Origin of the sequence: Agrobacterium sp. 22094 (assembly GCF_052046015.1) — a bacterium.
Classification (GTDB): domain Bacteria; phylum Pseudomonadota; class Alphaproteobacteria; order Rhizobiales; family Rhizobiaceae; genus Agrobacterium; species Agrobacterium cavarae.
This window is the reverse complement of the sequence record NZ_JBQEPX010000004.1, coordinates 344,718-402,388: the sequence shown is the minus strand read 5'-3', so window position 1 is coordinate 402,388 and position 57,671 is coordinate 344,718. Positions and strand designations below refer to the sequence as shown.

At 57.3% G+C, this 57,671-nt stretch carries 52 protein-coding genes, 2 pseudogenes and 2 riboswitches (1 of these 56 only partly in view); of the genes and pseudogenes, 24 read left to right on the top strand and 30 right to left on the bottom strand.

Annotated features, from left to right (window positions below):
• Positions 1-6 precede the first annotated feature (6 nt).
• Entirely contained in the window at positions 7-408 is a 402-nt protein-coding gene (locus ACTJK5_RS18795; protein WP_075632868.1) for a DUF305 domain-containing protein, read from the top strand.
• A complete protein-coding gene (locus ACTJK5_RS18790; RefSeq protein WP_075627917.1) occupies positions 405-1,781 on the top strand; it encodes a YncE family protein in 1,377 nt (458 codons plus the stop codon). Before ACTJK5_RS18795 ends, ACTJK5_RS18790 begins: the two co-directional genes overlap by 4 nt.
• A gap of 99 nt (positions 1,782-1,880) precedes the next feature.
• Here ACTJK5_RS18790 and ACTJK5_RS18785 read toward each other — a convergent pair whose 3' ends face one another.
• The 10 genes and pseudogenes from ACTJK5_RS18785 to ACTJK5_RS18740 all read right to left on the bottom strand — a co-directional run bounded on the left by ACTJK5_RS18785 (position 1,881) and on the right by ACTJK5_RS18740 (position 9,530).
• Positions 1,881-2,660: an anti-sigma factor family protein gene (locus tag ACTJK5_RS18785; protein ID WP_075627916.1), complete on the bottom strand. Its 780-nt coding sequence runs from the start codon at positions 2,658-2,660 to the stop codon at positions 1,881-1,883.
• Entirely contained in the window at positions 2,657-3,163 is a 507-nt protein-coding gene (locus tag ACTJK5_RS18780; protein ID WP_075627972.1) for a sigma-70 family RNA polymerase sigma factor, read from the bottom strand. Before ACTJK5_RS18780 ends, ACTJK5_RS18785 begins: the two co-directional genes overlap by 4 nt.
• 57 nt (positions 3,164-3,220) lie before the next feature.
• Positions 3,221-3,643, bottom strand: coding sequence for a hypothetical protein (locus tag ACTJK5_RS18775; protein WP_075627915.1), 423 nt, complete (start codon positions 3,641-3,643; stop codon positions 3,221-3,223).
• A 176-nt stretch (positions 3,644-3,819) separates the two neighbouring features.
• Positions 3,820-4,626 carry a universal stress protein gene (locus ACTJK5_RS18770; RefSeq protein WP_112520276.1) on the bottom strand — a complete coding sequence of 269 codons (807 nt, stop codon included), beginning with the start codon at positions 4,624-4,626 and terminating at the stop codon, positions 3,820-3,822.
• Positions 4,627-4,843: 217 nt separating this feature from the next.
• Positions 4,844-5,281 carry an EamA family transporter gene (locus ACTJK5_RS18765; RefSeq protein ID WP_075627912.1) on the bottom strand — a complete coding sequence of 146 codons (438 nt, stop codon included), beginning with the start codon at positions 5,279-5,281 and terminating at the stop codon, positions 4,844-4,846.
• Complete coding sequence (gene crcB / locus ACTJK5_RS18760; protein WP_075627911.1) at positions 5,278-5,667, bottom strand: fluoride efflux transporter CrcB; 390 nt, start codon at positions 5,665-5,667, stop codon at positions 5,278-5,280. Before crcB ends, ACTJK5_RS18765 begins: the two co-directional genes overlap by 4 nt.
• A gap of 10 nt (positions 5,668-5,677) precedes the next feature.
• Entirely contained in the window at positions 5,678-7,495 is a 1,818-nt protein-coding gene (locus tag ACTJK5_RS18755) for a voltage-gated chloride channel family protein (protein ID WP_075627910.1), read from the bottom strand.
• A gap of 95 nt (positions 7,496-7,590) precedes the next feature.
• Positions 7,591-7,670, bottom strand: a riboswitch (Fluoride riboswitch).
• Positions 7,671-7,742: 72 nt separating this feature from the next.
• Positions 7,743-7,856: pseudogene (locus ACTJK5_RS18750) on the bottom strand (cytochrome b); the annotation flags it as partial.
• A 31-nt stretch (positions 7,857-7,887) separates the two neighbouring features.
• Positions 7,888-8,574 (bottom strand): SMC-Scp complex subunit ScpB, encoded by a 687-nt coding sequence (gene scpB / locus ACTJK5_RS18745; protein WP_075627909.1) that lies wholly within the window; start codon positions 8,572-8,574, stop codon positions 7,888-7,890.
• Between the two features lie 2 nt (positions 8,575-8,576).
• Positions 8,577-9,530 (bottom strand): DUF1403 family protein, encoded by a 954-nt coding sequence (locus ACTJK5_RS18740; RefSeq protein ID WP_234794759.1) that lies wholly within the window; start codon positions 9,528-9,530, stop codon positions 8,577-8,579.
• A 330-nt stretch (positions 9,531-9,860) separates the two neighbouring features.
• Between ACTJK5_RS18740 and ACTJK5_RS18735 the strand changes: the two are divergent.
• Positions 9,861-10,087 (top strand): annotated as a pseudogene (locus tag ACTJK5_RS18735) (IS66 family transposase); the annotation flags it as partial.
• A gap of 120 nt (positions 10,088-10,207) precedes the next feature.
• Here the strand turns inward: ACTJK5_RS18735 and ACTJK5_RS18730 are convergent.
• From ACTJK5_RS18730 to ACTJK5_RS18710, 5 genes are all read right to left on the bottom strand, one after another.
• Positions 10,208-10,993: an SDR family oxidoreductase gene (locus ACTJK5_RS18730; protein ID WP_112520278.1), complete on the bottom strand. Its 786-nt coding sequence runs from the start codon at positions 10,991-10,993 to the stop codon at positions 10,208-10,210.
• A gap of 28 nt (positions 10,994-11,021) precedes the next feature.
• Entirely contained in the window at positions 11,022-11,975 is a 954-nt protein-coding gene (locus ACTJK5_RS18725) for a sugar-binding transcriptional regulator (RefSeq protein WP_062442772.1), read from the bottom strand.
• Positions 11,976-11,993: 18 nt separating this feature from the next.
• A complete protein-coding gene (locus tag ACTJK5_RS18720; RefSeq protein WP_440612980.1) occupies positions 11,994-13,463 on the bottom strand; it encodes an FGGY family carbohydrate kinase in 1,470 nt (489 codons plus the stop codon).
• 139 nt (positions 13,464-13,602) lie between these two features.
• A complete protein-coding gene (locus ACTJK5_RS18715; RefSeq protein ID WP_062426911.1) occupies positions 13,603-14,559 on the bottom strand; it encodes a transketolase family protein in 957 nt (318 codons plus the stop codon).
• On the bottom strand, positions 14,559-15,368 hold the full coding sequence (locus ACTJK5_RS18710) for a transketolase (RefSeq protein WP_112520280.1): 810 nt from the start codon (positions 15,366-15,368) through the stop codon (positions 14,559-14,561). The genes ACTJK5_RS18715 and ACTJK5_RS18710 overlap by 1 nt, the downstream gene beginning before the upstream one ends.
• A 231-nt stretch (positions 15,369-15,599) precedes the next feature.
• On the opposite strand from ACTJK5_RS18710, the gene ACTJK5_RS18705 reads away from it, so the two are divergent.
• The 4 genes from ACTJK5_RS18705 to ACTJK5_RS18690 all read left to right on the top strand — a co-directional run bounded on the left by ACTJK5_RS18705 (position 15,600) and on the right by ACTJK5_RS18690 (position 20,026).
• A complete protein-coding gene (locus ACTJK5_RS18705; protein WP_112520281.1) occupies positions 15,600-16,580 on the top strand; it encodes an ABC transporter permease in 981 nt (326 codons plus the stop codon).
• Positions 16,581-16,710: 130 nt separating this feature from the next.
• Positions 16,711-17,637, top strand: coding sequence for a sugar ABC transporter substrate-binding protein (locus ACTJK5_RS18700; protein ID WP_062426908.1), 927 nt, complete (start codon positions 16,711-16,713; stop codon positions 17,635-17,637).
• Positions 17,638-17,744: 107 nt separating this feature from the next.
• Positions 17,745-19,223: a sugar ABC transporter ATP-binding protein gene (locus tag ACTJK5_RS18695; protein WP_112520282.1), complete on the top strand. Its 1,479-nt coding sequence runs from the start codon at positions 17,745-17,747 to the stop codon at positions 19,221-19,223.
• A gap of 14 nt (positions 19,224-19,237) precedes the next feature.
• The gene (locus ACTJK5_RS18690) at positions 19,238-20,026 is read left to right on the top strand and encodes an SDR family oxidoreductase (protein WP_112520283.1); all 789 of its coding nucleotides are present in this window, start codon (positions 19,238-19,240) and stop codon (positions 20,024-20,026) included.
• Between the two features lie 76 nt (positions 20,027-20,102).
• Here ACTJK5_RS18690 and ribB read toward each other — a convergent pair whose 3' ends face one another.
• The 4 genes from ribB to ACTJK5_RS18670 all read right to left on the bottom strand — a co-directional run bounded on the left by ribB (position 20,103) and on the right by ACTJK5_RS18670 (position 23,889).
• Positions 20,103-20,738: a 3,4-dihydroxy-2-butanone-4-phosphate synthase gene (ribB, locus tag ACTJK5_RS18685; RefSeq protein ID WP_112520284.1), complete on the bottom strand. Its 636-nt coding sequence runs from the start codon at positions 20,736-20,738 to the stop codon at positions 20,103-20,105.
• Positions 20,739-20,849: 111 nt separating this feature from the next.
• Positions 20,850-20,994: riboswitch (FMN riboswitch) on the bottom strand.
• A 210-nt stretch (positions 20,995-21,204) separates the two neighbouring features.
• Positions 21,205-22,137 carry a dihydrodipicolinate synthase family protein gene (locus tag ACTJK5_RS18680; RefSeq protein WP_112520285.1) on the bottom strand — a complete coding sequence of 311 codons (933 nt, stop codon included), beginning with the start codon at positions 22,135-22,137 and terminating at the stop codon, positions 21,205-21,207.
• 32 nt (positions 22,138-22,169) lie between these two features.
• Positions 22,170-23,051 (bottom strand): SMP-30/gluconolactonase/LRE family protein, encoded by an 882-nt coding sequence (locus ACTJK5_RS18675; protein ID WP_112520286.1) that lies wholly within the window; start codon positions 23,049-23,051, stop codon positions 22,170-22,172.
• Between the two features lie 118 nt (positions 23,052-23,169).
• The gene (locus tag ACTJK5_RS18670) at positions 23,170-23,889 is read right to left on the bottom strand and encodes a FadR/GntR family transcriptional regulator (protein WP_062442744.1); all 720 of its coding nucleotides are present in this window, start codon (positions 23,887-23,889) and stop codon (positions 23,170-23,172) included.
• 461 nt (positions 23,890-24,350) lie between these two features.
• On the opposite strand from ACTJK5_RS18670, the gene ACTJK5_RS18665 reads away from it, so the two are divergent.
• The 9 genes from ACTJK5_RS18665 (at position 24,351) to kdgD (ending at position 35,481) form a co-directional block, all read left to right on the top strand.
• A complete protein-coding gene (locus tag ACTJK5_RS18665; protein ID WP_112520287.1) occupies positions 24,351-26,300 on the top strand; it encodes an ABC transporter substrate-binding protein in 1,950 nt (649 codons plus the stop codon).
• A 185-nt stretch (positions 26,301-26,485) separates the two neighbouring features.
• The gene (locus ACTJK5_RS18660) at positions 26,486-27,472 is read left to right on the top strand and encodes an ABC transporter permease (protein ID WP_062426900.1); all 987 of its coding nucleotides are present in this window, start codon (positions 26,486-26,488) and stop codon (positions 27,470-27,472) included.
• A 10-nt stretch (positions 27,473-27,482) separates the two neighbouring features.
• The gene (locus ACTJK5_RS18655) at positions 27,483-28,604 is read left to right on the top strand and encodes an ABC transporter permease (RefSeq protein ID WP_062442739.1); all 1,122 of its coding nucleotides are present in this window, start codon (positions 27,483-27,485) and stop codon (positions 28,602-28,604) included.
• 8 nt (positions 28,605-28,612) lie between these two features.
• Positions 28,613-30,361, top strand: a complete 1,749-nt coding sequence (locus ACTJK5_RS18650; protein ID WP_162693947.1) for an ABC transporter ATP-binding protein — start codon at positions 28,613-28,615, stop codon at positions 30,359-30,361.
• Between the two features lie 256 nt (positions 30,362-30,617).
• On the top strand, positions 30,618-31,805 hold the full coding sequence (locus ACTJK5_RS18645) for a galactarate dehydratase (protein WP_062426897.1): 1,188 nt from the start codon (positions 30,618-30,620) through the stop codon (positions 31,803-31,805).
• 1 nt (position 31,806) lies between these two features.
• A complete protein-coding gene (locus tag ACTJK5_RS18640; RefSeq protein WP_309574513.1) occupies positions 31,807-32,679 on the top strand; it encodes an aldose epimerase family protein in 873 nt (290 codons plus the stop codon).
• Positions 32,676-33,479, top strand: a complete 804-nt coding sequence (locus ACTJK5_RS18635) for an NAD-dependent epimerase/dehydratase family protein (protein ID WP_111849092.1) — start codon at positions 32,676-32,678, stop codon at positions 33,477-33,479. The genes ACTJK5_RS18640 and ACTJK5_RS18635 overlap by 4 nt, the downstream gene beginning before the upstream one ends.
• 96 nt (positions 33,480-33,575) lie before the next feature.
• Positions 33,576-34,550, top strand: a complete 975-nt coding sequence (locus ACTJK5_RS18630; protein WP_111849090.1) for a mannonate dehydratase — start codon at positions 33,576-33,578, stop codon at positions 34,548-34,550.
• A 25-nt stretch (positions 34,551-34,575) separates the two neighbouring features.
• Positions 34,576-35,481: a 5-dehydro-4-deoxyglucarate dehydratase gene (gene kdgD / locus ACTJK5_RS18625; RefSeq protein ID WP_207770930.1), complete on the top strand. Its 906-nt coding sequence runs from the start codon at positions 34,576-34,578 to the stop codon at positions 35,479-35,481.
• 383 nt (positions 35,482-35,864) lie between these two features.
• Here kdgD and ACTJK5_RS18620 read toward each other — a convergent pair whose 3' ends face one another.
• From ACTJK5_RS18620 to ACTJK5_RS18600, 5 genes are all read right to left on the bottom strand, one after another.
• A complete protein-coding gene (locus ACTJK5_RS18620) occupies positions 35,865-36,755 on the bottom strand; it encodes a dihydrodipicolinate synthase family protein (RefSeq protein ID WP_440612979.1) in 891 nt (296 codons plus the stop codon).
• Positions 36,756-36,781: 26 nt separating this feature from the next.
• Positions 36,782-38,401: an ABC transporter ATP-binding protein gene (locus ACTJK5_RS18615; protein ID WP_112520290.1), complete on the bottom strand. Its 1,620-nt coding sequence runs from the start codon at positions 38,399-38,401 to the stop codon at positions 36,782-36,784.
• Positions 38,394-39,317 carry an ABC transporter permease gene (locus tag ACTJK5_RS18610; protein ID WP_112520291.1) on the bottom strand — a complete coding sequence of 308 codons (924 nt, stop codon included), beginning with the start codon at positions 39,315-39,317 and terminating at the stop codon, positions 38,394-38,396. The genes ACTJK5_RS18615 and ACTJK5_RS18610 overlap by 8 nt, the downstream gene beginning before the upstream one ends.
• 12 nt (positions 39,318-39,329) lie before the next feature.
• Positions 39,330-40,244 (bottom strand): ABC transporter permease, encoded by a 915-nt coding sequence (locus ACTJK5_RS18605; RefSeq protein WP_112520292.1) that lies wholly within the window; start codon positions 40,242-40,244, stop codon positions 39,330-39,332.
• A gap of 95 nt (positions 40,245-40,339) precedes the next feature.
• Complete coding sequence (locus ACTJK5_RS18600) at positions 40,340-41,851, bottom strand: ABC transporter substrate-binding protein (RefSeq protein ID WP_112520293.1); 1,512 nt, start codon at positions 41,849-41,851, stop codon at positions 40,340-40,342.
• Between the two features lie 332 nt (positions 41,852-42,183).
• On the opposite strand from ACTJK5_RS18600, the gene ACTJK5_RS18595 reads away from it, so the two are divergent.
• The 3 genes from ACTJK5_RS18595 to ACTJK5_RS18585 are packed head-to-tail and all read left to right on the top strand — an operon-like array spanning position 42,184 to position 45,450.
• Complete coding sequence (locus ACTJK5_RS18595; protein ID WP_153312457.1) at positions 42,184-43,374, top strand: exo-alpha-sialidase; 1,191 nt, start codon at positions 42,184-42,186, stop codon at positions 43,372-43,374.
• A 1-nt stretch (position 43,375) separates the two neighbouring features.
• On the top strand, positions 43,376-44,332 hold the full coding sequence (gene pdxA, locus ACTJK5_RS18590) for a 4-hydroxythreonine-4-phosphate dehydrogenase PdxA (RefSeq protein WP_062442711.1): 957 nt from the start codon (positions 43,376-43,378) through the stop codon (positions 44,330-44,332).
• 5 nt (positions 44,333-44,337) lie between these two features.
• Positions 44,338-45,450 carry an iron-containing alcohol dehydrogenase gene (locus tag ACTJK5_RS18585; RefSeq protein ID WP_062600730.1) on the top strand — a complete coding sequence of 371 codons (1,113 nt, stop codon included), beginning with the start codon at positions 44,338-44,340 and terminating at the stop codon, positions 45,448-45,450.
• Positions 45,451-45,525: 75 nt separating this feature from the next.
• Here ACTJK5_RS18585 and ACTJK5_RS18580 read toward each other — a convergent pair whose 3' ends face one another.
• The 6 genes from ACTJK5_RS18580 to ACTJK5_RS18555 form a co-directional block, all read right to left on the bottom strand.
• Positions 45,526-46,251, bottom strand: coding sequence for a FadR/GntR family transcriptional regulator (locus ACTJK5_RS18580; RefSeq protein ID WP_062600731.1), 726 nt, complete (start codon positions 46,249-46,251; stop codon positions 45,526-45,528).
• 3 nt (positions 46,252-46,254) lie between these two features.
• A complete protein-coding gene (locus ACTJK5_RS18575) occupies positions 46,255-47,283 on the bottom strand; it encodes a four-carbon acid sugar kinase family protein (protein WP_111849274.1) in 1,029 nt (342 codons plus the stop codon).
• Positions 47,284-47,789: 506 nt separating this feature from the next.
• Positions 47,790-48,590, bottom strand: a complete 801-nt coding sequence (locus ACTJK5_RS18570; RefSeq protein ID WP_062426883.1) for an inositol monophosphatase family protein — start codon at positions 48,588-48,590, stop codon at positions 47,790-47,792.
• A gap of 3 nt (positions 48,591-48,593) precedes the next feature.
• The gene (locus tag ACTJK5_RS18565; protein ID WP_111849073.1) at positions 48,594-49,655 is read right to left on the bottom strand and encodes an ABC transporter ATP-binding protein; all 1,062 of its coding nucleotides are present in this window, start codon (positions 49,653-49,655) and stop codon (positions 48,594-48,596) included.
• A complete protein-coding gene (locus ACTJK5_RS18560; RefSeq protein ID WP_111849071.1) occupies positions 49,648-51,654 on the bottom strand; it encodes an ABC transporter permease in 2,007 nt (668 codons plus the stop codon). Before ACTJK5_RS18560 ends, ACTJK5_RS18565 begins: the two co-directional genes overlap by 8 nt.
• Complete coding sequence (locus ACTJK5_RS18555; RefSeq protein WP_062426880.1) at positions 51,651-52,610, bottom strand: extracellular solute-binding protein; 960 nt, start codon at positions 52,608-52,610, stop codon at positions 51,651-51,653. The genes ACTJK5_RS18560 and ACTJK5_RS18555 overlap by 4 nt, the downstream gene beginning before the upstream one ends.
• Positions 52,611-52,823: 213 nt before the next feature.
• On the opposite strand from ACTJK5_RS18555, the gene ACTJK5_RS18550 reads away from it, so the two are divergent.
• The 5 genes from ACTJK5_RS18550 to ACTJK5_RS18530 form a co-directional block, all read left to right on the top strand.
• Positions 52,824-54,074: an ROK family protein gene (locus ACTJK5_RS18550; RefSeq protein ID WP_440612978.1), complete on the top strand. Its 1,251-nt coding sequence runs from the start codon at positions 52,824-52,826 to the stop codon at positions 54,072-54,074.
• 31 nt (positions 54,075-54,105) lie between these two features.
• A complete protein-coding gene (locus tag ACTJK5_RS18545) occupies positions 54,106-55,266 on the top strand; it encodes a Gfo/Idh/MocA family protein (protein WP_440612977.1) in 1,161 nt (386 codons plus the stop codon).
• Positions 55,267-55,276: 10 nt separating this feature from the next.
• Positions 55,277-55,897, top strand: a complete 621-nt coding sequence (locus ACTJK5_RS18540) for a GNAT family N-acetyltransferase (protein WP_062426988.1) — start codon at positions 55,277-55,279, stop codon at positions 55,895-55,897.
• 265 nt (positions 55,898-56,162) lie between these two features.
• Entirely contained in the window at positions 56,163-56,663 is a 501-nt protein-coding gene (locus ACTJK5_RS18535; RefSeq protein WP_236760381.1) for an NUDIX hydrolase, read from the top strand.
• A 164-nt stretch (positions 56,664-56,827) separates the two neighbouring features.
• Positions 56,828-57,671, top strand: the 5' portion of a protein-coding gene (locus ACTJK5_RS18530; RefSeq protein ID WP_112359076.1) for a LacI family DNA-binding transcriptional regulator. It continues 146 nt past the right edge of the window; only the first 844 of its 990 coding nucleotides appear in the window; its start codon is at positions 56,828-56,830; the stop codon falls past the right edge of the window.

Here is a 57,671-nt window from a genome sequence, read left to right as displayed (position 1 = left end):
TTTGCCATGCGCGTCTACAGTTTCATACTTGTTGCCAGTTTCGTCTTTGTGGGAAGTGCATCTGCTGAGCAGTCCCACGACCACCATCCGGCGATGAGCATGGAAGATAGCGGCACTTCCACTGCGTTCTCCAAAAGCATGAAGGTCGCCATGGACAAAATGCATGCCGGCATGATGGCGGTCCCCGAAACAGGCAATCCAGACCACGATTTTCTGGCGCAAATGATCCCGCATCACCAGGGCGCCATCGACATGGCCAAGGCTGTGTTGCTCACCACCAAAGATCCGCAGATCCGAAACCTCGCCCAGTCGATCATTACAGAGCAGGCTTACGAAATTCAGTTGATGAATTCGATGCTCACACAACAGCGCGGCTCCGTCGCCGCCAACCCGGAGACTTCGAAATGACACGTTCCGCAGCCCTGCTGATCGCCCTGATGGCGAGCACGCCAGCCTTTGCCCTGCCCGAATCCAAGGACCGGGTCTATGCTGCTGACCAGAACAGCAACACCGTATCTGTCATCGATCCATCGACCAACACGCTTCTCGGCCTGATCAAGCTCGGCGACCCACGCCCGAATGTCTTGAGCCCGCTTTACAAGGGTGAGGTCAACGTCCACGGCCTTGGCTTCTCGCCGGATCACCGTACCATCGTCGCCGTCTCGACGGTGACCAATTCCGTGACCTTCATCGATACCGCGACAAACAAGATCAAAGGTGTCGCCTATATCGGCCGCAACCCGCACGAGGCCTTCTTCACGCCGGATGGCAAACACGTCTGGGCAACCGTGCGTGGCGAGGATTACCTTTCGGTCATTGATGCGAAGACATTCAAGGAGACCGATCGCATCAAGACCGAGAGCGGTCCCGGCATGACGATCTTTACGCCAGACGGCAAGCGCGCCTTTGTGGCCAACAGCTTCAATCCGGTCGTTCAGGTGTTCGATGTCGCGTCGAAAAAGCTGCTCGCATCCATTCCGGTGGTCTCCCCATTCTCACCGTTCATTCAGGTGACACCAGATGGAAAGGAAGCCTGGCTAACCCACAAGGATGTCGGCAAGGTGACGCGGATTGATACCAAGACATTGAAAGTCAAGGGCGTGATCGATAGCGGTCCGATCACCAACCATCTGGCGTTCGCCAAAACATCCGCCGGAACATTGGCTTATGTGACCATCGGCGGCGAGAACGTCGTAAAAGTCTACACGCTGAACGACGAGGCCAAGCTGATAGCCACCATTCCCGTCGGTGCCTTGCCGCACGGTGTCTGGGGTTCGGGCGACGGCAGCCGCGTCTTTGTTGGCCTCGAAAATGGCGACGCGGTGGACGTGATCGACACTCAGAAGAATGAGAAGATCGCCCATATCCCCTCAGGCCAGGCCCCACAAGCGCTGATCTACGTTCCGGATGCGGTCCCGACAGGCGATGGCCGCCAAAACCTTGAACCACGCAAGGACATGCCGGAGAACATCACACTTATGCTGAAGCCTGCCGCAGATGCGCAAGGCGGCGGAATGGTCGTCTCGCGCAATCTTGGCCTGATCGATATCGTAGATCTCAGCGTTTCGAAATTGAAGCCGGACACGGCTTATGCGCTGTTGTTCGAAGGTCAGCCGGAACCGATCGTGGCGTTCAAGACAGATGCCAAAGGTGCCGCGATGGCATCTGCCACCAGTCCGACCCGCTCCATCGTTAAACCGGGCGAAGCCTCCAAGACACCTAAGGTTATCCTCGTTGAGGGAACAGAACCGCTAGCAAATGCGGTCTTGCAGAGCAACTAACAGTTTGGCTACCTGTTACGGGCAACCCCAAAACAAGTTGACTGCGGCGTTCTTACAATGCCGCAGTCATTTTTGACACCGCACTGAGATTGACCGGATTCAAATCATTCCTTGATAGATCGCAGTTGCGATCGGAAGGAGCTTTGCCCGATCGACCGAGGCGGATACCGCGAAATCGAACCCCTGATCCACCCAGACAAAACTGGACACGCCGTTTTTCTCTTCAAACGTGAACGCTGTCTGCGCTGATTGGCCGGCGCGTAGATAAACGGCCAGCCTCTCGCCTTTGTCATCCTCGTACATGAGTTGTGCAGCCGCAGCGCCACCGCCCGGAAGGACGCGTCCGCCGAGCAGCTTATACCCGAATGCCGAAAGGTTCGGTGGCGTCAGTGCCCGGCCGGATCGCTTCGACAGCCATGTGACCAGATGTGCCTCGTCATCCGCTCCAACTTCGACCGGATGGGCTACTTCGACCACGAAGGTCCGATAGGCGTCAGATGCATTCGCGGCAAAACCCGCCTCGGACAATCGCGCTGCGTTGATTTGCACGCCTTCAGGCTTTAGCCACCAGCCACCGGCCAGGCCTATTCCCAGGAAGATGCAAGCGGTCATGGCGGAGCGATACCAGCCTTGTCTTCGCAAAGCTGCGTTGGACTGAAGGTTGGCGATGCGCAGCCGCGCTGGAATGGGCTCTGCGAATTTTTCAGACAGCCGCACACGCAAAGCTTCCCGGTCCGCAAGCTGTTGCGTGACCCTTGCGCTCACTTCAGGATGACCAGCAAGATAGGCGTCGACAAGCGCCTGACGGTCAGGCGGCAGCTTTCCGTCAATGTAAGCCTGAAGATCATCTTCGCCGATCGGCGAACCGGTGTTCATCATTTTACCCTTCGCAAGGTCACGGGCGTCTTGTTGTCTAGGATAGATCGGAATTTCTGCCTGGCGCGCGACAGCCGCGACATCACGGTTCCTACCGGCACACCAATGACGGCAGCAGCCTGCTCATAGGACAGATCCTCGACGCCAACCAGAAGCAGAAGCGATTTTTGATCGTCGGAAAGCCTATCGAGCGCTTCGAGTATATCGCGCACGGCAATGCCATGATCCTGATCGGCTGGCGATCCGGGGAGCATAACGGTATCGAGGTCGTGGTGTGGACCCCGGCGCTGGGATTGGCGTCCAGCCGAGATGTGCAGGTTTCGCATGATGGTAAACAGCCATGCCCGCAGGTCACCATCAGTCCGGCGCAGATACCAGCGCGATATCGCACGCTCAAGGCAATCCTGCACGAGATCGTCGGCGCGGTTGTGATCACGCAGAAGCGCGAAGGCATAGCGTCGCAATGCCGGTATTTCAGCCTCCAGTCGCATCGCCATTGTCGACATCATCAGCCCTTCGGATCGGTGGCCACACCGGCGAAGCCGGCATGGCCACCCGTCGCCTTACTTTGCAGGCGGGTTGACCTGCCAGATTTCGTCGACAAGTTTTCCGTCACGATAGGTCATGATGTAAAGAACGGGAACCTTGTTCTTGCCGGCAAAGACAACATTCGCGGCAACGGTCGCGCCCTTGGGATTGGCTGCCTCCCAGAGTTCACCGACTGTGGCGGTCTGTTCGCCCTGTGCCGTCGAGAATTTGGCCCAGACTTCCGCAATCGCCTTTTCCGACGCATAACTGCCGTCGAGCGGACCACCAATCCAGGCAAGGGAAGGATCCTTGCCGTAGTCTTTGGTGATTGTCGCGACATCGCCCTTGGCAATCGCTTCGATACGGGTCTTGGCCATGTCCATGGCAGGGCCAGCAAGGGCTGCACCGGTAGACATGAGAAAAGCGAGCGGCAGAGCCATCAGAACTGTTTTGCGCATAGTGTGATCTCCTTGTTGAAATGACAGCAGAGAGACGCTGGCAATCACGCGTTATTCCACCCGGCAGCAAAATAATTTTTCACTCTTTCACTGCGCTCAAGGATATGGAACTCTTTTTTGCTTGTAGAACGGATTCCTTGGGCGAAGTTCCACATGAAGATGCGTCGTATTTGGGCCTAATGGCTAAGAAAAGCGGGCAAACTTGTGTGGTCCATCACTGTCTTCGTGGCCCCGCCAAAGACGGCCTCAAGAAATGCGCCATGACGGTAGGCGCCCATCAAAAGTGAATCGGCACCGCCCCTATTGGCCTTTTCCAGAAATTCGTCGGCGTTTTTCGCCACGGAGGTCTGCAGCCGCCCTGTCCCGCTGACATGCAGTGACTGAATGAACCCAACCGCCTCTGGGACTTCGTTCTCGTGTGCTGCGAGAATTACCAATGTATCAGCAGCGCGGAGCCAAGCTCTGGCCTTTTGAAGGCAAGAACGTATTTCGTCATCGTCCCTCCAGAAAATGGCAATCGAGCGGCCGAAAGAAACCGCAGTTCCGTTAGTATCCGGCGTAAAAACCACCAGCCTATGATGATCGAAGAGCGCCGCATGCAGGGCGTCGCCGCCGTCCATCGATTGCGGGCGGGCGATGGTCACCAGATCGGCCGATCCGAGATGATTGCGGACACCGTCTTCTTCTCCACCATCAGCTTCCACCCACTCGACCTTGGCGCCAGCCGGCGACGGTTCACGCCCTGCCGACCACTCCTCGAAGATCTTTCTGACCTCGTTCCGTCGCTGAGAGGCCGTGCCCTCATCGCGGATCCGCATTTCCTGCATGTCGACTTCCTCTACACTGCCTCCGATCTTGGCGGGATCGACGCAAACATGGAGCGCCGTGATTGTTGATCCCGGTTCGACCGCTGATGCAGCGTCGGCGATCAGCAGGCTGGAAAGGGCTGTTTTAGGATGTGGGATGAGCGCAACAACGTGCATGGTGTTCCTCCTGATTCAGATTTCCTGCGACGCAGCTTCTGCGTCCCGTTCGTCTCGTGTTCGAAATGAGCGATACCGCCATCGCCCATCCGTCGGCTCCCATCGCCTCCACACGACTTCCAGCCAGAATATACGATCATCCTCTCGTAGAACTGCGTGCCACGCGTACCAGACCTGCCAGATGGGGAGACGGAGTGGGTTCGACATCTGGTCTGCTCTAGGCGCGGTAAGCGACGAGGACAGCGCCGCAGGCAATCAGGCAGACGCCAAGCCAATTGGGGAGCGACAGACGCTCCCCCAGAAAGAGTACGGCAAAGATTGCGACAAAGACGACACTGAGCTTGTCGATCGGCGCAACGCGTGCGGCATCACCGAGTTTCAACGCCCGGAAATAGCAGATCCACGACGCGCCGGTTGCCAGGCCCGATAGAACAAGGAAACTCCAGCTACGGCCGGACACCGTACCCGGCGATTGCCAGTTTCCGGTGACATAGACCATCATCCCGGCGGCGGCCAGAATGACGATCGTGCGAATGAAAGTCGCGAAATCGGAATTGACGTTTTCGACCCCGACTTTTGCGAAGATAGCCGTCATTGCCGCAAAGCCAGCCGACAATAGCGCCCAGAAGGGCCAGCCAAGAAGAATACTTTTCATGCCGTTTGACCTCCAACCATACCACGCACCAGCGCCATGCCAGCGAACACTGCAATGAATGCCAGGATGACAGAAGCGCTGGCGTAGAGGATGGCGGCGCTAGTCTCTCCCCTTTCCCAAAGCCCTACAGCATCCAGCGAAAACGTCGAGAAGGTCGTAAAACCGCCAAGAATGCCGGTTGTCAGAAACAACCGCAGTTCCTGCGGCAGCCCGGTTCGCATGACAAAAATCTCCGTCAGGATACCCATCAGCAATGACCCGATGATATTGATCGATAAGGTTGCCCATGGAAAACCAAGTCCGAGCAGATGGGCCACTATAAGGTTCACACCATGGCGGACGGCACCACCGACGCCTGCATCCAGAAATACGATGACAAATCCCATGATCGCTTCCTCAGAACGTGCTGGATGACGACAAGCGACCCGACAGCGCGTCTTGCGCCGCAATCTCTTCACCCAGGACTTCCCACTGCTCGATATGCTTGTAGATGACCACCTTGCGGCATAGCAACTCACCGTGCGTCCGGCAGAAGGTCTCGAGATCCTGCTTCGGCGCGATCAGTTCGACGCACATGGTGAGATTGGGGTTCTGGATCTCCACACCTTCTGACTGCATCTTGCCGTGGTTGCTGTATCCGAACGTCGTGTGATGAGCGACCGCATTGATGATCCCTGCCGCTTTCGCCTGGATCACAAGTTCACGATAGAGCGGCTTGCTGCCGAACCAGCGCTTAGCCGCCTTCACTTTCTCCCCAGGGCGAAGATAGATGCGCACCATGCCGAATTCGCGTGAGGAGACGGTGTGGGTCATGACGATAGGCCTTTCGGTCAGATTGGAGTGAATGGAGAGGGAATTTGCATGCGTTGCCACAGGCGCGGGCGTTCTGCCGCCCTTCGTGCGGATCGCGCGCACCGGAACACCGGTCGGCAGGTCCGAACCAGCCGATTTGACGACGCCGATACGCTGAGACAAATAGATGCTCGAATGGCCGCTGAAGAGGTAGGCGAGAAAGCAGGCGGTGGCGATATAGACGCCATGGGTGGCCCCGAAGAGTTCAATCCCCATGACCATGCAGGCAAGTGGCGTGTTCGTTGCGCCAGCAAAGACGGCGACGAAGCCAAGTCCCGCCATCAAATCGACCGGGGCGCCGAGAAGCCCGCCGAGCGCACTGCCAAGCCCTGCACCGATGAAAAACAGCGGCGTCACCTCACCACCCTTGAAGCCGGCCGAGAGTGTGATGATCGTGAACAGTGCCTTCCACAACCAGCTCCAGTAATCGACGTGATCAGGGCGGAAGAAGCCGAGAATGGTCGGGTCCGCCGGATCAGGCGACCAGACCCCCAAGCCGAGATAGGCTCGAGTTCCAAGAAGATAGGTCAGGCCGATCAGGACCAGCCCTGCGAGGACGGGCCTTAGCGGCGCGTACCTGATCACCTTTTTCAAGAGGGCCGACAGATCGTGGCTGGCCTCGGCAAAGAGATGGGCGACCAACCCGAATATCACCCCTGCCAGAGAGACTTTCGCCAGTAGCCAACCGTCGAGATTGAAGGCGCCGCCGATATCGAAATTGGACAGATAGGCGATATGATACTGGATATGACCGATTCCCCAGGCATGACAGGTCCAGTCGGCCAAGATGGCCGCCATCAGAGCAGGCAGAAGGGCCTCATATTGCATGCGCCCGATGGTCAGCACCTCCAGCGCAAAGATCGCGCCGGCGATCGGCGTTCCGAAGACTGCCCCAAACCCTGCCGCGATACCTGCCATCAGCAGGATGCGGATGTCGGCGGTTGATAGCTTGAACAGTTTGGCTAAGGCGCTGGCGATACTACCGCCCAGCTGAACCGCCGTTCCTTCGCGTCCGGCCGACCCTCCGACAAGATGGGTGAGTACAGTCGAGACGAGGACGAAGGGCGCCATGCGTAGCGGCACGCCGCCACCTGGCTCATGGATCTGGTCGACGATAAGATTGTTGCCGGCCTCAGCCGTCCCGCCGAAGCGCCCGTAGGCCCAGACCATGGCAAAACCGGCGATCGGCATCAGAAAGATCAGCCAGGGATAGGCGAAGCGCAGTTCCGTGGCGCGATCGAGGCTCCAGAGGAAAAAGGCGACAAGGGACCCGACAATCATCGCCATCGGGACGGTGACCGCAACCCATTTGCCGATGCTCTGGATTTGCTGAAGGCGCAGGCTGGAAAACTGACGGATCATCACGCGAGCGCTCCAGAAAAAGCGCACGCCACAACGACGATCGAATTCGATAGTTGGTAATCTGACACAACTCTACCCCTCTGCCGGCTGCGGCAAGTTGAGTAGGAGTCATCAGCTTCATCCTGCGAAGCGGTTCGGCCACCATGGCCAGGCAGAATCCATTACCGGAAACTTGAGTAGATGAAGTCTGGTGCCGCGTCAACATGGCCGAAGCTGCAGCGGCAGCCGGAAAGGCGCGGATCAGATGCTAGCCGCTTGTCATGCGACGCAGGACATCTGTCCGGAAATAAAAATGCTGTGCCAAAGCACCAACGGCGTGCGCAGCGATCGTCGCCCGCAGGATCGCCTTCAATACCTGTGAAGTGCGCAATGCGGTACCAAGCCGAAAGCTGTCAATCTTCCAACATGTCGTCCCCGATGGCCGGGTCAGTATCCACCGAGCCACCCTGCTTACTTAAGAGACCAGCGTCTTCCAGCGCCTCGATATTTGGCAGGTCCCGCAATGTCTCCATGCCAAAGGCCGAGAGGAAATATGGCGTCGTGACATAGGTATATGGGGCGCCCGGAGTGGGGCTCCGTGGGCCGGAGCCGATAAAACCTGCTCCACGCAAACCGCCGATCGTATCGCGGCTGACGTCCTTGCCAAATATCTTTGACAACTCACCGCGCGTGATTGGCTGGTAATATCCGACAGCCATCAGCACCATCGCCTCAGATTCAGACAACGCTGCCACACCGCCTCGCGTAGGCGCGGACGAAGCACGGATCGTCTCGGCAAACCTTGGTCGGCTCCGGTGTTGCCACCCGCCTGCGACCGAGACCAGTTCATAAGGGCGATCTCGCAGCTCTCCGACCAGGTCGTCGATCAGCAGGTCGATGCTGCAGTCTTTGCCGACCACCCGCGCCAGAGTCTCGCGGCTGACCGGCTCGGAGGACGCAAAGATGACCGCCTCGACCCGCATCATCCATTCCCGCCAGCGCATTTCCGACGGCAAGTCCAGGAGCTCGCGATCATACAGGATCTCCTGCTTGCGTTCCTCGGCTTTACGGCGGGGTTTGGCTGCGCGCGCTCCTGCCATTGTCACAATCCAAATATTCGGAAGGAGGACCGGCCCGAGAGCTCGCGTATCGCCTCAAAGCCTTCGAGCCGCTCGAACAGCCGGCTTGCCGCCCATCGTGACAGGCTGGCCCCGGCTGCCGAAGCGGATACAGCGTCTTCGTTCAACAGCCGACGGATGACCGGTTCAGCTCCTCTGGTCCTGACTTTGGCTGCGATGGCCAACAAACGGCTAGCGCGGCGATCGATCTCCGCAGCGGAACGAAGTGCCAGTTCGGCGCCATCGACAATCGCCATGCAGATCGCTTTCGAATAGGTTGACTCACCCGGCTTGACGCGACCCCGGCCACCGATGGTGCGGAAAGCTGGGCCAAAGCGCTCGGGTAGCACCAGGGGAACTGGTTGAGACCAGTTCAGCTTCTGAGCCAGCACCATCTCGCCCAGACCAAGTGCTAACACTTCTGCGTCCGGGCGAGCCGTAGAAATCGCCATTATAAGGTCCGCCACCGCGAAAGGTGCCGAACGCCCGGACTGGATGGCAGAATCAACGAGATCAGGGACCGAGGCAAGATTGTCGTCCCACCGGATCGATAGAAGCGTGGCCAATTCCTTTATAAACGATGTGCCCGGCATGCCGATCCGGCGGGATAGCATTCGTGTGGCCAAAAACAGCTTCCCGGCAGGACCGGGATCACCGTCCGCGGGCGTCAACAAAACGGCGTCCCGCAGCGCGGGCTCTTCCTCGTTGCGACCGAGCATCCTGGCCGCGACGGCGGCTGACTTGAGAGCAAGACGATCACGCCAGCAGCCTATCCATGGTGTATTCGAACGGATCAAATCGTCGAGTGATTTCAGCGCGATACCTGCGGCGAAAGCAGCATCCCGCTCGTCAATGTCACGGCCACGCGCCAGCGCCCAGCTTGGGAGGTGGCCGGGCCATGTGGAGGTGGCAGAGGACGCAGATGTGATCGAATACATGCGCAGCAGCATAAATCAGATGTGCGGTTTTTGCTAGTTTTTTCCTAATAAACCGCACAGCCTGTCGCGAAGATAAAACGTCCGATAAGTACCTCTTATCGGAAGTGAAAAAATTTCCATTCATATCACAGGCTTATATTTAACCTTAATGCATGACGCTAATACTTAGGTCTATTTATCTATGTTGATAATTTTCAAGTATACTCCAATACTTCGCACAGCGTTCAATTGTTGGCATCCGTACCAAGCACCCAGGCGCCGAGGTGCAGTTGCATGCGATACAGTGATGACTTCTCACCGCCGCCGCGCATGTGGGACGGCCGTGTCTAGATCGGCTCCAACGTAGTTGAGCGAGCGATCAGACCGCAGGCGATCATACAAAAAAAGACAGCTTCTTCGCTGGCAGTGACGGCGGCGGCAAAACATGGGCGACAATCGCGACGATGATGCAGACTCCAAAGATAAATTCCGTCGATCCCCAAGACGGGTTGACGCAGACGCTTGAGCGCATCGCAAACGGCGGACCTATCAGCGAAATCCACACCCCTATGCCGTAGATCTTTAAGGCTTGGACGGCATCAGCTTGCCGCTTATTTAGGTGACAATCCTGCCTCTAGACAGCAGAATATCATTTTTAAGCCGCTTCTACACGACACAGGGCAGAACGTAGGGAACCATCAAGACATAATCAGACCGCCATCGACATTGATGGTCTGACCCGTGATGTAGGCAGCATCTTCCGAGGCCAAGAACGCGACCAGAGCTGCTACTTCTGCCGGTGTACCCGCACGACGCATGGGAATATTGGCTACCCATTCAGACATCAGCTCGCCCGGCTTGTAGTCCCCAAGCATTTTGCCCCAGACGCGATCGTTATAATCCCACATTTCCGTATGGATGATGCCAGGGCAGATAGCGTTGACGGTAATACCCTCTGGGGCGAGCTCCTTGGCAAGGCTTTGGGTCAGACCGACAACCCCGAACTTAGATGCGGCATAGTGCGGCGTGTAGATGAAGCCTTGTCGAGCCTGGCCAGAGGCGGTGTTGATGAGGCGACCCTTCGTTCCGCTCTGGCGAAAACGGCGGATAGCTTCCTGGCAGCAAAGAAATGCGCCCTTGGTATTGACCTCCATATTGAGGTCCCACTGATCCTCACTTAGATCCTCGACTTTGGAAATGGTGATGACGCCCGCATTTTGAACAGAGATGGAAAGGGCTCCCAGCGCGGTCTCCGCCGCCTCGTAAGCTTCACGAACCGCTGCGGCATCACGCACATCAAGCGTGACGCCAAAGGTTCGAACGCCGGTTTCGTCGGCAAGCTTCGCCGCGACATCCGGAATGTCCTTCTCTACAGCAGCGATGGCGACCTTTGCTCCTTCTTCAGCGAAGCGACGAGCAATGCCGTAACCGATACCCTTGTTGCCGCCACTGACAAAGACGGACTGACCTTCAAAACGTTTCATCTCTCCTCCTCATGAAACTTGGAACTCGCTATAGGCCGACCAGACGTTCGGCGGTAAATTTATCGGTGACCAGAACGTCGATCACGCCGGTTCTGAGTGCGCCTGCAATGGCTTCCGTCTTCTTGGCCCCGCCGGCCAGCGCAATCACGCGGTCGACATTGGAGAGGTTTTCGAGCGGCAGACCTATGACCCGGTCATCGAGTGGTGTCTTGACCGGGCGCCCTTCCTTATCAAAAAAGCGCAGCGAAATATCGCCGACGGCACCCGCCTGCGCGAGATCGGCGAGTTCCTTGGCGGAGAAGATGTTGCCGGAGCGGGCAAGAAGTTCTGACGGTTCAACGGCGCCGACGCCGACGACTGCGAGCGTGATGGAGCCGAAGAGATCGATCGTGTCACGCACGAAGGGATCGGACAGCATCAAAAGCTTTGCTTCGCGCGACGTGGCGACACCGGGCACGGCGAGCAGCTTCGGCTCTGCCTCCGTCAGCCGCGCAAGCCGCGTGGTGATCTGCGTGGCGTGCGTCTGCACGGATGGATCCCCCATGCCGCCGAGCGTCTGCACGATGTATTTCGCCTTCGCGCCCTTCAGCGGATGGATGTTCTCCACCATTTTGAAAATGGTCTGGCTCCAGCTGGACACGCCGATGATTTCGTTCTGCGAAAGTGTCACTTCCAGAAAGTGTGCCGCTGCCTCACCGATGCGCGCCATGATCGCGCCATCGCGATCCTCGCTGCAATCCACCACAATGGCTTCCGGCACGTCGAAGCGCTCACGCAGCCGGGTTTCCAGATCATTGAAGGTGCCAACGGGCGGTATGATGCTGGTGCGAACGATGCCTTCGGCCTCCGCACGCTTCAGCATGCGAGAGACCGTTGCTTGCGACAGATGCAGGTGCTCGGCAATTTCAGCCTGACGCTTGTGCTCGCTATAATACATCTGAGCGACCCGCGAGATCAGGCGAAGTTCGTTGATCCTACCCATGAAACCTCCAGTGAATTTTTATTCACTCTTATCGGACGGGATTCTTAAGGTCGAGCGGGCAATCGCATCCTTCCATGTGGCGAGCTTCTCATTTTTACCGGATGTTACAGGCGCGATCTGCGTACCGCTGGCGTTGAGGCCGGCAATCGTCTGGAGATCGGGCCACATGCCGATTGCGAGACCAGCCAGATATGCAGCGCCCAAGGCGGAAGCTTCCGGTGCATCGCGCTGGATGAGAGGATGATCCATCATATCCGCCACGCATTGCATCAGAAAGCGGTTCTGGCTCGGTCCGCCATCGACGAACAGTCGGCCAAAATCTGTGGGAGATTGGGCACCCATCGCGGCGAAGACGTCATGAACCTGAAAAGCGATGGAATCGGTCACGGCACGCGCCATCTGTGCGCGGCTTGTGGAAAAATTCACTTGGGAAAAAAGAGCGCGACAATCCGAATCCCAGTAAGGTGCGCCGAGGCCGACGAAGGCCGGCACGAAACCGGGCCCACCCGGCGCGGCCGTCGAGGCCAATTCCACCAGAGCGGCGACATCCGGCAACCCGAGGATATCGGCCATCCATGGTAGCGAGGCGGCAGAGACCAGAATATTGCCTTCGAACGCGAAGGTCGGCGTGCCCGCGAGCTGCCAAGCTACCGTCGTGGTGATGCCCTGTTTGGGTGCAATGAAGTGCGGCAATGTGGTCATGACCGAGGATCCGGTACCAAAGGTCACCTTGCCATCGCCAGGATTGAATGCCCCGTGGCCGAAGAGCGCGGCGTGACTGTCGCCAATCGCCGCCAGAATAGGCGTCCCGTCTTTGATGCCAGGGACGTCTTTAGTCACGCCGAATTCGCCGCTACTATCACGAACATCCGGAAGGGCGTTAATGTCGACGCCGAAGAGCGTGCAGAGTTCGTCGCTCCAGACGAGCCGCTTGAGATCCAAGGCTTGGCTGCGGGCTGCGTTTGACGCGTCACAGGCATGGACCTGACCGCCAGTGAAGCAATGGATCAGCCAGCTATCGATAGTGCCGAGCCTGACCTTGCGAACTTTGGGCGCGCGGTCGAGCAACCATCGCATTTTGGCGCCGGGAAACATTGGGTCGATAGGAAGGCCCGTGAGCGCCATGACACGATCGGCGTGGCCACCTTGGATGAGATCCGCACATGCGGATGCGGTGCGGCGGCATTGCCAACTCAGGACGGGCCCGAGCGGATCACCTGTCACTGCATCCCAGATCGTTACGGATTCGCGCTGGTTGGAGATAGCGATTGCCTCCACGCACACAGTGACTGGCGCGGCTTTGAGGCAACCGTCGATAGCTTCTAAGACGGAGGACCAGATGCGTTTTGGGTCCTGCTCCACCCAGCCGGGCTGTGGATAAGCGATACCGACGGGTGCCGAGCCTCGCGAGAGGATCGCTCCCTCTTCCGAAACCAGAATTGCTTTGGAATTCGTAGTACCCTGATCGACAGACAAAATGGCGCGCATCGCTATGCTCTTTTCCCAGCAGATAGTGTTGGCGCGTGATCCTAGCCGGGATTGTCAGGCAAATCGAAGTACCACGCGGTTGTGAAAAAGGGCGCCGCCCACGCCTCAAAGATGGAGACGTGAGCGGCAGGGAGGAGACTTATTTTCTTTTGATCAGTGCCTGAGCCGCGTCGGCAATAGCGGCCGGTGCCATCCCGAACTCATCGAGCAGCCATTCGGCCGGGCCGGTATGGGCAAAGACGCCGGGAACGCCGAGGCGTTTCATTGGCACCGGAGCCTGCTCCACAACCACTTCGGCGATGGCAGAACCCAGCCCGCCATAGATCGAGTGTTCTTCCGCCGTCAGGATCGCACCGGTTTCCGTTGCCGCCGCAACGATGGCCGCTTCATCGATCGGTCGCACGGTTGCCATGTTCAAAACGCGAGCTTTAATGCCGCGTGTTGCCAGGATGTCTGCGGCCTTGACCATGCGGTGTGTCAGGGTGCCGTTAGCGATCAAAGTCAAATCCGTGCCGTCGCGCAGGAGATTGGCTTTGCCGAGTTCGAAGATATGCCCTTCCGGCAGCAGATCCGGCACGCCGACACGCGACAGGCGCAGGAAGCAAGGGCCTGCATACTCAGCCGCCCATTTCACTGCAGCGGCAGTTTCGATACGATCACAAGGCGCAATCACCGGCAGATTTGGCAAAACACGCGTCCACGCGAAATCCTCGATGGAGTGGTGTGTCGGCCCAAGCTCGCCATAAGCCATGCCCGACGAAATGCCGACAAGTTTTACATTGGCATTGGAATAGGCAAGATCGGCCTTGATCTGCTCTAAAGCGCGGCCCGTCAAAAAGCAGGATGCGCCGCAGACGAAGGGCAGCTGGCCACCATTTGCGAGACCAGCACCAACGCCAACCATGTTCTGTTCGGCAATACCGACATTGACCAGACGTTCTGGAAACTTCGCCTTGAAGCCGCCGAGCTTGGACGAGCCGACCGAGTCATTGCATACGGCGACAACGCGCGAGTCGTTTGCGGCAAGCATTTCAATTGTCTCCGCAAAGGCATCGCGGCAGTCGTAGAGTTTGGGGGCAGATACGGGCGCGTTCATTATAGTGCCTCCGAAAGTTCTTTGACGGCGATGTCGTATTGTTCTTTGCTCGGCACCTTGTGGTGCCAATCGACCTTGTCCTGCATGAAGGATATGCCATGGCCCTTGTTGGTATGGGCCACGATGCAGTGCGGGCGATCGCTACGGTGTTCGAGTGCGGGAACGACCTCGCCGATGTCGTTACCGTTGATTTCAGAGACGTCCCAGCCGAATGCTTCCAGCTTGGGTCGAAGAGGTGCAATATCGTTGGTGTCAGAGAGCGCCGCACCTTGCTGGAAGCGATTGTGATCAATGATAAGCGTCAGATTATTGAGGCCAAACTGGGCGGCAGACATAATCGCTTCCCAGTTAGAGCCTTCCTGCATCTCGCCGTCGCCGGTCATCACATAGGTGTGGTAATCGGCGCCAGAAAGCTTGGCGGCTTTGGCCATGCCGACCGCAACCGGCAGGCCGTGGCCAAGTGGCCCGGTATTTGTCTCGACACCCGGCACCTTATTACAGTTGGGATGGCCATTCAGACGCGAATTAGGCTGCAGGAAAGTTGAGATTTCGTCTTCGGGAATAAAGCCGCGCTTGGCGAGCGTGACGTAAAGTGCGCAGGCCGTATGCCCCTTTGATAGGACGAAGCGGTCTCGCGCCGGGTTCTTCGGATCATCCGGCGAAATGCGCAGGACGCGGAAATACAGCGCCGTCATGACATCGATGGCAGACATTTCTCCACCCACATGACCTGCACCGGCTTCGAAAACGGCTTGCACATCGCGCAGGCGGATCTGGCGCGCTACGCGCTCAAGTTCTTTCGGCTCCATAAAATCCTCATCAAGATGCACGTGTGAATATTTATACATGTAGCTATATAATTGCATAAGCGGCCGAAGTGTCAAGTTCCAAAAGAGAAAACGCATGGATTTCATTTAATCCGCCGCCCGCATCTGCGCTATTGACAAGGGTCCAGAAACTGAATTATGAATTTTGCACCGGATGTGAATATTTATTCTCATCGGACTAAAAGTTCTAACGTAAGACCAGTGGGAGGAGCCATGACCGTGTTGGAGCGCAAGGACGCAAACGTCCAAATGAAAAATCCGCTCGCCTGGTTAAGTGGAGCCACGGGACCTCTCGTCGGTCTGCTGCTTCTGTGTGTGTTCCTCTCTTTTGCCAGCGATAATTTCCTGTCGCTGCGCAATGGCTTGAACATCCTCGATCAAATCACCGTTCTCGGCATCATGGCCGTCGGCATGACGTTCGTTATTCTGCTCGGTGGCATCGATCTCTCGGTGGGATCTGTTCTTGCCCTGTCGATGATGATCATGGGATGGACTGCAAATGTTGCCGAGATGCCAATGGGCGCAGCCATCGTCCTAGCATTGCTGGCATCTGGCGTTTGCGGGCTTGCTGTCGGCATACTTGTCACCGTGTTTCGTGTGCCTGCATTCATCGCTACTCTTGCCATGATGTCGGTTGCGCGTGGTGTTGCCAACATGATCACCGACGGCCAGCAGATCGTTGGTTTTCCTGACTGGTTCATGATGCTCGCGATTGATCGGCACTTCGGCGTGCTAACCGCAACCGTGCTTCTGATGCTGGTTGTCGTCGCCGTTTCATGGGCATTTTTGCGCTACCGTGCTGAAGGCCGTACCGTCTATGCCGTCGGCGGCAATGCTGAAGTGGCACGTCTGGCCGGCATCAATGTTCAACTGGTGACTATCGGCGTCTATATCGTGTGCGCTGTTCTCGCAGGTCTTGCCGGTATCGTTCTCGCAGCGCGCCTCGACTCCGTCCAGCCGTCCAGCGGCTTTGGATACGAGCTTGATACGATTGCAGCGGTTGTCATTGGCGGCACATCCCTCTCGGGCGGCGCTGGAGGTATCGGCGGTACGCTTATTGGCGTCCTCATTATCGGCGTGCTGCGCAACGGCCTCAACCTTCTCAACGTCTCGCCTTTTCTTCAGCAGGTCATCATCGGCGTCGTCATCGTTCTGGCGGTCGGGGCAGAAACCCTGCGCCGTAGAAGAGCCTGATCTTCAAGCTTCGGCGGAGATCGACTCCGCCCTCAACAGACCATCTCCCTTCCTGGAGGGGGAGGAAACCGGCCCGAGGGGAGGAGGCAAAGTCTCCCGAAAGCCATCACCAAAACCGGAGGAAAACAACATGAAACTGTCTCGTATTCTACTGGCATCGGCAGCACTTGCCCTCTCACTCGGCTCCGCCAACGCCGCCGAAGTCAAGAAGATCGGCCTTGCAGTGGCCAATCTTCAGGCAAACTTCTTCAACCAGATCAAGCAGTCGGTGGAAGCAGAAGCCAAAACGCGCGGCATCACGGTCGTGACCGTCGACGCAAAGGGTGATGGCCCGACGCAGGTCAACCAAATCCAGGATCTTCTGACCCAAAATATCGACGCGCTGATCTACATTCCTGCCGGTGCTGCTGCCGCGACCGTTCCGGTGAAGCTTGCAAAGGCCGCCGGCGTGCCTGTCATCAACGTTGACCGTAACGCAGACGGTGCGCCTGGCGATACGTTCCTGGCGACTGATTCCGTCGCATCTGCAAAGTCGGTCTGCGACTACATCATCAAGCAGGCTGGCGGTAAGGGGAAGATGGTCATCATTCACGGCCAGAAGGGCACGACGCCAGAAGTGGATCGTACCAAAGGCTGCATGGAATCCGTCAAGGCGAACCCGGATGTGAAGATCGTTGCTGAACAATGGTCGAACATGTGGAGCCAGGACGAAGGCTTCCAGATCATGCAGAACATGCTTCAGGCAAATCCGGATGTCTCCATCGTCTTCGCTCAGGCGGACGGTCTGGCACTTGGCGCAGCGCAGGCCATCAAGGTTGCCAATCCATCGCAGAAGATCGTTGTTGGCGGTTTTGACGGTGACACCGCGGCCCTCGAAGCGCTGAAGAACGGTGTTTTCAATGCGACAGCCACCCAGCAGACCCAGAAGATGGGCCGCACTGCTGTCGAGATGGCCGTGAAGATTGTCGGCGGCGAGAAGGTCGCACCGGTCCAGCTGATGGACGCGACGCTGACCACCAAGGAAAATGTCGACGGCTTTATCGCCAACCATCCTTGATTACACTGCGGGTGCCGTTTATCGGCGGCACCCCACCTCTTCGAACCGGACATGGCACCTTGCGACCATCCGGTTATCTCGATTGCAAGTTTTGGGAGGTCGTAAGCATGCGTGAGCCGGTTCTTTCGCTGCGTGGCATCAGCAAACGTTACGGTCCGCTTGAGGTCTTAAAGAACGTTGATCTCGACGTTTATGCTGGCGAGGTCGTCGCGCTTCTGGGCGAAAACGGCGCGGGCAAATCGACCCTGTCTGGCATCATTGCGGGATCGCGCGAACCATCGCAAGGCACCATGACCTGGCTTGGCCAACCCTACGCCCCCGCCTCGCCGCGCGAGGCGATCGACAAGGGCGTCGTGCTGATACACCAGGAACTGAAGCTTCTGCCTGAGCTATCCATTGCGGAGAATGTTTTCATCGGGCGCTGGCCGATGAAAAATGGCAAGGTCGATCGTGCCGAGATGGTGAGGCGCGCGCAGGAGCAACTGGCCCGCCTCAATCTACACATTCCCGCCTCCCGCAAGGTCGCAGGCCTTTCCACTGCAAACCAGCAGCTCATTGAGATCGCCAAGGCGCTGGCGCTTGATGCGAAGCTACTCATCCTTGACGAGCCGACAGCAGCCCTTGGCGGGGCGGAAACGCAGGCGCTGTTCGAACAGGTCCGAAAGCTGAGGGCTGAGGGCGTTGGTATCATCTACATTTCGCACCGAATGGAGGAGATCCGACAAATCACCGACCGGATCGTCGTCTTGCGTGATGGAGAACGGGTCAACGAATTCGCTGATAGTTCTACGCCCGTACGCACCGTCGTGGAGAGCATGGTCGGCCGTTCGCTGGAGCGCATGTTCCCTACCCTACCGAAGGCCAGCCAAAAGGTCGTGCTCGAGGTCAAAGGACTGACAGGCGTCAACAGCGCATTTCGCAATGTCAGCTTCGATGTGCGTGCCGGCGAAATTCTTGGTATTGCAGGCCTCATCGGCGCTGGCCGGACCGAATTGGTGCGGGCAATTGCCGGTGCAGATGCGACTTCTCAGGGACAAATCATCCTCAATGGCAAACAGCTCAACCTGAAATCACCCTCCGATGCCATCGATCATGGCATCGTCATGGTGCCGGAAGATCGCAAGCTTCAAGGGCTCGTGGTCGAGCATGAAATCGGCGAAAACATTATCTACGCCAATCTCGACTTGCTTGGAACACGTTGGGTCACACCCGGGCTCAAGCGTCGCTTCGCCAATGCTGCCATTTCGAAGTTTGGCGTCAAAGGCAAAGGTGAACAGCCGGCATCCGATCTCTCTGGTGGCAATCAGCAAAAGGTCGTCATCGCCAAGTGGCTGGCGCGCAACCCGCGTGTGGTCGTGCTGGATGAGCCAACCCGTGGCATCGATGTCGGCGCACGCGCCGGCATTTACGACATCATCGTCGATCTGGCGAAACAGGGCGTGGCGGTTATCGTAGTCAGCTCCGATCTTGAGGAAGTGCTGGGTGTTTCCAGTCGCATCCTCGTGCTTGCCCAGGGAAATCAAGCTGGCATTCTCAACCGTGATGAAGCCAACGATGTGTCCGTTATGGAACTGGCGACAATCTGAAAAAGGAAATCTGCATGTCCACCATTACGCTTAACGCGCCGAAGCTTTTCGATCTCTCCGGTCAAGTCGCCCTCGTCACGGGTGCGGGTTCTGGTATCGGCCAGCGCATTGCGATGGGCCTGGCACAAGCCGGTGCCGATGTCGCGTTGCTCGACCGCCGCACAGACGACGGCCTGGCACAAACGGCTGACTTTATTGCAAAGGCCGGCCGCAACTCTGTTCAGATTGCAGCAGATGTCACTAGCAAGCAGGCGCTGACCGACGCGATGGCCAAAACCGAGGCTGATCTCGGAGCACTGTCGCTTGCCGTCAACGCTGCAGGCATCGCCAATGCCAATCCTGCAGAGGAAATGGACGAGAGCCAGTTTCAGACGATGATGGATATCAACCTGAAGGGCGTTTTCCTTTCCTGTCAGGCTGAGGCTCAGGCAATGTTGAAGCACGGACGCGGATCAATCGTCAATATTGCGTCCATGTCCGGTGTGATCGTCAATCGCGGGCTGATGCAGTGCCACTACAACGCCTCCAAAGCAGGCGTCATCCACATGTCGAAATCTATGGCTATGGAGTGGGTCGGTCGTGGCCTGCGCGTCAACACGATCTCTCCCGGCTATACGGCGACGCCGATGAATACGCGTCCGGAAATGGTTCACCAGACGAAACTCTTTGAAGAGCAGACGCCGATGCAGCGCATGGCCAATGTCGATGAAATGGTTGGTCCGGCCATCTTCCTGCTGTCTGATGCAGCAAGCTTCGTGACCGGCGTCGATCTTCTGGTCGATGGCGGGTTCTGCTGCTGGTAACGGGCAGTCTTCGATCCAGATTACAAAATGAAAATGCGCCCGGACTGGGCGCATTTTGCACTGTTGATCTCAGGCATCAAGCCACCTGCTTGCGCTCTTCGGCTTCCCGGGCATTCACGTATTCGACCAAGTCCTTAATCGTCACGAGCAAAAGACCGTGCCGTTCGGCAAACACCTCGAGATCAGGCAGCCGGGCCATGGTGCCATCGTCATTGGCAACTTCGCAGATTGTCCCAGAGGGCGCTTTTCCTGCGAGACGGCAGAGATCGACGGCGGCTTCCGTGTGGCCGGTGCGGCCGAGAACGCCTTGTGGATTGGCCCGCAACGGAAAGATATGCCCAGGCCGGGCAAAATCTTCCGGCTTCGTCCCTTTCGTGACCAGTGACTGCACGGTGTTGGCACGGTCCTGTGCGGAAATGCCGGTGGTCGTGCCAGGAATGTAGTCCACCGAAACGGTAAAAGCTGTTTTGTGGTATTCCGTGTTGCGCGGAACCATCAAGGGAAGCTCCAACTCGTCCAATCGCTCGCCCTCCATGGCGACACAGATCAGACCACGGGCGTGGTTCATCATGAACGCGATCTGGCTGGGGGTGATGGTCTCCGAGGCGGCGATGATATCGCCTTCATTTTCACGATCCTCATCATCCACGACGATGACCATGTCACCGCGAGAGATAGCTGCGATCGCGTCTTCAATTTTAGAAATAGTCATGTCTTGCCTTTCAAGGGTTATGCCGTTTCCGGCACTTTCGCGTTTGATTAAACGCCAAATTTCCCTTGGGCGAACAACGTAATTGGGACCCACGGGTGTGGGTCCTCACTACCTTGTTCTCTTCCATCCGGACTATACCGTCGGCTCCGGCATCGCACCGGATCTGCTGACCTTCCGAAAACCGGAAGCGCTCGCGGGCTCCGGGATAAATCCCGATACCGCCGGTGGGGAATTGCGCCCCGCCCTGAGAACAAAACAATCATACGGCAAGCAGGAGTGGTATTTCAAGTTAGAAATAATGCATTGATTGGAGGCACATGCCCGATTGTCGAGTTGCCGCACCCCAACGAGCAGTTAGACTTCATGATCTTTGACTCCCGTCCATTAAGTTCAAACCTTCGTCCTCTTGCAGTAGGCCATGAAATCCGGGCTGAACGCTTCCGTTACACCCACGCCGTCGAAGCCCTCACAGATTAAAATCCGCCGCAACGGTGCCCGCCAATAGTCCCCAGGACTGCATGAGAGATCTCAGTGCATCTCTGTCGGCAGCATCGAGAACCGGAAGACCTGGCTCACGGACCGGCCCGACATGAAAGCCCTGCAGGGCAACAGCTTCCTTCACCACGGTTACATTGGCACCATTGCGGTACTTGGTTCTCAGCCGTTCGAACAACTCAATCCGTTCGACAACGGAACGGGCCGCGGCAAAATCGCCAGCTGCGAGCGCCGCTTGCACCTGTAGCGAAAACTCTGGGGCAACATTGACCAGCCCGGATGTGAAGCCCCTCGCTCCAACCGCAGCAAAAGCAGGCGCCCAGCTTTCGGCCAGTCCGCATACATAAAGCGCGCCGTTTGAGTCGGACGCGGCAATTGAGCGGGACAGTAACATCACGTCTGTCGTCGCGAACTTTATACCGACGATATTGGGATGAGCGGCAAGGCGCGTCATATCTTCGACGCTAAAGCCTTCAGCCCGGACATAGGCGACGAGCGGCAGTTCGCTTGCTTCAGCAAGTCCGCGGAAATAGTCGATCTGGGATTGGGGCGCGGCGAAAGGATCCACGGGCTGATGCGACATCACCGCCGAGGCGCCCATGGATTTTGCTTGCCGTGCCATAGCAACAGCCTCGCGCTGAGACCTCCCGATGGCAGCCGTTACCGGCGCGACGCCTTCCACACCTGCGATGGCGGCCTCATAAACCTTGAGAATTTCATCGATCGTCAAGGCGTAGAACTCGCCGGTGTTGCCCGCAGCCACGATATTGTGGATACCGGCGCGCGCAACGCGGCTGTAAATCGTGGCAGTTACCTGTGCATCGATCTCACCATCTGTGCCGTAGGCAGTGATCGGCACGCCTGATACGCCGTGCAATCGGTCGCGCATGTCGAAGCAGTTCATGTCAGAAATCTCCAAATGAAAAGGATGTGCGGCTAAAGCGCAAACCGGTGAACGGGAGCGCCGGCGACAGGCGCATCGAAGGCGATGAGAGTGCCTTGTGCCCTCGACGTCCCCTCGCCGGTTGTCAGGCTGGTAACATAAAGCGTCTTGAGATCCGGCCCGCCGAAACAGGGCATGGTGGGACCGGCGAAAGGCATCTGGTAAATTTCGACGATCTGGCCTTCAGGGGAAATCCTATTCAAGCGACCGCCCTGCACGCCGGCGCTCCAATAGTAGCCTTCGCAATCGGTCGCAGCACCATCCGGTCTACCTTCGCCAGGGACAAAATCGTGGAGACGCTCTGCAGCTCCAACTGCACCAGTGTCGGCATCGAAATCGAAGGCTTGGAGCATGGGGCCGCTACTATCAGAGTGGTACATGCGTCGGCCGTCGGGACTCCAGGCCAGACCGTTGGACGTCAACAATCCCCCATCAATCAGGCAGGTGAAGCTGCGGTCGGGTGAAACGCGATAGAGTCTCGCATTCCCGGTTTGAGGAACGGCCTCGTCTCGCGTTCCCACCCAGAAATGACCGTCCGGCCCGACTTTACCGTCATTGAGGCGACTGTCCGGCCTTCCCCCGTCAGGATCGCAGAAGAATTCAAGCTGACCTGTTGCCGGATCAAGGAGATGAACGCCAGTCTGTAGTCCGGCGAGCACCATGCCGTTTTCGCACAGACCGAGGCAACCAATCGCCGCCGGCATGTCAAAACGATCGAGACTTCCGTTCGCCCTCAGCCGATAGGCAGCCGGTGCGAGAATATCGACGAACCAGAGAGCACCGGTTCGCTCGTCCCAAACGGGCGATTCTCCGACTGAAAGCGGCGTATCGATGAGCGAGCGAATTTTCGGTTCGAAAATCCTTTGTGACGTCATGCCTTCCTCTTCCCCCCGAGCCGCCTCACGAGACAAAGCTCCGCTCCAGCGTGTGGCCCCAGACCACACCCATTCAAATTGTTCGATGCGGGATTGTCGTCGTCCCGAAGATGTTTTGTTAACTTCCCACCCCTTGGAACATGCGGGCACGTGCCATCAGGATATGGTTCTTCATCGCGTCGTGAGCGGCCTGTTCGTTTCGTGCGAAAATCGCCTCGACAATTGCTGTGTGTTCTCCCTGCACCTCACGCACGTGATGCGGAGGCCGCTTTAGACTCAGGCTTCTCGTAACCGACTGACCGATGGAAAAGTGAGGCCTGAACAGGGTTCGGACTGTCGCATGAAACTGGTTTCCACTCGCAATCGCGATGGCCTCATGGAGCGCAAAATCTTCGTCAGCACCCAGGTCTCCTCGCTCCAGGCATTTTTCCAGCGCCAGGATCGCGTCAGAAATGCGAGTGCGGTCGACAGCTTGCCAGTTCCGGGCGGCCAATTCAGCCGCCGACGCTTCGAGGCCCGCCCGGAACTCAAAGAAACGTTGGACATCAGCTAGAGACCCAACCGGCACTTGCTGCAAAATCGAGCGGTCTGGCCTTTGTCGCACATAGGAACCCGATCCTTTGCGCGACACTATAAGGTCATCATTGCGAAGGCGCTCCAGTGCTTCTCGCACTACCGGGCGCGACGCTCCCAAAAGGGCGGCAAGATTCTGTTCGGACGGCAACCTCTCGTTGACCGGGAAACGGCCGTCCGCAATCATCGATACGATTTTCTCGTAAATGATATCGCTGAAGCGGGTATCGCCTCTCGTCGGCGTCGTCGCAACTGGACCGTCCATCAGCGCCTCTTATCCTTTCTCAACTGCTCGAACTCTCCCTACACTTCCGGATAGAGACCGAAAACACTACGGCACGCGAGTCCTTTCTCAACGAAGACCTCAAGCACCGCCTGCTCGACTGCATCCTCCCACCACCTTTTGGGTAGTAGCGATTGTACAACCAGTTCCTCTGACCTTCGGCTTTCCACGCTCAAACAGGATGAGCGCGAGGAATTAAGGTGAGAAAATTGCCTCCCCACGCCTCTTTCTTGAAGTAGGTGTCCTCCGCTTTGACAGCCTGAAGCTTCCCGAAACTTTAGGAACACATAAAAAATCTGTAATAATCTGTCAATACTTGTAATCATCTGAAATCTGATTATGGTGCCCTTATCCGATGAGGAGATCGGAGAACGGTCGGGGAGGCCGTGGCCGGCAAACCGCCTAGCGTGGCGCCGGGTATCATCTTTGGGAGGGATTTCGGAATGCGCGAGAAGCAAGGACTTTCGCTGGGCGTGACGCGCCGTACGTTTTTGGCAGGTGTGGGCGGGGCCGTGGCCCTCTCAGTTGCCGGCGGCGTTGCCAAGGCGGCAAGTAGTGGAGAAGCGCCACAGCTTGCAGCCTTGGTAAAGGATGGAAAGCTGCCTGCGCTGAAAGATCGACTACCCGAAAACCCTCTAGTCGTCACTCCGCATGAGAAAATCGGTACCTACGGTGGCACCTTGCGACGCGGTATCCGCGGCTCCTCCGACCATAATGGCATCCTGCGCATGGTGGGCAACCAGGGTTTGGTACGCTGGAACCTCGAATTCACCGAGGTACTGCCAAACCTGGCAGAAAAATGGGAGATCAACGCCGACGCGTCGGAATTCACCTTCTATCTGCGTAAGGGGACCAAGTGGTCCGACGGTTACCCCTTCACCGCCGATGACGTGGTCTTTGCAATCGAAGACGTGGTGAAGAACAAGGAGCTTTACGGATCTACTCCGGCCCAGGTCTCAATTGGTGGAAAGGCTGTGGATGTTGCCAAAGTCGACGACTACACCGTCAAATTCAAATTTGCGGCGCCGAATGCGCTCTACCTCGAAAACCTGGCAACGCCTTTGGGTCAGCATCCAACCTTATTTGCAAAGCACTACTGCAGCAAGTTCCTCCCAAAATACAACACCAGCATCGAAGCCGAAGCGAAGGCGGCAGGTGCAGCAAGTTGGACCGAGTTCTTCCGCAGCAAATGCGGTGATATCGAAATTCCGTCCCGATGGTCGAATGTGGACAAGCCTACTCTCGATCCATGGGTCGTGAAGGAGCCCTACTCCGGCGGCGCAACGCGTGTCGTGATGACGCGTAACCCCTACTTCTGGCAAGTAGACACCGAAGGAAACCAGTTGCCCTACGTGGATGAGATCAATTTCGGCATTTCCCAGGACGTCGAATCCCTGATGTTGAACGTCATCTCCGGCAAGATCGACATTCAGGAACGCCATATCAGCACGCTGGCCAATAAGCCCACTCTGTCCGAAAACGCGAAAAAGGGCGACTACCGTTTGATGACGCTTGTGCCCTCTGCGGCGCAGCAGTGCCAGATCTATCTTAACATCACTCACAAAGATCCGGCTATGCGGACGATGTTCGCCGACAAGTCCTTCCGCCAAGCGCTTTCCTTTGGGCTCAATCGCCAGGAAATCATCGATATCGTCTATTTCGGTCAGAGCGAGGGATACCAGACAGGACCCCGCCCTACTCATCCTTGGTACCACGAGAAGCTTGCACGCCAGCTTACCGAGTACGACCAAGACAAGGCCAATGCCATGCTGGACAAGGCTGGCTACGACAAGAAGAACGACAACGGCATTAGGCTTCGTCCTGACGGTCAGCCTATATTCTTCGCAATCGATGTGATCCCGACCCTCTATCCGGATCTTGTCGATGCGCTTGAACTGGTAAAGGCTCAGTGGGCCCAGATCGGTGTGGACATTAAGGTGAACACCATCGAACGCGCGCTCTACTATACACGTGGAGACGACAACGCCCATGATGCGGCCGTTTGGCCCGGCCCAGGCGGTCTCGACCCGATGCTCGATCCGCGTGACTTCTTCGCCTTCCATCCGCAGGGTTCGCGCTACGCCATACCGTGGGCACAGTGGTACACATCGAACGGGCAGAAGGGCCAGGAACCACCTGAAAGCCAGAAGAAGCGTTTCAAGCTTTTCGACGAGGCCCGCTCGACCGCCGACCTGCAAAAGCGTGGCGAGAAGATGAAAGAAATCTTCGATATTGCGGCAGACGAGTTCGAGACGATCGGTGTCTGCCTGGCTGTCGGCGGTTTCGGGATCATTCGCAACAATCTGCGCAACGTTCCTGAAACGGAACCCGACAGCTGGACGTGGCCAAATCCAGGTCCCGCCCTGCCCCAGCAATTCTTCTTCACCAGCTAAGGCACGGCCAACCAAGCCTATTAAGCGCGAGACGCTGATCTGAAAGGTCGCAACCGCTTCACGCGAACGATGGACGGTGCCGCATCTTCAAAATGCGGCACCCCTTTGATCCGCCACCCGCCGTCCTTCCGATGAAGATCAATCGGTCGGAAAACGTCAGCCATGGCCTTGCTTGCGAGAGACTTATGCTAGCCTTCATCGTTAAACGCCTTTTATGGATGATCCCATCGCTCTTTGCGGTCAGCTTCCTCGCTTTCGTCTTGATACAGCTGCCGCCGGGCGACTATGTCACGACCTACGTCGCAACGCTCGCTTCCTCCAATGAGGTGGTCGATCAGAATACCGCCGCGCTGCTCCGCGAACGTTTCGGTCTCGATCAGCCGATGATCATTCAATATCTAAAGTGGGTGTGGGGAATCGTCACGCGGGGCGATTTCGGCATCTCCTTCGAATGGCAACAGCCGGTATCCGGTCTGATCTGGGAGCGCATGGCACTGACCCTCGTGCTCGCCATTGCTAGCCTTCTGGCCACTTGGGCGATTGCGCTTCCCATAGGCGTCTATTCTGCGGTCAAGAAGTACTCGATTGGGGACTATTTCTTCACCGCATTCAGCTTCTTCGGTCTCTCAATACCCTCTTTCCTACTGGCGCTCGTGCTGATGTATGTCGCGGCCGTGGAGTTCGGGCAGGATGTCGGCGGCTTGTTCTCGCACGAATATCAGGCCGCTCCTTGGAGCATCGGCAAGATGATAGACCTGATGCAGCATATCTGGCTGCCGGTTATCATTCTTGCGGTTTCCTCGACAGCAAGCCTCATCCGCGTCATGCGGGCTAACATGCTGGACGAACTGCCCAAACCCTATGTCACGACCGCACGTGCCAAGGGTCTATCGGAGTTTCGTCTGCTGACGAAGTACCCCCTTCGTATCGCGCTTAACCCGTTCATCTCTACTATCGCATGGCTTTTGCCAAACCTGATTTCCGGTTCCGTTGTCGTCGCGATCGTTTTGAACCTTCCGACAGCTGCGCCTTTGCTGCTTCAGTCGCTGATGGCGCAGGACATGTATCTCGCCGGTGCCTTTGTCCTTCTGATCTGCGCACTGACGCTTATCGGCTCCCTGATCAGCGACATTCTACTGGCCCTCGTCGACCCCCGAATCCGTCTCGAATAGGAGCGCGCCCATGACTGATATCGCTATCACCGCTGGTCGCCCCGATCGCGCCGCCGTCGCCTCGCAATGGCAGCTGATCTGGTGGGCCTTCAAGCGCCACAAGCTCGCCATGGCTTCACTCTTCATAACCCTCGCGATGTACACGGTGGCCCTCGTGCCGGGCTTCTTCGCGGTCAACGATCCTGTCCTGCAAAACGCTCGTGCAACGTTCCATCCGCCTCAGCGCGTTCATCTTTTTGATACGTCGAACGGCTTTGAGATCGGACCCTATTACTACCCGATGAAGCTGACCCGTGATCCCAACACTCTTGCAGCCATTTTCACGGAGGACACCACAAAGAAGGTGCCATTGCAATTTTTCGGCCGCGGTTATGAATACAACGTGCTGGGACTGTTCTCCTCCAACATTCATCTGCTAGCCTCCACCGACAAGAGCCGGCCGCTTTTCATCTTTGGCGCTGATCGTCTGGGACGCGATGTGTTTAGCCGAGTTGTCCAAGGCGCGCAGGTTTCGTTGTCGATCGGACTTGTCGGTGTCGCTCTGTCGCTTTTGCTCGGCGTCGTCCTCGGCGGCATTTCGGGCTATTACGGTGGACGCATCGACTTCGTCATGCAGCGCGTCATCGACTTCGTGCTGTCGCTGCCGACGATCCCGATCTGGCTGGCGCTTGCTGCGGCCCTTCCGCAGAACTGGCCGGCGACGATGCAGTACATGATGATCACCGTCATCCTGTCGCTTACCGGTTGGGCACAGCTTGCTCGCGTGGTGCGCGGTCGCTTCCTCTCCCTTAGAACGGAAGAATTCGTTGCTGCCGCGCGTTTGGATGGCGTGCCAGAACGGCGCATAATTTTTCGCCATATGCTCCCAAGTTTCTCCAGCCATATCATCGCTTCGGTGACACTTGCCGTACCGGCGATGATCCTTGCGGAAACCTCGCTGTCCTTCCTTGGCCTCGGCCTGCAGCCGCCGACGATATCCTGGGGCGTCCTGCTGCGTGAAGCGCAGAACATCCGCTCTATCGCGACAGCCCCATGGCTCTTCCTTCCTGGTGTGGCTGTCGTCATCGCGGTGATGGCGCTCAACCTTCTGGGTGACGGCCTACGCGACGCCGCCGACCCGTACAACAAGTGAGATCACCGATGACAGACATCCCGAACATCGCGCCGCGCAAACCGCTCCTCGACGTCAGGAATCTCGTCACAGAGTTTCCTCTCCGAACCGACGTCTTCAAAGCCGTCAATGATATTTCCTTTACGATTGAACCGGGCAAGACGCTCTGCGTCGTGGGAGAGAGCGGCTCCGGCAAGTCGGTGACGGCGCGCTCCATCCTCCAGATCGTAGATGCTCCCGGTCATATCGCATCAGGATCTGTTCTTCTTAGCCGCGCCGATGGTTCAGTTGTCGATCTTGCCAAGCTTGATCCGCGTGGCAAAGCGATCCGCTCCGTGCGCGGAGCGGATATAGCTATGATCTTTCAAGAGCCGATGTCTTCACTTTCGCCGGTTCACACGGTCGGCGACCAGATCATGGAAGCGCTACGGCTGCACCTGAAGATGAGTAAGGCGGAAGCGCGCGCCGAAGCAATCTCACTGCTGCGGCAAGTTGAAATTCCAAACCCCGAGACGGCCATCGACAAATACGCTTTCCAGTATTCAGGCGGTATGCGCCAGCGAGCTATGATTGCGATGGCACTCGCCTGCAAACCGCGCCTCCTGATCGCCGACGAGCCAACGACTGCTCTCGACGTGACGACCCAAGCCGAAATCCTCGATCTCATCGCTCGGCTACAAAAGGCGAACGGTATGGCGGTGCTGTTCATTACCCATGACATGGGCGTAGTGGCGCAGATCGCCGATGATGTCCTCGTAATGCATCACGGTGTCGTCAAGGAATACGGTCCGGTAGAGCAGATCTTCCACGAGGCGCGCGATCCCTATACCAAAATGCTGATCGGTTCGGTGCTAAAGCTCGAGCAGAAGGCGGAAATACGGCTGAAGCGCCCGCCCCTCGATACCACCGCGCCACCGCTTCTCGAAATACGCGATCTGACGATGCACTTCGGCGCGATGAAGGCCCTGGACGGTGTGTCGATCAAACTGCTGCCTGGCGAGACGCTTGGCATTGTTGGAGAAAGTGGCTCTGGCAAGACGACGATGGGGCGCTCCATCATGAGGCTCTACGACCCGACGTCCGGCGAGATGCTCTATCGGAAGGCAGACGGTCGCATTATCGATCTCGCAAAGATCGAAGGCGAAGAGCTGCAGGCCGCGCGCCGGGAGCTGCGCATGGTGTTCCAGGATCCTTTCGGGTCTCTCAACCCCCGCATGACAGTTGCTCAGATCATCGGCGAACCGCTCCTCGTCAACGGGATAGCTAAAGGCCGCGAGCTGGACGAACGGGTCTGTACGCTGATGGAGCAGGTCGGGCTCGATCCAAACGGTCGCGAGCGCTACCCGCACGCCTTTTCCGGCGGGCAACGCCAGCGCATTGGCATCGCCCGTGCCATCACGCTCAAACCGCGCATCATCGTCGCCGATGAAGCCACTTCTGCGCTCGACGTGTCGGTGCGTTTCCAAGTCCTCGATCTTTTGATGCGTATCCAGGACGAGCTCGGTCTCGCTTACATCTTCATCAGTCATGATATCGGCGTCATTCGCTACATGTGCGACCGGGTCGGCGTCATGTATCGTGGCAGGCTCGTGGAAGTCGGCGACGCTGAGAAGATCTGCAGCGCGCCCGATCACCAATACACGCAGGCACTGCTTTCGGCCATCCCACGTCCCGATCCGAGAGACCGCGATCGTTCGCGGCGGTTCCGGTACACAGAGCCTGCGGTGCACATCGTCCCTCCCCTCGCCGCAACCAAGAATGGGAGCGTGCAACGATGAAAATTGAGGCCAATCGTACCGCTGCCGTGCACGCCCTGCAAATCGCCTGCTCAAAATTGATATCGGGCGGGTGGCCGGCCGTATTAACAACTGCAATGAGGGCAGGTGCAATTGGCTCCTCATCAAGTGAAGACCTCCCTCCCATCCCCACGCAGAAAAGCGCCAAATCCTGCAATACCGGAACCTGCGGCAAGGCTCGACATGCAGACGCGCATTGCATGGATTGAATATTTCAAAGCTTAAGGACGAGACGAAAATGAAAATTGATCGGATGCGGGTGTACGTCACCCGCGACAAGGATAGGCCCCGTGTCATTGTTGCACTCGATACAGATGATGGCCTGACTGGCTGGGGCGAGTGCTACAACCACGGACCTGATCTCGCCTTGCCACCCATCCTCGATTATCTCTACGGCTTCATTGCCGGTCAGGACCCGACGCGGGTAGAGTATCTCTATAATCTCATGCTGCAGCAAAACCGGTTCCCGCCCGGCGCGCTTGGTCTGTCTGCCATTTCGGGCCTCGATCACTGCCTTTGGGATCTCGCGGCCAAGGCCGCGGGTGTGCCAGTCTACAAGCTACTCGGTGGCGAAGTCCGTGACCGGATCAAGGTCTATGCCGGCGTTTATACGGCACCGGATGTCCCGGCAGCCAAGGAAGAACTCGACAGGCTGAACGCCGAGTGGGGGTTTACCGCATTCAAGCTTAGCCCATGGCGGATTGACATGCACAGCCACCGCTGGGGCGAGGTCGTGCGCAGTTCCGCCGAGTATTTCCGCTCGCTGCGCGAAAACGTCAGTTCCGACTACGAAATCGCCTTCGACGCGCATGCGAAGATTTTCGAGCCCGCAGCAGCACGTCAGCTAGGAAACGCGTTGGCACCATACGATCCTCTTTTCTACGAGGAGCCGCTACGTCCCGAAAACATCGAGATGTATGGCGATCTGAAACAGGGGCTGAACTGCACTCTGGCCACTGGCGAAAGCCTTTACAATCGCAACGAGTTCCTTCGCCTTTTGCAGGTCAAGGGCGCCGATCTGATCCAGCCCGATATCTGCGTGGTGGGAGGTATTTCGGAGATGCGCCGTATTGCCACTTTGGCGGAGGCCCATTTCGTCGGTATTGCCCCTCATAACCCCATGGGACCGCTCGCAACCGCCGTTAACGTGCATTTCTCAGCTGCCCAGCAGAACTTCAAGATCCTCGAATATCGTCTTCCGAAGGGACAAGGATACATCTACGGCGGGACCGAGGTTCACAAGCAGGAGGAGACGACACGCTATGTCATCGATCCGTACCTGCCAAAGGACGGATATCTCGAACTCCGCCCCGACCGGCCGGGCTGGGGCGTCGAAATGGATGAACAGGCTATGCAAGAAGACGGCTACATCCACTGGCAGCGGCGCGTTCCCAAGCGTCCGGATGGATCCTATGCCTTTGCCTGATATGGTCGAAATCGCCAGTGGGCCTCTGTTGGCCCGCTTTGCTCCTGGATGGGGCGGTCGTTTGACGCATCTTGTCCATGCTGAACTCGGCGATATTCTTGTTCCAACGCATGAGACGGAGTTCGATCCATGGACCTGGCCGAAGGCTGGAGCTTATCCTCTGTTTCCCTATCACAACAGAGTGGCTGGCGCAGCCTTCTCTCATCTTGGAAGAGATTACACCGTCGTCCCTCACCCGGCGCTCGCAGGCGATGCCATGCATGGCCCCGCCCATCGGCGCGGATGGCGTATCGAGGAGCAAGCGAGCGATCGTGTGACGCTCAGGCTTGATTACCGGACCGATGATGAATGGCCGTTTTCTTTCACCGCGTGGCAGACGTTTACTCTAGACGATCAAGGATTATCCTTAAAGCTGAAGCTTCTGAACCGCGCAGATCATCCTGCTCCGGCGGTTATCGGATGGCATCCTTATATCCAGGCTAGTCTTGACAATAAGGCATATACCGACGCGACTGCCGCCTACGTGCTCGATCGATTGAACATGCCGATCAGCTCTGTTCCGGTTCACCATGACTATGCGACGATCCCGGCCTCGTCCGGCTATACGCTGCACTTTTGCAACTGGAAGAGGGCGGAGTTGCTGCGTGACGAAGCCAAATTAGTGATCTCTGCCGACCCGATTTTCGGTCACATCGCCGTCCATCGAACTGAGCGCTACCTCTGCCTTGAGCCGGTTTCTGCAGCCGCTGGCGTACTAAGATTGCCAGAGAGCGAAAGACAAGCATCAGGCTTCGCCGTGCTCGGACAAGGCGAGCATCTGTCCGGCCGCATCAGAATGTCCATCACCTCTATCAAACACGGAGAGCCCTCATGAAACGTCTTCTGATCACAGGCGGGGCTGGTGCAATCGGCCGAGTTATGCGCAAACGCCTGTCCGGTCTTGCAGACGCGATTCGCCTGGCCGATATCGTTACCTTGACGCCTGAGCACGACCGCGAAGAATGCATTCAGTGCGACCTAGCGGATGCAGCAGCCGTAAACGCCATGGTCGCAGATTGCGACGGCATTCTCCATCTGGGCGGAATTTCCGTGGAACGGCCCTTCGATGAGATACTCCACGCCAACATTATTGGGATGTATAATCTCTACGAGGCCGCCCGGGCACATGGACATCCGCGCATTCTCTTTGCCTCTTCGAACCACACGGTCGGCTTTTATCCGCAAACGCAGAGGCTGGGAGCGGATGAGCCGCTTAGGCCAGACGGGCTCTATGGCGTGTCAAAAGGTTATGGCGAGTTGCTGGCTCGCATGTATTTCGACAAGTTCGGTCAGGAAACAGCATCGGTTCGTATCGGCTCTTGCACGAAAGAACCGGTCGATTATCGGATGCTATCCAGTTGGCTATCCTACGAGGATTTCGCCACCCTTACCGAACGCGTCTTCACTGTCCCAGTGCTCGGCTGCCCCGTCATCTGGGGTGTTTCATCAAATCCTGCTAGCTGGTGGGACAATTCAAACGCCGCCTGGTTGGGCTGGCAGCCACGAGATTCTGCCGAAAACTGGCGCGAAACGATCGAGGCTGAAGGAATTCCATCGGCAAATGATCCACTGGTCACCAGACAAGGTGGTCGCTTCACCGAACTCCCGATCATTACCAATAAGCCGCCAGTCTGAGAAAGAAGAATGACAATCCGAGGCCGGCACCCACTAAGCTCTCAAAAATAGGTCCTTAGCGGCTTGCAGCCAGCCACCCAATTGAGGAGGAACGGTATGTATGTAGGAACACAGCTCGCCGCGCGCGACGATGATGACTACCGCATGTGGGCACAGCTAGGCGTCAAGCACATTTGCGCGGACCCTGATGGTCCGCTGGGCGCATGGAATAGGGACGATCTGAAGCGGCTGCGCGATAAGGTCGAAAGCTTTGGCCTTGAACTGGACATGATCCAGCTTCCGCTCCCATCCAGCCCGATCGAGACAGCCACCTATCCGGACATCCTGCTTGCGGGGCCCAATCGCGATCGGCAAATCGATGCGATTTGCACCCTGATTGAAGACCTCGCAGCCGTCGGCGTCCCCGCCGCCAAGTACAATCTCAACCTTATCGGTATTCCTCGCACGCCAGACGAGGCCGGTCGAGGGGGATCGATGAACGCGTCGTTTCGCTGGGACAAGATTGATCAGAACGCAGCGCCCGGTCTGGCGGGAGCCTTATCAGAGGACGAGAACTGGGAGCGCATCGATTATTTTCTCGAGCGCGTAGTTCCCGTTGCCGAAGCCAACAGGATCCGCCTTGCCTGCCATCCGCACGATCCCTATACCCCCCCAGGCTACAAAGGAGTCACGCGCGTCCTTGGTACTGTTGATGGACTGAAAAAGTTCGTGACCATGCGCGAAAGTCCGTATCACGGCCTGAATTTCTGCCAAGGCACAGTGGGTGAGATGCTGGATAATCCACGCGAAGAAATCGAAGACGTCATACGCTGGTTCGGCGAGCGCGAGAAAATCTTCAATCTGCATTTCCGCAACATCCGCGGTCGCAAGCTTTCTTTCATGGAGACTTTCCCAGACGAGGGCGACATGGACATGGCACGCTCGCTACGCGTCTACAAGGAGGTCGGCTATCAGTACATGATTATGCCGGACCATGTCCCAACGATCAGCGGTCGCGACCCCCAGGGCGTCGCCTTCGCCTTTTGCTACGGCTACACCACAGCCCTGCTTCAGGCACTAGAGACCTACTGACCCCAACATCTACAATCAGGATAATATTATGGACCCGAACGAACTCAAGACGGCTCTGGGCAGCGGACTGCTCTCTTTTCCCGTGACAACATTCAATACCGATTTCTCCTTCGACGAGGACGCCTATCGAGAGCACATCGCCTGGCTTGACGGCTTCGGCGCAGCAGTATTGTTTGCTCCTGGTGGTACCGGCGAGCTGTTCTCCCTAACGCCGTTGGAGGCGGCCTATGTCACAAAGGTCGCCAAGGCCACGTCCGTGAACACCCCGATCGTCGGTGGTGCGGCCTACGGAACTGCCATGGCTGTGGAGATGGCAAAGGCTGCGGAGGCAGCTGGTGCTGACGGCGTCCTGCTTTTGCCCCCTTACCTAATGCTCTGCGAACAGGACGGTCTCGTCGCTCACGTTAAGGCCGTCTGCGACGCAGTTGGCGTTGGGGTCGTCGTCTACAATCGAGACAACATCGTGCTATCAGCGGAAAGCATCGCGCGACTTTGTGATATCTGCCCAAATCTGATCGGTTTCAAAGATGGCTATGGCGAAGTCGACCGGGTAATCGAGATCACGACGATGCTCGGCGATCGGCTGACTTACATCGGCGGAATGCCAACGCACGAACTTTACGCTACGGCATATTTCGCAGCCGGCGTAACAACCTACTCCTCTGCCGTCTTCAACTTCGTGCCGGAGCTCGCTCAGCGTTTCTACAGCGCGCTACGTGCCGGCGAAACCGACATCACCAATCAGATATTGAAGGATTTCTTCTTTCCGCTGACCAAACTGCGCAACCGAAAGAAAGGCTACACCGTATCGATTATTAAAGCAGGTCTACAGGCACGTGGACGCAAGTGCGGACCGGTGAGGCCCCCACTGACCGACCTGACAGCAGAAGAATTCGCGCTCCTCAAACAGATCGTCAAGGCAGCGGCTTGATTGTTCTGCTGCTGAGAAGCACACAGTCAAGTTTGCAATGAAGAGAATGGATCCCGTCTGCGACTGCGACTTCGATTTCGAGGTTGCCGTAGCGGCCCACTAGATCGAAACGGCCCATTGCGTTGTGAAGTGCTACCCGATTTTGGGCCAGCCGGAGCTGGATTTTTTTCGGGGTTTGACGCCGTCATGCCCTCCCTGGCCCCCGCGCGTGCTCCGTGGCGCGAGGCAGGCGGCTAGTCTCCTCGGCGTTACTATCTGCGGCTATTCGTCGGACGCGAAAATCCCGTTATGTTCGCCAGTAACTGGAGCGCTATTGTCCTTCGTCGGTCCCGATAGTAAAAAATCAGCATTAAAACGCAGGAGAACCACAGAGTTGGTGGCGATCAGGCGCCGGCGATAATGTCGAAACGCTTCAGTATAGCGGTGATTTCTGCATCTTGTTCTGCATTGGGAAGAAGCGCAGGCTGACGGCTGGCCCCTACGGACGCATCTTGGACGTAAAGCGCTCGCTTGACCATGGCAGGCGCAAATCCAAGCGCATAAAGGTCTGTGCGAAAGGCGGTGAAGAGAGCCTGCTGGCGCTCCGCCTGGGCAATATCGCCAGTGTTGAAGCCGTTCAAAATGCCCGCCAGCACCTGGGGAATGGCGTTGCCCAAGCCAGAGATGCAGCCCGCTGCACCATTTTGTAGCGACCAGAGCACCAGATGATCGGGACCGGAGTAGACTTCGAAACCGGGTACGTCGCGGGCGACCGCGAGGTAGGCTTCCAGCGTCTCCTTTGCTCCGCCACTGTCCTTGATCCCCGCAATATTGCCATGTGCCGAAAGCGTCCGTGCAGTCTCAGGCTCGATGTGGTTCTGCGTGCGGGCCGGAATGTCATAGAGGTAGATCGGCGTCTTCACCGCATCGGCAACTGTGGAAAAATGCCGGATTAGTCCGTCCTGCGTGCAAGCAATGAAAAAGGGGGTGATGACAGCAATTGCATTGACACCAATGCGGTCGAATTCGCGTGCAAGCTTCAGCGTCTCAAATGTCGCCGGCATACCTGCATTGACGATTACGTCAACCTGACCATTGACTTCATCGACCACTGCCTCGGCAAGCTTGACCTTTTCGTCGAAGGTCAGCGCAGAGAAATCGCCATTGGTGCCGGCACACATGATGTTGTTGCCAGCCTCGACCTGTCGGCGCACCTGCGCGCGCGTGGCCTCGAAATTGATGGTCTCGTCCTCGTTGAAACATGTGACGAGAGCGACGAAGGCCTTTTTCGACATGATGAGATACTCCTCAGAATTATGAATCAGGATGCACGAGCAAGGCGCGCAGCGCGTTGGGCCGTCTGGACATCCGGGTCTGGATCGAGGCCCGCGGCAAGCAGCGCCTGCGTGTAGGGTTGCCGCGGCGTCTCGAAAATCTGCCGCACTGTACCGATTTCGACCACCTCACCCTTTTGCATGACCATGACGTGATCGGCGAAATCACGCACCACTGGCAAATCGTGGGCGATGAAAATGAAGGCAATCCCCATCTGCTTGCGCAGCTTGTCCAAGAGCGCAATGACCTGCGCCTGCACCGATACGTCGAGTGCTGAGACCGCTTCGTCGCAGATAATCAATTGCGGCTCGAGCGCGAGCGCCCGTGCGATAGCGATGCGTTGGCGCTGGCCGCCGGAAAACTGATGCGGATAGCGTCCCATATGTTCGGGCCCAAGGCCCACTTGAGTCAGAAGTTCCGCCACCCTCTCGCGCCATTTCGCTTTTGGCAGGATGTCAGGGTGAATGACCCAGGCCTCCGAGATCAGTTGATAAACCGTCATTCGCGGGTTCAGCGATTGCGTCGGATCCTGAAACACCATCTGTAGATCGCGACGCAGCTTATAGAGTTCAGCAGCTGAGAGAGTGAAGAGGTCCCTGCCCTTCCAGAAAGCTTGACCAGAATCGGGCTCGTCCAGCCTAAGCAGGATGCGCGCAAGTGTAGATTTTCCCGATCCGCTCTCGCCGACGACAGCCATGGTTTCGCCAGCCATAAGATCGAAGGAAACTCCCTTCAGCGCTTCGAAGGCTCCATAGGTCTTGCGGACATTGCGCACCTTCAGTACAGGCTCGCCACCTGAAAGCGGCGCGTGCATTTCGCCCTTGCCAGGTGCCGCGGCAATCAGCTTCTTCGTGTATGCGTGCTGCGGGTTCTTATAGACATCGCGCACCGTCCCGGATTCCACCAGCACGCCTTTTTCCATCACCACCACGCGGTCCGCAATTTCGGCGACCACGCCCAGATCGTGGGTGATGATCAGCACCGCCATGCCGGTTTCCCGTTGAAGCTCCTTGAGAAGAGCCAAAACCTCGGCCTGAACCGTGACATCGAGCGCCGTCGTCGGCTCGTCGGCAATCAGAAGATCCGGGCGCAATGCGAGCGCCATGGCAATCATCACGCGCTGGCGCTGGCCACCGGAAAATTCGTGGGGATATTTGTCGAGTGACGTTTCCGGGCTCGGAATGCCGACACGGCCAAGCAATCGGAGCGCCTCGGCCTTCGCCTTGGCATCATCAGTGCCATGGGTCGTCAGTGCTTCGCGGATTTGCCAGCCGACCGTATAAACCGGGTTCAAGTGGCTCAGCGGATCCTGAAAGATCATCGCAATGCGGCGACCATTGATCTCGCGCCGTTGGGCAGGCGGCATGGTCAGAAGATCCACGCCATCCAGCAGGATCTGGCCGGAGGTAATGCGACCCGGCGGCATGTCAATCAGGTTCATGACGGCAGATGATGACACGGACTTGCCGGAACCGCTCTCGCCAAGGATCGCAAGTGTTTCACCGCGGTCGAGATGGTAGGAGATGTCGCGCACCGCCTTGACCACGCCGTTTACGGTGTGGAACTCGACCGAGAGGTTGCGAACTTCGAGCAGGTGATCAGCCATTCTTGCGGCCCTTCATTTCCAGACGCCAGCGCTGCACAGGGTCAAGCGCGATGCGCAGCCAGTTGGACAGGAGGTTCAGCGACATGGTGGTAAGAATGATCGCCAGTCCCGGCCAGAAGGACAGCCACCACGCATTGGTCAGATACTGCCGTCCTTGGCTAATCATCAGACCCCAGGTAATTTCAGGAGGCTGAATGCCGATGCCGAGGAATGAGAGCGCGCTTTCGGCCAACATCACATAGGCAAAATCAAGCGTGGCGAGCGTCGTCAATGTTGGCAGCACAACCGGCAAAATATGGCGAAAGAGAATGCGCTTGTTGGACGCGCCCATCACGCGTGCCGCCTGCACGAACATGCGCTCGCGGATTTCAAGGACCTCAGCGCGGGTGGTGCGGAGATAGACAGGGATGCGAGTTATCGCCAGAACGAGCATTAGATTGAGGATCGACGATCCCAAGATGTAGAGGACGATAACGGCGATCAAAAGCGACGGGAAGGACATGATCACATCTGCAAGCCGCATGATGACCTGATTGACGCGCGCAGACGAAAAACCTGCAATCAAGCCGAGGGCAGTGCCGATGATCGATGAGATCAAGACCGCACCCGCCGCCACCATCAACGTGTTCTGAGTAGCAACGATGATGCGGGCGAGAAGCGGACGGCCCAGCGCGTCCGCGCCCATCCACCAGACCCATGCCTTTTCGAAGTCGAAGGGTGCGGCGTTGCGACCGCGCAAGTTCTGCTTGGTCGCGACATCGCCAAGCCAGCTTGGACCGATCAAGGCCAGAATGATGATAAACACGAGAAAGATGGCAGCAGCGAGAGCGAATTTGTCCGCCAGGAGCATACGGAACATGCGCTGATAGAAGGGCGGCTCGTGGGCGATATCCGTGGCAGTCGTCATGTCGGTCATCGTCATTCCTCCCTAATGCCGAATGCGCGGATCGAGAAACGCATAAGCAAGATCGATCAGGAGGTTCATGATGAAAATCGCGACCGCCGTCACAAGAATGGCGGCCAAAACGACGTTGAAGTCGCGTTGCAGGATGGAATCGATCATTAGCTTTCCGACTCCGGGAAAACCAAAGATGGTTTCGATGATGACCGCGCCGTTGAGCAAGCTTGCAGCCTGATCGCCCAGCACGGTGATAACCGGCAACATCGCATTGCGCAGCGCATGGATGAAGATGATCGGACCGGATTTGACGCCCTTGGCGCGCGCCGTCTTCACATAGGCGGAAGAGAGCGCCGTTATCATCGAACCGCGCACCACCTGGACGATAATGCCAAAGGGGCGAACAAAAAGCACGCCAATCGGCAGTATCCAGTGCCAGATCGAACCGGTACCGGACGTTGGAAGCCATGTGAGATTGACGGCAAAGACGACGATCGCGACGATCGCCAGCCAGAAATCCGGGACCGAGGCGCCGATCAGCGAGACGATGGACGAAAAGCGGTCGAAGAACCCTCCGACGCGGAAGGCGGCGAAGGAGCCAACGACAATCGCCGCGACCGTGACGAGCGTCATGGTGCTGACCGCAAGCCACAAGGTCCAGACGAAAGCTTCAAGCACGACATCCAGCGCGGGCCGCGCCTTGCGCAGCGAATCCCCAAGGTCGCCAGTCAACACATCGCCGACGTAGCGACCGAATTGAACGAGCAGAGGATCGTTTAGGCCATGCAATTCGCGAAACTGGTTCTTCAACTCGGCAGACGCTTCGACCGGCAGGAAGAGCGCTGCGGGATCGCCCGTCAGGCGGGAAAGGAAGAAGACCATGACGATCAGTCCGATCAACGAGATCAGACTGGCAACAGCCCGTTTTCGAATGAAACTCAGCATGGCATCCTCGGAGAAACCTGTGCGGCGACGTCATCTCGCCGCGCATTGTGCAAACGAGACGGCGGCTTCGGCCGCCATCTCTGACTGATGAGGTCTTACTTGATCTTGATCTCGGAAAGCTGCAGCATCGAGTTCGTTGCAATCGTCGGCTTGAAGTCGAGACGTTCGGACACCCGGGCAAATCCTACCATGTGGAATAGCAACACGTCGGCCACCACATCATCATGCAGGTAGGCGATCAGTTCCGACCACAACTTGGCGCGCTCATCGCCGACAGCCGCCGAAGCACGCTTGATCAGATCATCGACCTTCGGGTCGGAGAAGCCGGACTGCGTGCCTTCAGAAGCATATTTGAAGAACATCGAGAAGGAGGGGTCACCCTTGGAATTGTCGTGCATGGCAGCGACGATCTGCGGACCGCGATCCTTGGCAAATGGCTTCGAATAATAGCGTTCGTGCTCTGCAACCTCCACGAACTTCAGATCGACCTTGAACCCGACATCCTGCAGCTGTTGCTGAATGGCTTCCATGATTTCGGTAACGTTCGGGAAGTTTGCCGAGCGCGCGATAACGGTGATCGGCGTATCGACCTTCACGCCATCTGCCTTGGCCTGTTCAAGCAGCTTCTTGGCACCGTCGGGATCGAACGGAAAGACCTTCACATCCTTGTTCCAGCCGAGTGTCGTTGGCGGCACGATCGCGGTCGCCAGCACGGCGCTTTCCGGCACCAACGTGCCAAGGAAAGCCTGGCGGTCGATTGCAAGGTTCAGCGCGCGGCGTACACGAACGTCGTTGAGCGGGGCGATATTGTGGTCGAGGCGCAGATAGACCGTTTCACTGTCGAGATAGGAGAAGTCGGTCTTCGGGTTCGTCGCGTCGAGCTGCGAGATAGACGGCGAAAGGTCAGCTTCGCCGGCCTGAACCATCGCGGCACGAACGGCAGGGTCTGCGCGGAACAGATAGGTCGCTTGCGTCACTTCAGGCTTGGTTCCCCAATAGTCGTCGCGGCCGCTCAGAACGATCTGCTGGCCTGGCGTCCAGTTGGTGAGCTTGTAGGGGCCGGTACCAACCGGCTCGCGGATGAATTCGAGTGGCGTCTCTTCCGGAACAATCGTTACCAACGTCATCAAAAGCGGGAGGATCGGCTGGACCGGATCGGCCTTGAAATCGATGGTGTAATCATCGACGATCGACGGCGTGACCTTCATCCCACCGAAATAACGGCGGGACTCACAAGCGTTTTTATCGCTCATGATACGGTCAAAGCTGTGCTTGACATCCTTGGCATCGAAGCCTGAACCATCGGAGAACTTGACACCCTGGCGAAGATGGAAGCGCCAGCTGCCATCCGCGTTCTGCTCCCACCTTTCCGCCAGGCGCGGCATGACGCCCTTGTTGGAACGCACATCCAGTTCAGTCAGCGTTTCGCTGACATTTTCCATGATGATGCGACCGATATTCGATCGGGTGGCCATGCACGGTTCAAGCAGGTCCGCCTCTTCGGCCAGCACCACCTTGATTGGACCGGAGCCCGCATAGGCTGGCGTAAATGCGCTCGTCATAATCGTGCCAAGTGCCAGAGCACAGGAAATGGCAGTCCTTTTCATCTTTGTTCTCCTCCCAGATGAAGTCCATGCATGACAGGCCGGAGCCTGAACGAGCGAGCGGCAACCGTCGCCCGGATATTTGAATGGCCAGGATGTAGAGGCCAGCCTTCTTTGACGACCTCACTCCAGCGTGGCGCAGAGCATCCACGCTGACGTACATCTTGTCAAATGAAATCATAATGTAAAAATGTAAATGGAAAAATTAATTATTTTTGTTGTTTAATTTCATATAGATATAAAATTACATCAGCGAAATCTACATCTTTTTCGACATAAATAAACTTGACAACTTAAGAAATTTCATCGATCTCGGACAGCGAGAGGAGCCTATTATGACCCCAGACGAGATAGCGCGGCGAATGACTGGTGCGCTGACGCAAACCATTGACGGACGCAGCGAAGCCTTTCTTCCATCGCCCATGATCCAGAACCACGCTGCTTTCCTGCATCGCCAGGCAGACGGCTCGTTGATCTGCGCCTGGTTCGGCGGCTCTCTTGAGGGCAAATCCGACATCTCGATCTACGCATCCGTCCTGAGGAAGAACGCCTCCACCTGGGGTCCAGCACAAAGATTGAGCTTTGACCCCGATCACTCAGAACAGAACCCCGTCCTGTTTCAGGCGCCTGACGGACGGCTGATTCTTTTCCACACCTCACAGCCCTCAGGCAATCAGGACGAATGCCGTATTCGCATGGCCGAGCTTGTGATTGACCCTGCTGATCCGACACGGCTTTTCTCTTCGGAAGGCCAATATCTTGACCTTCCCCGTGGATGCTTTGTGCGCGCACCACTTGTGATCAGACGCGATGGCGCGTGGCTGCTTCCGATCTTTCGTTGCGTTCAGCGTCCCGACCAAAAATGGAATGGCAGTCATGATACCGCTGCCATCGGCGTCAGCCAGGACAACGGCCAGACATGGCGCCTGGAAGAGTTGTCGCAATCGACCGGCTGCGTTCACATGTCGCCGGTGTCGATCGGCAACAGCGCGTCTGCCGCCTTCTTCCGCCGACGCCAGGCTGATTTCGTTTTCCGCACTGAAAGCACCGATGAAGGCCGTAGCTGGACTGTGCCGGCGCCCACCGACCTGCCCAACAACAACTCCTCGATCGCAGCAATCACGCTTTCGGATGGACGGATCGCGTTGATCTGTAACCCCGTCAATCACGAGGCGTCGAGCGATCGCCGGGCTTCGCTTTACGACGAACTCGGGGAAGACGACGGGAGACCGGACGCGGACCCGACAGGTGGCATCGTTCCGGTCTGGGGCGTTCCTCGCGCGCCGGTCAGCGTGTGCCTCTCGACCGATGGCGGCAAGACCTTCCCCCAGCGCATCCTGATAGAGGACGGCGCCGGCACCTGCCTGTCGAACGACTCCATTGATGGACGCAACTTGGAAATGTCCTATCCGTGGCTCTTGCCGGATCCGGATGGAAGCCTGCACATCGCCTACACCTATCATCGACGCGCGATCAAATATGTCCACCTGCCCGCAGGCTGGGACCGCACCGGCACAGGAGACTGACATGAGCGACATTATTGGCATCACCATGGGCGACCCCTGCGGAGTGGGTCCTGAGATTTCGGTCCGAGCCTTGGCAGAGATGTCGGCGCAAGATCGCGCAGCCACACGTATTTACGGCAATCTCGCCACACTTGAAGCCGCACGCAAGGCACTGGGCCTTTCCATCGACTTGACCCCGCATGTGATCGATATCGATGTAGAGGGCGCGCCTCTTCCCTGGGGTAAACTCAGTCCAGCGGCAGGCGACGCCGCTTTCCGCTTCATCGAAAAGGCCGTCCGCGATGCGGAAGCCGGTTCGATTGGCTGCATCGTCACGGCTCCGATCAACAAGGAGGCGCTCAACGCTGCAGGTCATCACTACGATGGCCACACAGGCATGTTGCGCAGCCTGACTGGCTCCAGTGCGGCCTATATGTTGCTCGCTTCCGAGCGCCTGAAAGTAATCCATGTTTCCACCCATGTTTCGCTGCAGGAGGCGATCCGCCGCTCGACGACGGAACGCGTGCTTGCCACCATTCGGGCCGGCGACAAACACCTCAAGCGCATCGGTTATGAAAGCCCCCGCATTGCAGTGGCCGGGATCAACCCGCATTGCGGAGAGAACGGCCTCTTCGGGACCGAAGACGACGACCAGATCGCGCCAGCAGTTGCTGCGGCCAGGACCGAAGGCATCAATGTCGAAGGGCCGATTTCCGCAGATACCGTCTTTCATCGCGCCTATTCCGGCGCCTTCGATCTGGTGGTCGCACAATATCACGACCAGGGTCACATCCCGATCAAGCTTGTGGCCTTCGACACGGCGGTCAACGTTTCCGTCGAACTGCCAATCGATCGCACATCGGTTGACCACGGCACCGCCTTCGACATTGCCGGCAAGGGTATCGCCAATCACGGCAACATGAACTCCGCCATCGCCTATGCCCGCAAGCTGGTTGCTGGCCGAGCCCATCAAGGATAACGCCGATGACAGTTTCCATCACTCTTCACCAGCCACGGCGCCTGCTGGTTGGCGCGGGTACGACTGGGCAAGTCGGCGGGCTCGTCGGCGATGCTCAAGCAACACTCGTGATTGCGACGGCCATCACCGCCGGCTTTATCGATCGTCTACAATTGCGTGGGAAAGTCGAAATCTTCGACGCGATCCCGGGCGAACCCGAGGTGGCAACGCTTGAGGCTGCGATTGCGATTGCGCGCAAGGTCAAGCCGAATGTGGTCATCGGGCTCGGAGGCGGATCCGTCCTTGACGTGGCAAAGCTGGTTGCAGCGTTGTGGGACAGCGAGCAGACGCTTACAGATGTGGCGGGTCCAAACCGCGTCGCCGCCCGAAACACACAGCTCGTCCAAATCGCCACCACGGCGGGCACAGGATCGGAAGCAGGAATTCGTTCGCTGATCACCGATCCGGTCAAAGGCGCAAAGATCGCGGTCGAAAGCCCGCATATGATTGCCGACATCGCGGTTCTGGATCCTGAACTCACCTTCAGCGTGCCGCCAGCCGTGACGGCAGCAACGGGCGTGGACGCCATGGCGCATTGCGTGGAAGCGTTTACCAACAAGCGCGCTCACCCAATGATAGACGGCTTTGCGCGCATGGGCTTTCGCCTCGTTGGAAAATACCTTGCACGCGCCGTCAAGGATGGTTCCGACACTGAAGCTCGCGAAGCCATGATGCTTGCTTCCTACTACGGCGGCATCTGCCTCGGCCCGGTCAATACTGCCGCAGGACATGCCATCGCCTACCCGCTCGGCACTCGGCTTGGCCTTCCCCACGGACTTGCCAATGCCATCGTCTTTCCACACGTGCTCGCCTTCAACCAGCCCGTCGTTCGCGACAAAACGGCAGAAGTGGCAGAGGCCCTCGGTTTCGTAGCAAGTTCGCCGGAAGCAATCTTGGAGAATGGACGGCGCTTCTGCACCGATCTCAACATCGAGATGCAGCTTTCACGTCACGGCGCCAAGGACGACGCTCTCGCCGCTTACGCGACCGAAGCACACTCCAATCGCCGTCTGATGGACAACAATCCGGCTGACATGAGCGTTGACGACGTTCTTTCGATCTACAAAGCGGCCTACTAAAAAATATATTTACTGAAGAAAAAGGGGCTTTGCGAGCCCCTTTTTTATTTCTCGCGATAGCCCCGACCGTTTCAGTCATCCCTCCGCCAACGCTGCGAGAGACGCGCTCGTTTGAAACAAACGAGCCCTCGACCCGGTCAGATGCATGTGCATCAGCTCTTTTGCCTTCGCGCCTTCACCCGTCGCGATAGCATTGGCAATCGCCTCATGTTCAGCAAACACGCGAGAAAGGCCGGCATTGTCGCGTTTGACCGATACGCCATGAAAACGCATGCCGACAGCGATATGGTCTTTCAGTGCTTCCATCGCAGTCGAGAAATATGTGTTGTTCGCGGCCCGCGCGATAGCAAGGTGGAACTGGAAATCAGCGTCCTCCCGGTGGGCCTGACGATTGGTAGCGTCACGCATCAGTTCAAGGGCCTCGCGGATCGCGCCGAGCGTTGCTGGCGTGTGACGTGTCGCAGCGGCTTCCGCAGCTGCCGGCTCGAGCGTCAGACGAAACTCGTAGCAGCTCAAGAGATCGGCGACATTTTCGAGCTGCCCGAAGCCGAGCGGTTGTTTCATGCCAACAGAGCGAACGAAGCTTCCTGCACCACGGCGCGAGTAAATCAACCCTTGATCCCGTAGACGCCGCAGCGCCTCGCGTACAATCGGGCGCGATACCTCGAATTCGATCGCCAGATCGTGCTCTGTCGGCAACCTCTCGTCTGGTTGGTAAGAGCCGGACTTGATCGCTCTATGCATACGCTCAAAGACAAGGTCCGCGAGGCTTTTGCGCGCCGTTCCGCTTTGCAGTCCCATTCTTTAGCTCCTGCCATGAACAATTTGCCTAGCCAGTTTTGCGAGAGTGTCAGGCTCTCCAAAGCCACCAGATTTCAAAATTATACATTGGCCGTTGGCATATGCCAGGCCAAGACCGGGCATACACTCGCCTTCTAGCCGGAAGTGTGTCACGCCCATCGCGGCAAGAGCCGCTTCTGCCGTTGCCCCGCCGCACAGAAGCAGGGTGGACGCCTCGCTCGTTAAACGGGGATGTACACTGTGCGCAAGGCTTCTCGATACCTCCTCGGACGATAAGCCTAACTCCCCCTCGGTTGCCTGCACCAGCAGCAAGGACGCTGGCGTGATTGGCCCCTCCGGCAAGGCGCCGTTCGGTGCAGGATGGTAGGCAACGCCATCGCACTGGCGGAGCTCTTTCACCTGATCGAGGGTAATCCCGTCACGCGAGCCTATGACAAAGAGGCCCCGACCGCCCGGCGGAGATACCTGCCGTCCCCTGGATACCTTTGTCATCTTGCGCGCCAGCGCCTCGGCAAGACCTCTTGCGCCGACAAGCAGATCGACATCGATTTCTTCGGCTCGTTGCAAGGCTGCGTCTAGTTCATTCTCTGTCACCGTGTCAGGAATTGTTGCACGGTGCGCGTGATGTTTCAGGGCGCTGGCGACGGAGAGCGGCTCTGCTACCCCGAAACCTTCCACATTCCCGTTGCGCACTACCCGGCCGAATGTTGGGATCGCGGGAGCCACTAATGCACGATCAAAGGAAACAGCATCGAGTTCCGATGCGATGTGACCTTTCAGCCTTGAGTCCACCTTCTTGAACATGCGGGTGTTGGAGGGAAGACGTCCGACAAGCTCTTGCATCAAGTCAAAGGCATCTTCTGAAGATCCATCGCGAGATGCCAGATTGATCGAGAGAACATCCGGGAAAAGTGCTACGCCCTTGGCGACATCATTCGCTCGCAGGACCACTTCGGTGTGAAGCCCTCGTGCCGCGAAAGGGGCAGCCGTATCCAGTGCGCCGGTGAGATCGTCGGCAACGATGACGAGCACAAATACCATCCTTGTTGTTATCTTTTCGGAATAAATATGGCTTTCTTTTCAGTCCAATGCAATTGAAAGCTTACAACATCTCGGTTCTAAAGACAGACTTTTTCTCCGGATCAGACCTTATTCACGTCTGCTACCATCTGATCACCGAGCATAATGCGACCGGCTATGAAAAAGACGAAGGGTGCGGCAAAGGGGCGACTAAGAAAACTTTCGCAGCAATCGGAATCTGCAGCAAATGGGTGCGCCGCTCTTGTTGGGAATGGAGCCGACAGGCCTTAGGTCTCGTGGAGAATGAGCGCTAAGATGCCCTAGCAGGTTCCGGCGCGGTTGCGTGATCAAACGCAAGATCTTTGATCGGGGGGTGTCTGAAAGAGACTTGTAAAAGCCGTGCCTTTACAACGGATTCAAATTTCTAACTGAAATTTACATTCGAGAGCAGACGGATGACATTTTGGACGTAGCCCGGCACGCTCATTTTCAGTCTTGAGGTGTTTTCAACTGCGTGTTCACCGCTGCTGAAACTTGCTCTTGAGCCATAGAAGCATCGACGAAGTGCCCGCTAGCAGTGACCCGCCATCAACGGGAACGCCGCCTGTGAATGACGTCACAAGAGCTCCCGCTTCCTGAGCGATGAGTTTTCCTGCCGCGTAGTCGTAGTGGCTGAGGCCATCCTCGAAATAACCGTCTAGTCTTCCCGCACCAATATACGCGAGATCGAGTGCGGCCGAGCCCAGTCTGCGGACGCCCGCTGTCTCGTTGGTGATGGCATCCAGACTTCGAAAGAAGGTGCTGCGTTCGATTGCCTTCAACTGTCCCTGGATAGGCATGGACAGTGAAATGATCGCCTCGTCCGGGCGTTTGTCACTAAGCCGGGCGAGCCTCTTTCCGTTCAGCCATGCGCCACACCCTCGAATGGCGGTGAACATTTCGTCACGCAAAGGGTCAAGGACTACACCCAACACTTCGCCTTCGTCGTCACACAGAGCGATGCTGACAGCAAAATAGGGGATGCCCCAGATGAAGTTACTGGTCCCATCTAGTGGGTCCACCACCCAGCGGTGTTTTGCATCGGCATTGCGAGTGCCGGTCTCTTCACCGACGAAGCCGTAATGGTCCCCTGCCTCTGCCAGAATAACGGCAATGGCCTTTTCGGCGGCGAGATCTGCTTTGGATGCATAGTCCCCCAACGCTTTTCGTTGAACACCGTCACGCGAAACATCCCCGAAATGCGCCTTCAACTCGGCGCCTCCTGCTAGGGCTGCAGACGACGCAAGCTGCATCAACTCTTCAAGTGTCAGGTCGGCCATCGCTTATGCTTCCACGGGTAGGAAAGTTATGGTCTCGAAGTCCACGCCGACGCGCAATCCCACATCAATTGCGTTTCGGGTCTCCACGGAGATGATCGTACCATTATCGAGCCGAAGGCTTTGGGTCCAAGCCTTGCCCATGAAGCGACGATCTTCCACTGTCGCATCGGTCAGCGCGCCGCCGCACTCGCGTATCATCACGTGTTCAGGCCGCACCACAAGCGTGCCCTTGCCACGGTGGCCTCGTTCTAAAATAGGTAGCCTCGATCCATCCGTCATATGGAAACCCGTCGCCTCAAAAGTGCCCTCGAGGAAACTCGCACTGCCGACGAATTCCGCCACGAAGCGGTTGGCCGGTCGCAAGTATATGGTTTCAGGATCTGCAAGCTGTTGCACTATGCCGTTCTGCATGACCGCGATCCGGTCCGACATTTCCAGAGCCTCTTCCTGATCATGCGTCACATAGATGGCCGTCAGGCCGAGCCTTTTCTGCAGACTGCGCAGCTCGTGGCGGAGAGATACGCGTAGACTCGCGTCGAGGTTGGACATCGGCTCATCCATGAGGAGGAGCGGCGGATTGATGACGAGCGCACGCGCCAGCGCGATGCGCTGCTGCATGCCGCCACTCATCTCTGCGGGAAAGCGCTTTTCGACGCCGTGCAGTTCGACTTGCGCCAACGCGGCCCGAACCCTTTCCGCGACTTCGCCCTTGGAGACTTTACGCAGCTTCAGCCCGTAAGCGACATTGTCGAAGACTGTCTGGTTCGGCCACAGCGCATAGTTCTGAAAAACGAAGCCGATATTCCTGTCCCACGCGGCAAGCGAGGTCACATTCTGCCCATTGAACAGGATCTTCCCACCATCGATAGGATGGAAGCCTGCAATCGCTCGCAAAAGCGTCGTCTTGCCGCAACCGGATGGCCCCAGCAGCGTGAAAAATTCGCCGGGCTTGATGGTGAGACTGATGTCCTTGAGAACCGTATGATTGCCGAAGTTCTTGGAGACCGCGTCGATGAGGACTTCGCAACCTTGTGTGGCAGCTTTGGGCAATAAGATTTCAACCAAAGGATTTTCCTCGAACTTGGCCGTATCGGACGATGAGATAGAGAGGGATGTAGATAATCAGCATCAGGAGAATGGTCTGTGCCGCGGAAACACCGAAATCGGCATCCACCAGCGTGTTCTCGAAGATGACAGCCGTCATCGGTTTCCACGGCGGACGATAGAGAACGATGGTGGAAGACAGCTCCGTCACGATGTGAAGGAAGGTGAGCGTTGCCCCGGTTACTGCACCCGCAAGCACCAGAGGTGCGGTAATGGTCACGAACACTCTGAAAGGACGTGCTCCGAGACTGATTGCGGCCTCCTCGAGTGCGGGGTGAACGCGTCTCAGAGCCGCTTCTGACGCCTTGACCGTAAACGGCAGGTTACGAATGAGGTAGGCGAGGACGAGGATGAACCACGTGCCCGTCAGTTGGATTGGCGCCTTGTTGAACATCATGATGAGGCCAATGCCCAGTACCGTGCCTGGAATGACGTAGGGCATCATGACGGTAAGGCTGAGAACGGGCGCGATGATCCGATAGCGCTTGCGTATGATCACATAGGCAATCCCCAGTCCGATCGCTGTCGCCGCCAGGGTTCCGGCAATCCCGAGCGACAATGTCACCCAGGCCGGACCCATCCCGGTGCGCCACATGGTCGTGTAGTTTGCCAGTGTCAGGTTCGGCGTTGGCAGGCCGACCCGCCATTCCATGAAGCTGGACACAAGTACCGTCAGGTGAGGCGTGAATGCCATCAGAAGTGCGGCGCTGATCGCTCCAAGAACTATGGTATGTCCAAGTGGCGATAGTGGCTTGCGCTCCAAGGCGCGCGACGACACCACGGCGAAACCACGTCGCGCCAGATAGATTTGCTGGGCCATGAGGAATAGGCTGGAGATGGTGATAAGCACCATCGATCCCGTCGCCGCGAGTGCGGGATTGCGTCCGGCTTCGCTGAGGAAGGATGTGTAGATCAGAACCGGAAGCGCATTGACGTCCAGACCGATGATCCGCGGCGTTCCAAAGTCCGACAGCGCTGCCATCGTTGCCAGATAGAGACCAGTGATAATGCCGGGAAGCGCAAGCGGAATTTCAACCGTCATGCGCACGCGAGGTGGCCTGGCTCCGAGGCTTTCCGCCGCCTCGATATGACCGGCATCCAAACTCTGGAACGAGGTGTGACTCAGCAGAAAGATGATCGGGAAAACCAGCCAGGTGATAACCCATATGACGCCATGCAAGCCAACGATCGAGACATCGAGACCGAGATAATTGGTCACAACACCATTTCGTCCCAGAAGCAATCGCCAGGCATAAGCCCCCAAAAATGGCGGAGAGACGGACGCCATGGTGACGAGAAAAACGATCGCCGTGCTGCCGGCGACTCGGTAGCGCGCGATAAGATAGGCAAGAGGAACGCTGATCAAAGCAGCAAGGCCGGTTGACGTTAAAGCTATTAGCAAGCTGTTGACCGTGGCGGAAAGGGTTTCGGAGCGCGTAAAGAAATCGATGTAGTGAATTGGAGAGAATGACAGCGCCCTGTTTTCGAAAGTTACATAGGCATTTACGGCATGGGACAATAAGACGGAGTTAGGCCCCTGCGCCTGAAGGTCCAGCGGCGCCGGAGCTGTTGTGGCGAAAAGTCCGCGCGGCGCCTGTTGTGAGAGCGCGAACCGAGCGGTGCCGAGATCGAGTTCTATGACCCCAGCCTCGTCCCTGCCAAACGACATCGGCTCTTGCGACGAGAGGCGAAGCGTCCGGTCGCCCTCGACACTGACAGTCAGGCGGTCAGGCGAACTTAACGCTATTGCCAGCCCGTCGGAGGTTTTCTCCACGCCGTACCGAGCGGTCATTTCCGGCACGGATTGCAAGCCGTCCTTATTATGCAGAAGCGTAAAACGGCCACCTTCCTCCAGAAGAGAGGCGGCCATCAGGCGAACTTGCGGGACGATGATCGTCAGGCCGCAGAGCACGAGCGCGACGATTGAAAAGATCAGCCAATTGTCGCGCAGCACCTTCATTGTCCACGAAGCTCCTGGAAGCGAGCAACGACCACGGGCCGGGGATCGACAGCCGACACGATCGTGAGGGTGGACATGTCAGGCAGGGCGGCCGGGGGCGTTACATCCTTGCGTGCCGAGCGTCGAACAGTGGCATCGCGAACGATTTCATGCGCCGTCTTGCTGCCCAGGAAATCGATAAAGCTCTTGGCATCGTCTATGTGCTGAGCGCCCTTGACGATCGCCTGAGCATCGATCTGGCCGGTGACGGCGTCGCTCGGATAGACGATATCGATCGGTAGGCCCTGCGCCTTCCACTTCGCGCCGAGGTCTTCGTTGATCCAGCCGACTGCCGCTTCACCGTCGCGCACAGCATTGAATGCATCATCGGAACCCGGCGCGATGCGCGCACCCTTGGCCATCTGGCCGACGAAATCCCAGCCGAAGTTGCCAGCAAGGGCCGAGAGAATAACGTAGCCGGTACCGGATTTCGCAGGGTCCGGAATGATCAGACCACCATTCTTCGCAAAATCCTGTGAAACAAGTTCCTTTTGCGTCTTGGGTATGGAGCCGGCTTCGACGCGCTTGGTGCTGACGATCAGAGGCTGCAGCAGCACCGTGAACGGATGCCAGATGTGATTGGGATCGTTGGTCACCATATCGGCGTCCGACTTGCTCTCGTATGCTTGGAAGAGCGCCGCATTTTCCTCGAACGTCTGCGTCGGCCCGCCCCACATCACGTCCGCCGAGGAGTTGCCGCCTTCGGCACGCAGGCGCTCTATGAGCTCACCCGTCCCACCGCGCACCACGGTTACTTTCACGTCCGGATTCGCCTTGGTGAATGCTCCGAGAATGGGAGCAGACGTTGCCTCCCCATGAGCAGTATAGACGACAAGCTCTCCAGCATTCGCAATACCCAGGATTGATACCGACGCCAAAGCGCCCGCCATGATCCGCCGCAAGGTCCATTTCAGCATGACTGTGTTCCCTTTTTTAAAGTCACTGAGAAGAAGGCGACGATATTAATTCCATTAGATGGATTTAAAATCAAGCCGCATTTACCGGTGATTTATCGACATTACGTGACATATAAATGACAAACCTAAGCAATGGGGCCGACCCGCATACCTTGACCCTGCGCTGACGGACTGATAAATTCCATTTAATAGATTAAATAGGATCCGGCACCCATGAGCCTGATGGGCAGCAATCACACATATTCGGGCCGCTACAACCGGCGCCTGGTTTTCGACCTTATACGCTCTTCCGATGGCATCAGTCGGCGCGACCTTGTTCAGGTGACAGGCCTGAAGGCGCAAACGATGTCCAACATATGCAAGGATTTGATCGACCGCTCTCTCGTGGTGGAAACTATTCAACAGGAAGGCGCGCGCGGCGCCCCGCAAAAAAGATTGCAAGTGCGTGCCGACGCAGGGTGCTGTCTCGGCATCCATGTGGATCGCGACGGGCTGCTCGGTATCGTCTGCGATATAGCGGGACATGAACTGGGGCGCGAAACCGCATCGGCCTCCCTCGAAGACCCGTCCGATACGATCCGTGCCATCACCGATATCACGCACCGCCTGCGTTCGCTTGCCTCAGATCGCCCTGCCTGGGGCATCGGCATCGCCATGCCAACGCTGCAGGAAGCAGAGTTCGAGCATCCCGTCGGCCCGCCCGGCTGGGATGCCTGGAGCCGTATTCCTGTGGCGGAGGCTATCGAAGATTGTTGTGGCCTTCCAACCATCATCGAGAATGACGCCACAGCCGCGGCAGTTGCCGAGCTGAGGGTAGGCAGAGCCTCAGGACTGACCCACTACGTTCATATTTTCGTCGGGCACGGGCTCGGCGCCGGCATCATCAATGACAGCATGCCGCTTCAGGGATTTTGGAACAATGCTGGGGAAATCGGCCTCCTAACATGGCCTGCCGAATTCGCTAATCCAGATGCTGAGGGACAGACTCCGTTCTCCATCGACGAACTTGCATCGATGCTGTCTCGCGAAAGCAAAGAGATCGCTAGGCCCGGCGTGTTGGAACAACTCTACGCTCAACGCAACAGTGTTTTGATGCGGTGGCTCGATCTCAACTCAAAACGCCTCCGGTTGCTGGTTTCGCTGCTTGAGAACATCATGGACCCGCAGACAATCATAGTAGGAGGGCATTTTCCACCAGCGCTCAACAACTCTCTGATTGACCGGGCCTATCCCCTTTTGCCATCGGTTAGCGCCCGGAGCAAAAGGGATATTCCCCGGCTGAGCGCTGGAGCACTGGGTCCGGAAGCAGCAGCCATAGGTGCGGCCATGCTGCCCGTGATTGCTCATGGGAGCCCGGACTTCAGGCGTCTCTCCTCCATGCGCGGGCGCAGCCAGACCATGGATTTCGAAAGACGCTTCGATCGCGTTGCTGGCGCGCCAACGGATGACGACGCATCCGCCTAGTTCACCCAATTCTCGCAAACAGGACTAAAAAATGAAAATCGCAGTCGCCGGGCTTGGATTTCGGCTTGCCAATGTCATCGCCTCCTTTCGCAAGGCTTGCCCAGATCTCCAAATCCTCGGCCTCATGGATCCCCAACCTGCCGGGCTGCCTGCTATTCTTTCGTCTGGCCTGCCGGAACCACGTCGCTTCGAAACAATGGAAACAATGCTGAAGGAAACGCGGCCTGATCTTCTTATGGTCGGTTCCCCCAATGTTTTTCATCTGGACCAAATCGCCGCGGGGCCGCGCGCGGGCGCGCGCGTCTTCACCGAGAAGCCGGTCGTGATCGATGAAGATCAAACACTGAAAATGGCGCGACTGCTTGCCGAATACGGCCATGAAAGCGTCATGGTTGGCCTCGTTCTGCGTTACTCCGACCTTTATCGGGATTTGCGCATGGCGCAGGCTCAAGGTCACATCGGCACCATAACCTCGATCGAGGCATCCGAGCATATCGCGCCGTACCACGGAGCGTTCTTCATGCGGGATTGGCGACGGCATACGCGCCATGCCGGCCCTTTCATCCTGGAAAAATGTTGTCACGACATCGATCTTTACGGCAGCGTGGTGGGGCAGCGCGCCATGGCCGTTGCCAGCTTCGGGGGGCGTAAGTCATTCGTTGCTGAAAACCGGCCTGATCAACTCTCCGCGTTTCAACAGCAGGAATTCTACAAGAAGCCGAGCGGTTGGCAGGGCAGCGATGCCGTCTTCGAGGGCGATGGCGACATCATCGACTATCAGACCGCGATCGTCGAATATCAAGGCGGAGCGACGATGGCGTTTCATACAAACCTCAACGTTCCGGATCAGTTTCGCCGCTTCTGCGTGATGGGCAACAAGGGAATGGCAGAGGGCGATTTCATTCGTAATCGCTTTGAGGTTCATTCCGCTATAACAGGCGAAAAGCTTGTCGAGCGGCGTTACGAGGGGCATGAAAGCGATCACTATGGCGCCGATGATCAGATGGCTCTGGATATCTACAGGCATCTGACCGAGGCGAGCCCGCTGCCCGTCAATATCGTTGCGGCTCTGGAAGCGGGACTCGTGGCAATCAAAATCGAGGAGGCACGCCGTGGCCGGCGCACCATCGAGCTTGCCGAGACCTGGCAGCGTTTCGATGACGCACTTCACACCCCTTTGGCAGCAGCGTAAGGCCACGCTCATGAACATGCCAACGCCATCATTACCTGTCGTCATCCGCAACGCCCAACCGTCCGATGAGACGGCGATACTCGATATCTGCGTGCGCACCGCAGACAGCGGGGAGGACGGATCACGACGCTACACGGACCCAAGACTTCCCGGATTGCTATGGGCGCTGCCTTATGTTCGTTTCTGTCCAGAAAATGCATTCGTGCTGACAAACAGTGGCATCGTCATGGGCTATTGTGTTGCGACACCCGATACGAGCGCCTACGAAGATTGGCTTGAGGCTGCATGGTGGCCTTTCTTGAAGGAGGAGCTTCGCGATTTCTCAGCGCAGACAATAGAGGATGAGAACGTCCTTACTCATATCCGAAGCGTATCGAGGACACCAATTCGGGTGACGCAGCCCTACCCTGCGCATCTACACATCAATCTTCTGCCTGAGATGCAGAATGGCGGTCATGGGTCGTCCCTGCTGGCACATCAACTGCGTGCGTTGATGATGTCTGGAGTAAAAGGCGTCCATTTAGGTGTGAACCAGCACAACGAAAAAGTCGTAGCATTTTACGCTAAATTCGGCTTTGTCGAAATCGACCGGACACCTTCGATCCTGATGGCAACGCGGCTTACTGAATGAAATCCTTCAGCGCGCCGGCATCCCGAGGCTCGCCTTTCTAGATCTGCGCCTTGTGTTGTCACTTGTAAAAATTTCGGTGAGCGAAGATTCCGCATCATCGACTTTATATGGTGAATTAGGGCACCGCAGCCCATTGGCGCATACTAAATCTAGATGACGCCGGCGGTTTAATATTGTCAGATTATCGTCGCTTGACCGAGTTTTGACGCTTAAGGCCACTCCCCACATCACTTTAATACGCGCAACGAGGAAAGCTAACAGGACATTGCCAAAGAAAAAGGACAAGGCTGCTACGGCTGGAAAATCATTGCTTCAACAGCTTGCAGGGATGCCCGAAAAGCTGTTCAGCAAGGCGTTCGAAGTCCAATATGGCGCTTTGTGCTACCGAAAACCCGACGATCGTGACATCGAAATTCTCCTCGTCACATCGCGAGGAACCGGCCGCTGGATCATCCCCAAGGGTTGGCCGATGAACAAGAAGAAGCCGCATGAAGCAGCTCTTATCGAGGCTTTCGAAGAAGCTGGCGTGGTCGGACGCGTACGCAAAAAGCCGGTCGGTCGATACACTTACCTCAAGTGGCTCGATACAGGTCGCGTGGCACCATGTGTGGTGGATGTCTTCCAGATCGAAGTTACAAGAACGGCGCAGAAATACAAGGAAACGGGTCAGCGCAAAGTTGCCTGGTTCTCACGAGATGAGGCCGCTCGGCTTGTGAGAGAAGTCGAGCTCAAATCGTTGATAGTGACCTTTCGCGCTGGGGAGTAGACGGTGCGCCACAATGTTTCCAAGAACAAGCAGGCTAAATCAAACATCTAGTTCGCTCCGATAGCGACGCACCCGATGTATGCGACGAGATGCACGCGAGTGCATTGCAAGGCCTTACTCAACCGAGTACAGGTTCGTTTTCGCACGAGGGAATGAGTACCTGGATGGCCAAGAGCTTTGTGACGTCAATCGATGTTGCGCAGAGGGCGGGTGTTTCCCGTTCGGCTGTTTCAAGGACGTTCACTCCTGGCGCGAGTGTTTCGCCGGATGTGCGCCAACGCGTGATGAAGGCTGCAGAAGAACTCGGCTACAGGGTAAATCGCCTGGCGCAAACCCTGAATACATCGAGCTCCAATTTGGTTGGAGTTGTGGGCGCAAATTTGTCCTCTCCTTTTATCGCAAAGCAACTAGATATGCTGAGCCTTGGCCTTTTGCGACGAGGTCAACAGTGTTTGCTCCTCAATGCCGCCGATGCGCGTAGCAACATCGCGCCTCTGATCGAACTGATCTTTGAATTTCGGGCGCGTGCGATTGTCGTGCTTTCTGGCGAACCTCCAGCCTCTATTGTCGACGAGTGCCTTGCAAATGGTGTCAAGCTCATCGTCATCAATCGCAATGCCAACCGGCCCGACCTCGATGTCATTCTAAGCGATGACATCCTGGGTTCTCGGCTTGCCGCCGATCGGCTCATCGCAGCACGATGCAGCAAAGTCGCCGTCGTTTGCAGCGGCAGCCTCACTCCAACTCAGGTCCGGCGAGCCACGGCTTTTGAAGAGACAATCCTTGAGCACGGAGGAGAAGTCGTCCGGTGGAGCGTCGGTCCGACCGCATACGAAACAGGCATAGCGGCCGCCAAGGCCTTACTGAGCGACACACAAATCGACGGGGCGTTCTGCGTGACGGACCTTATGGCGCTCGGATTCCTTGATTCAGCGAGAAAAGACTTTAATCGCTCGGTTCCAGATGACCTTTCGGTGATCGGCTTCGACAACATTCCACAAGCCGCAT

Coding starts and splice junctions, on each gene's coding strand:
- ACTJK5_RS18585 (WP_062600730.1), top strand. CDS start 44,338: ATGACAGTTTCCATCACTCTTCACCAGCCACGGCGCCTGCTGGTTGGC.
- ACTJK5_RS18795 (WP_075632868.1), top strand. CDS start 7: ATGCGCGTCTACAGTTTCATACTTGTTGCCAGTTTCGTCTTTGTGGGA.
- ACTJK5_RS18570 (WP_062426883.1), bottom strand. CDS start 48,590: ATGGCCGACCTGACACTTGAAGAGTTGATGCAGCTTGCGTCGTCTGCA.
- ACTJK5_RS18665 (WP_112520287.1), top strand. CDS start 24,351: ATGCGCGAGAAGCAAGGACTTTCGCTGGGCGTGACGCGCCGTACGTTT.
- ACTJK5_RS18560 (WP_111849071.1), bottom strand. CDS start 51,654: ATGAAGGTGCTGCGCGACAATTGGCTGATCTTTTCAATCGTCGCGCTC.
- ACTJK5_RS18700 (WP_062426908.1), top strand. CDS start 16,711: ATGAAACTGTCTCGTATTCTACTGGCATCGGCAGCACTTGCCCTCTCA.
- ACTJK5_RS18660 (WP_062426900.1), top strand. CDS start 26,486: ATGCTAGCCTTCATCGTTAAACGCCTTTTATGGATGATCCCATCGCTC.
- ACTJK5_RS18690 (WP_112520283.1), top strand. CDS start 19,238: ATGTCCACCATTACGCTTAACGCGCCGAAGCTTTTCGATCTCTCCGGT.
- ACTJK5_RS18680 (WP_112520285.1), bottom strand. CDS start 22,137: ATGAACTGCTTCGACATGCGCGACCGATTGCACGGCGTATCAGGCGTG.
- ACTJK5_RS18605 (WP_112520292.1), bottom strand. CDS start 40,244: ATGCTGAGTTTCATTCGAAAACGGGCTGTTGCCAGTCTGATCTCGTTG.
- ACTJK5_RS18595 (WP_153312457.1), top strand. CDS start 42,184: ATGACCCCAGACGAGATAGCGCGGCGAATGACTGGTGCGCTGACGCAA.
- ACTJK5_RS18630 (WP_111849090.1), top strand. CDS start 33,576: ATGTATGTAGGAACACAGCTCGCCGCGCGCGACGATGATGACTACCGC.
- ACTJK5_RS18705 (WP_112520281.1), top strand. CDS start 15,600: ATGACCGTGTTGGAGCGCAAGGACGCAAACGTCCAAATGAAAAATCCG.
- ACTJK5_RS18640 (WP_309574513.1), top strand. CDS start 31,807: ATGGTCGAAATCGCCAGTGGGCCTCTGTTGGCCCGCTTTGCTCCTGGA.
- ACTJK5_RS18780 (WP_075627972.1), bottom strand. CDS start 3,163: ATGTCGACAATGGCGATGCGACTGGAGGCTGAAATACCGGCATTGCGA.
- ACTJK5_RS18730 (WP_112520278.1), bottom strand. CDS start 10,993: ATGAAACGTTTTGAAGGTCAGTCCGTCTTTGTCAGTGGCGGCAACAAG.
- ACTJK5_RS18635 (WP_111849092.1), top strand. CDS start 32,676: ATGAAACGTCTTCTGATCACAGGCGGGGCTGGTGCAATCGGCCGAGTT.
- ACTJK5_RS18715 (WP_062426911.1), bottom strand. CDS start 14,559: ATGAACGCGCCCGTATCTGCCCCCAAACTCTACGACTGCCGCGATGCC.
- ACTJK5_RS18550 (WP_440612978.1), top strand. CDS start 52,824: ATGAGCCTGATGGGCAGCAATCACACATATTCGGGCCGCTACAACCGG.
- ACTJK5_RS18645 (WP_062426897.1), top strand. CDS start 30,618: ATGAAAATTGATCGGATGCGGGTGTACGTCACCCGCGACAAGGATAGG.
- ACTJK5_RS18545 (WP_440612977.1), top strand. CDS start 54,106: ATGAAAATCGCAGTCGCCGGGCTTGGATTTCGGCTTGCCAATGTCATC.
- ACTJK5_RS18610 (WP_112520291.1), bottom strand. CDS start 39,317: ATGACCGACATGACGACTGCCACGGATATCGCCCACGAGCCGCCCTTC.
- ACTJK5_RS18600 (WP_112520293.1), bottom strand. CDS start 41,851: ATGAAAAGGACTGCCATTTCCTGTGCTCTGGCACTTGGCACGATTATG.
- ACTJK5_RS18695 (WP_112520282.1), top strand. CDS start 17,745: ATGCGTGAGCCGGTTCTTTCGCTGCGTGGCATCAGCAAACGTTACGGT.
- ACTJK5_RS18615 (WP_112520290.1), bottom strand. CDS start 38,401: ATGGCTGATCACCTGCTCGAAGTTCGCAACCTCTCGGTCGAGTTCCAC.
- pdxA (WP_062442711.1), top strand. CDS start 43,376: ATGAGCGACATTATTGGCATCACCATGGGCGACCCCTGCGGAGTGGGT.
- ACTJK5_RS18650 (WP_162693947.1), top strand. CDS start 28,613: ATGACAGACATCCCGAACATCGCGCCGCGCAAACCGCTCCTCGACGTC.
- ACTJK5_RS18710 (WP_112520280.1), bottom strand. CDS start 15,368: ATGGAGCCGAAAGAACTTGAGCGCGTAGCGCGCCAGATCCGCCTGCGC.
- ACTJK5_RS18670 (WP_062442744.1), bottom strand. CDS start 23,889: ATGGACGGTCCAGTTGCGACGACGCCGACGAGAGGCGATACCCGCTTC.
- ACTJK5_RS18655 (WP_062442739.1), top strand. CDS start 27,483: ATGACTGATATCGCTATCACCGCTGGTCGCCCCGATCGCGCCGCCGTC.
- ACTJK5_RS18740 (WP_234794759.1), bottom strand. CDS start 9,530: ATGTATTCGATCACATCTGCGTCCTCTGCCACCTCCACATGGCCCGGC.
- ACTJK5_RS18675 (WP_112520286.1), bottom strand. CDS start 23,051: ATGACGTCACAAAGGATTTTCGAACCGAAAATTCGCTCGCTCATCGAT.
- ACTJK5_RS18620 (WP_440612979.1), bottom strand. CDS start 36,755: ATGTCGAAAAAGGCCTTCGTCGCTCTCGTCACATGTTTCAACGAGGAC.
- ACTJK5_RS18580 (WP_062600731.1), bottom strand. CDS start 46,251: ATGGGACTGCAAAGCGGAACGGCGCGCAAAAGCCTCGCGGACCTTGTC.
- ACTJK5_RS18755 (WP_075627910.1), bottom strand. CDS start 7,495: ATGATCCGTCAGTTTTCCAGCCTGCGCCTTCAGCAAATCCAGAGCATC.
- ACTJK5_RS18785 (WP_075627916.1), bottom strand. CDS start 2,660: ATGATGAACACCGGTTCGCCGATCGGCGAAGATGATCTTCAGGCTTAC.
- ACTJK5_RS18555 (WP_062426880.1), bottom strand. CDS start 52,610: ATGCTGAAATGGACCTTGCGGCGGATCATGGCGGGCGCTTTGGCGTCG.
- ACTJK5_RS18725 (WP_062442772.1), bottom strand. CDS start 11,975: ATGGGTAGGATCAACGAACTTCGCCTGATCTCGCGGGTCGCTCAGATG.
- ACTJK5_RS18765 (WP_075627912.1), bottom strand. CDS start 5,281: ATGAAAAGTATTCTTCTTGGCTGGCCCTTCTGGGCGCTATTGTCGGCT.
- ACTJK5_RS18540 (WP_062426988.1), top strand. CDS start 55,277: ATGAACATGCCAACGCCATCATTACCTGTCGTCATCCGCAACGCCCAA.
- scpB (WP_075627909.1), bottom strand. CDS start 8,574: ATGGCAGGAGCGCGCGCAGCCAAACCCCGCCGTAAAGCCGAGGAACGC.
- ACTJK5_RS18770 (WP_112520276.1), bottom strand. CDS start 4,626: ATGCACGTTGTTGCGCTCATCCCACATCCTAAAACAGCCCTTTCCAGC.
- crcB (WP_075627911.1), bottom strand. CDS start 5,667: ATGGGATTTGTCATCGTATTTCTGGATGCAGGCGTCGGTGGTGCCGTC.
- ACTJK5_RS18790 (WP_075627917.1), top strand. CDS start 405: ATGACACGTTCCGCAGCCCTGCTGATCGCCCTGATGGCGAGCACGCCA.
- ribB (WP_112520284.1), bottom strand. CDS start 20,738: ATGACTATTTCTAAAATTGAAGACGCGATCGCAGCTATCTCTCGCGGT.
- ACTJK5_RS18775 (WP_075627915.1), bottom strand. CDS start 3,643: ATGCGCAAAACAGTTCTGATGGCTCTGCCGCTCGCTTTTCTCATGTCT.
- ACTJK5_RS18720 (WP_440612980.1), bottom strand. CDS start 13,463: ATGCGCGCCATTTTGTCTGTCGATCAGGGTACTACGAATTCCAAAGCA.